Annotated in this window: 45 protein-coding genes and 1 pseudogene (2 of these 46 running past the window's edge); 30 read left to right on the plus strand and 16 right to left on the minus strand. The window is 71.2% G+C overall.

Features of this window, described 5'->3' with window-relative positions:
* Positions 1-616, minus strand: partial view of a TetR/AcrR family transcriptional regulator gene (locus tag K5S26_RS03705; protein WP_221856150.1) — the 5' portion only. The gene continues 80 nt to the left of window position 1, outside the view; the window shows 616 of its 696 coding nt (coding positions 1-616); its start codon is at positions 614-616; the stop codon falls past the left edge of the window.
* Positions 617-702: 86 nt separating this feature from the next.
* Here K5S26_RS03705 and K5S26_RS03710 point away from each other — a divergent pair, with 86 nt between their 5' ends.
* From K5S26_RS03710 to K5S26_RS03750, 9 genes are all read left to right on the plus strand, one after another.
* Entirely contained in the window at positions 703-2,475 is a 1,773-nt protein-coding gene (locus K5S26_RS03710; RefSeq protein ID WP_246603574.1) for an ABC transporter ATP-binding protein, read from the plus strand.
* The gene (locus K5S26_RS03715) at positions 2,472-4,247 is read left to right on the plus strand and encodes an ABC transporter ATP-binding protein (RefSeq protein WP_221856152.1); all 1,776 of its coding nucleotides are present in this window, start codon (positions 2,472-2,474) and stop codon (positions 4,245-4,247) included. The genes K5S26_RS03710 and K5S26_RS03715 overlap by 4 nt, the downstream gene beginning before the upstream one ends.
* The gene (locus K5S26_RS03720) at positions 4,237-4,875 is read left to right on the plus strand and encodes an MptD family putative ECF transporter S component (RefSeq protein WP_221856153.1); all 639 of its coding nucleotides are present in this window, start codon (positions 4,237-4,239) and stop codon (positions 4,873-4,875) included. The genes K5S26_RS03715 and K5S26_RS03720 overlap by 11 nt, the downstream gene beginning before the upstream one ends.
* A complete protein-coding gene (locus tag K5S26_RS03725; RefSeq protein ID WP_221856154.1) occupies positions 4,868-5,611 on the plus strand; it encodes an energy-coupling factor transporter transmembrane component T in 744 nt (247 codons plus the stop codon). The genes K5S26_RS03720 and K5S26_RS03725 overlap by 8 nt, the downstream gene beginning before the upstream one ends.
* A complete protein-coding gene (locus K5S26_RS03730; protein ID WP_221856155.1) occupies positions 5,608-7,113 on the plus strand; it encodes an ATP-binding cassette domain-containing protein in 1,506 nt (501 codons plus the stop codon). The genes K5S26_RS03725 and K5S26_RS03730 overlap by 4 nt, the downstream gene beginning before the upstream one ends.
* Positions 7,110-8,384 carry an MFS transporter gene (locus K5S26_RS03735; RefSeq protein ID WP_221856156.1) on the plus strand — a complete coding sequence of 425 codons (1,275 nt, stop codon included), beginning with the start codon at positions 7,110-7,112 and terminating at the stop codon, positions 8,382-8,384. Before K5S26_RS03730 ends, K5S26_RS03735 begins: the two co-directional genes overlap by 4 nt.
* A 111-nt stretch (positions 8,385-8,495) precedes the next feature.
* The gene (locus K5S26_RS03740; protein ID WP_221856157.1) at positions 8,496-10,244 is read left to right on the plus strand and encodes a choice-of-anchor M domain-containing protein; all 1,749 of its coding nucleotides are present in this window, start codon (positions 8,496-8,498) and stop codon (positions 10,242-10,244) included.
* A 68-nt stretch (positions 10,245-10,312) separates the two neighbouring features.
* Positions 10,313-11,152, plus strand: a complete 840-nt coding sequence (locus K5S26_RS03745) for a choice-of-anchor M domain-containing protein (RefSeq protein WP_221856159.1) — start codon at positions 10,313-10,315, stop codon at positions 11,150-11,152.
* Positions 11,152-12,330: an NAD(P)/FAD-dependent oxidoreductase gene (locus tag K5S26_RS03750; protein WP_221856161.1), complete on the plus strand. Its 1,179-nt coding sequence runs from the start codon at positions 11,152-11,154 to the stop codon at positions 12,328-12,330. Before K5S26_RS03745 ends, K5S26_RS03750 begins: the two co-directional genes overlap by 1 nt.
* 16 nt (positions 12,331-12,346) lie before the next feature.
* Here the strand turns inward: K5S26_RS03750 and K5S26_RS03755 are convergent, their stop codons facing one another.
* Positions 12,347-12,745 (minus strand): Fur family transcriptional regulator, encoded by a 399-nt coding sequence (locus K5S26_RS03755; protein ID WP_221856163.1) that lies wholly within the window; start codon positions 12,743-12,745, stop codon positions 12,347-12,349.
* A gap of 86 nt (positions 12,746-12,831) precedes the next feature.
* Here K5S26_RS03755 and K5S26_RS03760 point away from each other — a divergent pair, with 86 nt between their 5' ends.
* Both K5S26_RS03760 and K5S26_RS03765 read left to right on the plus strand, forming a co-directional pair.
* On the plus strand, positions 12,832-13,176 hold the full coding sequence (locus K5S26_RS03760; protein ID WP_221856165.1) for an ArsR/SmtB family transcription factor: 345 nt from the start codon (positions 12,832-12,834) through the stop codon (positions 13,174-13,176).
* The gene (locus K5S26_RS03765; RefSeq protein ID WP_221856168.1) at positions 13,173-13,469 is read left to right on the plus strand and encodes a hypothetical protein; all 297 of its coding nucleotides are present in this window, start codon (positions 13,173-13,175) and stop codon (positions 13,467-13,469) included. Before K5S26_RS03760 ends, K5S26_RS03765 begins: the two co-directional genes overlap by 4 nt.
* 150 nt (positions 13,470-13,619) lie before the next feature.
* Here K5S26_RS03765 and K5S26_RS03770 read toward each other — a convergent pair whose 3' ends face one another.
* Positions 13,620-14,681, minus strand: coding sequence for a GTP-binding protein (locus tag K5S26_RS03770; RefSeq protein WP_246603575.1), 1,062 nt, complete (start codon positions 14,679-14,681; stop codon positions 13,620-13,622).
* A 50-nt stretch (positions 14,682-14,731) separates the two neighbouring features.
* Here K5S26_RS03770 and ykgO point away from each other — a divergent pair, with 50 nt between their 5' ends.
* The 13 genes from ykgO (at position 14,732) to K5S26_RS19280 (ending at position 33,495) form a co-directional block, all read left to right on the plus strand.
* Positions 14,732-14,854, plus strand: coding sequence for a type B 50S ribosomal protein L36 (ykgO, locus tag K5S26_RS03775; protein WP_221856170.1), 123 nt, complete (start codon positions 14,732-14,734; stop codon positions 14,852-14,854).
* A 132-nt stretch (positions 14,855-14,986) separates the two neighbouring features.
* Positions 14,987-16,105 (plus strand): NAD(P)/FAD-dependent oxidoreductase, encoded by a 1,119-nt coding sequence (locus tag K5S26_RS03780; protein WP_308122746.1) that lies wholly within the window; start codon positions 14,987-14,989, stop codon positions 16,103-16,105.
* Positions 16,078-17,094, plus strand: coding sequence for an arsenic resistance protein (locus K5S26_RS03785; protein WP_221856171.1), 1,017 nt, complete (start codon positions 16,078-16,080; stop codon positions 17,092-17,094). Before K5S26_RS03780 ends, K5S26_RS03785 begins: the two co-directional genes overlap by 28 nt.
* A gap of 100 nt (positions 17,095-17,194) precedes the next feature.
* A complete protein-coding gene (locus tag K5S26_RS03790; protein ID WP_221856173.1) occupies positions 17,195-17,563 on the plus strand; it encodes a hypothetical protein in 369 nt (122 codons plus the stop codon).
* Positions 17,564-17,655: 92 nt separating this feature from the next.
* Positions 17,656-18,315, plus strand: coding sequence for a hypothetical protein (locus K5S26_RS03795; RefSeq protein WP_221856175.1), 660 nt, complete (start codon positions 17,656-17,658; stop codon positions 18,313-18,315).
* A 121-nt stretch (positions 18,316-18,436) separates the two neighbouring features.
* Positions 18,437-26,092 carry a TIGR03773 family transporter-associated surface protein gene (locus K5S26_RS03800; RefSeq protein ID WP_221856177.1) on the plus strand — a complete coding sequence of 2,552 codons (7,656 nt, stop codon included), beginning with the start codon at positions 18,437-18,439 and terminating at the stop codon, positions 26,090-26,092.
* Complete coding sequence (locus tag K5S26_RS03805) at positions 26,089-26,811, plus strand: class I SAM-dependent methyltransferase (protein WP_221856179.1); 723 nt, start codon at positions 26,089-26,091, stop codon at positions 26,809-26,811. Before K5S26_RS03800 ends, K5S26_RS03805 begins: the two co-directional genes overlap by 4 nt.
* A complete protein-coding gene (locus K5S26_RS03810; protein ID WP_221856181.1) occupies positions 26,808-28,376 on the plus strand; it encodes an anchored repeat ABC transporter, substrate-binding protein in 1,569 nt (522 codons plus the stop codon). The genes K5S26_RS03805 and K5S26_RS03810 overlap by 4 nt, the downstream gene beginning before the upstream one ends.
* 50 nt (positions 28,377-28,426) lie before the next feature.
* Positions 28,427-29,479: a choice-of-anchor M domain-containing protein gene (locus K5S26_RS03815; protein WP_221856183.1), complete on the plus strand. Its 1,053-nt coding sequence runs from the start codon at positions 28,427-28,429 to the stop codon at positions 29,477-29,479.
* Positions 29,476-30,237, plus strand: coding sequence for an anchored repeat-type ABC transporter ATP-binding subunit (locus K5S26_RS03820; RefSeq protein WP_221856185.1), 762 nt, complete (start codon positions 29,476-29,478; stop codon positions 30,235-30,237). Before K5S26_RS03815 ends, K5S26_RS03820 begins: the two co-directional genes overlap by 4 nt.
* Positions 30,234-31,223 carry an anchored repeat-type ABC transporter permease subunit gene (locus K5S26_RS03825; protein WP_221856768.1) on the plus strand — a complete coding sequence of 330 codons (990 nt, stop codon included), beginning with the start codon at positions 30,234-30,236 and terminating at the stop codon, positions 31,221-31,223. The genes K5S26_RS03820 and K5S26_RS03825 overlap by 4 nt, the downstream gene beginning before the upstream one ends.
* The gene (locus K5S26_RS03830) at positions 31,220-32,095 is read left to right on the plus strand and encodes a lytic transglycosylase domain-containing protein (RefSeq protein WP_221856187.1); all 876 of its coding nucleotides are present in this window, start codon (positions 31,220-31,222) and stop codon (positions 32,093-32,095) included. The genes K5S26_RS03825 and K5S26_RS03830 overlap by 4 nt, the downstream gene beginning before the upstream one ends.
* Before the next feature lie 512 nt (positions 32,096-32,607).
* Positions 32,608-33,495, plus strand: coding sequence for a pentapeptide repeat-containing protein (locus K5S26_RS19280; RefSeq protein ID WP_372454385.1), 888 nt, complete (start codon positions 32,608-32,610; stop codon positions 33,493-33,495).
* Between the two features lie 1,305 nt (positions 33,496-34,800).
* Here the strand turns inward: K5S26_RS19280 and K5S26_RS19285 are convergent.
* The 5 genes and pseudogenes from K5S26_RS19285 to K5S26_RS03855 form a co-directional block, all read right to left on the minus strand.
* A pseudogene (locus tag K5S26_RS19285) lies at positions 34,801-35,733 on the minus strand (choice-of-anchor M domain-containing protein); the annotation flags it as partial.
* 293 nt (positions 35,734-36,026) lie between these two features.
* Positions 36,027-36,941, minus strand: coding sequence for an NAD-dependent epimerase/dehydratase family protein (locus K5S26_RS03840; protein WP_221856191.1), 915 nt, complete (start codon positions 36,939-36,941; stop codon positions 36,027-36,029).
* Between the two features lies 1 nt (position 36,942).
* Positions 36,943-39,000 carry a glycoside hydrolase family 36 protein gene (locus K5S26_RS03845; protein WP_221856193.1) on the minus strand — a complete coding sequence of 686 codons (2,058 nt, stop codon included), beginning with the start codon at positions 38,998-39,000 and terminating at the stop codon, positions 36,943-36,945.
* Entirely contained in the window at positions 38,997-40,343 is a 1,347-nt protein-coding gene (locus K5S26_RS03850; RefSeq protein ID WP_221856195.1) for a Gfo/Idh/MocA family protein, read from the minus strand. The genes K5S26_RS03845 and K5S26_RS03850 overlap by 4 nt, the downstream gene beginning before the upstream one ends.
* A gap of 21 nt (positions 40,344-40,364) precedes the next feature.
* Complete coding sequence (locus tag K5S26_RS03855) at positions 40,365-41,423, minus strand: LacI family DNA-binding transcriptional regulator (RefSeq protein ID WP_221856197.1); 1,059 nt, start codon at positions 41,421-41,423, stop codon at positions 40,365-40,367.
* 284 nt (positions 41,424-41,707) lie between these two features.
* On the opposite strand from K5S26_RS03855, the gene K5S26_RS03860 reads away from it, so the two are divergent.
* The 5 genes from K5S26_RS03860 to K5S26_RS03880 are packed head-to-tail and all read left to right on the plus strand — an operon-like array spanning position 41,708 to position 51,056.
* Positions 41,708-43,105 carry an ABC transporter substrate-binding protein gene (locus K5S26_RS03860; protein ID WP_221856199.1) on the plus strand — a complete coding sequence of 466 codons (1,398 nt, stop codon included), beginning with the start codon at positions 41,708-41,710 and terminating at the stop codon, positions 43,103-43,105.
* Between the two features lie 50 nt (positions 43,106-43,155).
* Complete coding sequence (locus tag K5S26_RS03865) at positions 43,156-44,106, plus strand: carbohydrate ABC transporter permease (protein WP_221856201.1); 951 nt, start codon at positions 43,156-43,158, stop codon at positions 44,104-44,106.
* Positions 44,106-45,047: a carbohydrate ABC transporter permease gene (locus K5S26_RS03870; protein WP_221856202.1), complete on the plus strand. Its 942-nt coding sequence runs from the start codon at positions 44,106-44,108 to the stop codon at positions 45,045-45,047. Before K5S26_RS03865 ends, K5S26_RS03870 begins: the two co-directional genes overlap by 1 nt.
* Positions 45,048-45,091: 44 nt before the next feature.
* Complete coding sequence (locus K5S26_RS03875; RefSeq protein ID WP_221856204.1) at positions 45,092-48,466, plus strand: DOMON domain-containing protein; 3,375 nt, start codon at positions 45,092-45,094, stop codon at positions 48,464-48,466.
* Positions 48,467-48,473: 7 nt separating this feature from the next.
* Positions 48,474-51,056 carry an alpha-L-rhamnosidase gene (locus K5S26_RS03880; RefSeq protein ID WP_221856206.1) on the plus strand — a complete coding sequence of 861 codons (2,583 nt, stop codon included), beginning with the start codon at positions 48,474-48,476 and terminating at the stop codon, positions 51,054-51,056.
* Positions 51,057-51,070: 14 nt separating this feature from the next.
* Here the strand turns inward: K5S26_RS03880 and K5S26_RS03885 are convergent, their stop codons facing one another.
* The 6 genes from K5S26_RS03885 to K5S26_RS03910 all read right to left on the minus strand — a co-directional run bounded on the left by K5S26_RS03885 (position 51,071) and on the right by K5S26_RS03910 (position 55,814).
* Positions 51,071-51,553, minus strand: coding sequence for a hypothetical protein (locus K5S26_RS03885; RefSeq protein WP_221856208.1), 483 nt, complete (start codon positions 51,551-51,553; stop codon positions 51,071-51,073).
* A gap of 263 nt (positions 51,554-51,816) precedes the next feature.
* On the minus strand, positions 51,817-53,709 hold the full coding sequence (locus K5S26_RS03890) for a heavy metal translocating P-type ATPase (protein ID WP_308122748.1): 1,893 nt from the start codon (positions 53,707-53,709) through the stop codon (positions 51,817-51,819).
* 224 nt (positions 53,710-53,933) lie between these two features.
* The gene (gene cmtR / locus K5S26_RS03895) at positions 53,934-54,311 is read right to left on the minus strand and encodes a Cd(II)/Pb(II)-sensing metalloregulatory transcriptional regulator CmtR (protein WP_221856212.1); all 378 of its coding nucleotides are present in this window, start codon (positions 54,309-54,311) and stop codon (positions 53,934-53,936) included.
* A gap of 83 nt (positions 54,312-54,394) precedes the next feature.
* Positions 54,395-54,562, minus strand: coding sequence for a DUF2510 domain-containing protein (locus tag K5S26_RS19290; protein ID WP_221856214.1), 168 nt, complete (start codon positions 54,560-54,562; stop codon positions 54,395-54,397).
* Complete coding sequence (locus K5S26_RS03905; protein WP_221856770.1) at positions 54,559-54,930, minus strand: ArsR/SmtB family transcription factor; 372 nt, start codon at positions 54,928-54,930, stop codon at positions 54,559-54,561. Before K5S26_RS03905 ends, K5S26_RS19290 begins: the two co-directional genes overlap by 4 nt.
* A gap of 188 nt (positions 54,931-55,118) precedes the next feature.
* Positions 55,119-55,814: an alpha/beta hydrolase gene (locus K5S26_RS03910; protein ID WP_221856216.1), complete on the minus strand. Its 696-nt coding sequence runs from the start codon at positions 55,812-55,814 to the stop codon at positions 55,119-55,121.
* A 197-nt stretch (positions 55,815-56,011) separates the two neighbouring features.
* Between K5S26_RS03910 and K5S26_RS03915 the strand changes: the two genes are divergently transcribed.
* Positions 56,012-56,413, plus strand: coding sequence for a hypothetical protein (locus K5S26_RS03915; RefSeq protein ID WP_221856218.1), 402 nt, complete (start codon positions 56,012-56,014; stop codon positions 56,411-56,413).
* A 33-nt stretch (positions 56,414-56,446) separates the two neighbouring features.
* On the opposite strand, the gene K5S26_RS03920 is transcribed toward K5S26_RS03915, so the two are convergent.
* Both K5S26_RS03920 and K5S26_RS03925 read right to left on the minus strand, forming a co-directional pair.
* Positions 56,447-57,439, minus strand: coding sequence for a hypothetical protein (locus K5S26_RS03920; RefSeq protein WP_221856220.1), 993 nt, complete (start codon positions 57,437-57,439; stop codon positions 56,447-56,449).
* Positions 57,436-57,671, minus strand: partial view of an RNA polymerase sigma factor gene (locus K5S26_RS03925; RefSeq protein ID WP_221856222.1) — the 3' end only. 385 nt of this gene lie beyond the right edge of the window; the window shows 236 of its 621 coding nt (coding positions 386-621); its start codon lies off the right edge, out of view; the stop codon is at positions 57,436-57,438. The genes K5S26_RS03920 and K5S26_RS03925 overlap by 4 nt, the downstream gene beginning before the upstream one ends.

Genomic DNA, 57,671 nt, shown 5'->3' on the forward strand with positions numbered 1-57,671 from the left:
AGCGCATGAGGGCGGCGGTCTCGCCGCCCTCAGCGAAGGGGCGGATGAAGTGCTGACCCATGGCGCGCACCTCGTCTGACGCGGCATGCAACTGCTCGAACTCCGCCATCATGGCGCTGTGATCGCGGGGGCCGTCGCCTTCGTGCTGCAGGCGATCGTCGCCCATGGACACCGTGAGCATGGCGTTGTTCAGCAGCAGTGCGTAGGCAAAGTCGGTCTTGTCGGCGAATCCCGCCCGCCGGAGCACGGCGATGCCCGCCTCGAGGACGGGCAGCACGGCGGGCAGCGTCGGGCCGTGCATCAGCATCCACTTCGCCGCGCCCGGGTACTCCGCGGCGGTCGGCCCGGCAGAGGACAGCAGCGCGCGAAACCACTCCTGCCAGGAGAGGTCTGACGGCGGCAGCTCGATCCGCCTCAGCATCCGCTCGACGACTCTGCGGCAGAGGAGATCCTTCCCGCCGACGTGGTGATAGATCACCGACGGAGCGACACCGAGCCGGCCGGCGAGATCCCTGATCGACCACGTCATCAGGTGGGTCTCGCGGGTCAGCTCCACGGCGGTGTCGGTCACCCTCTCCGGCGTGAGGCCGACGTGGAACGGTGGCGCATCCGTCATGGTGACGATTCTCCTCGAAGCTCCATTAGAACAGTGTTCACATTGTGTGTGATAATCGTTCTCAACAAATGGTCGGAGGAGGGCACATGAGCGTTGTGGACGGCACCCGCGGGTCGGAATCGTTCTTCGCGCCGGTGCGGAGGAGCCTCGCCGGCATCGTCGCCCTGAGCGTGCTCGGAGCGGTGAGCGGGGTCGTGCCCTTCATCGCGATCGTGGAGCTCGCGCGCACGATGCTGCCCGCGCTCTCGGGGGTCGCCGCCGACGCCGGACGTGTCTGGGCGATCGTCGGCGTGGCCACGGTCGCGCTGTTCCTGAGCTTCGGCGCCGCCTTCCTGTCGGGAATGGTGAGCCACTTCGCGGACGCCGAGTTGCAGCTCTCGTTGCGGCGGCGCATCGTGCGTCACCTGCAGCGGCTTCCGCTGGGCTGGTTCGACCGGCGCACCTCGGGCACCGTGCGGAAGCTCGTCGAGAACGACGTGGTCGCGCTGCATCAGCTGATCGCCCATGCGATCCACGACGTCGTGACGGCCGTGACGGTGCCGGCGGTCAGCCTCGCGTATCTGTTCGTCGTGCAGTGGCAGCTGGCGCTCGCCGCGCTCGTCCCGCTGGTCGTGACAGCCATCCTGTATCCGGTCCTCATGCGCGGGGGAGGGGAGAAGTACCGGCAGTACGACGAGTCGACGTCCGCTTTGTCCGGGGCCACGGTCGAGTTCGTGCACGGCATCGCCGTCGTGAAGCGCTTCGGCCAGCTCGGGCGCAGTCACCGCCGGTACCGCGACGAGACGGCGAGGTACGTGCGGTTCGTCGACGAGTGGACGCGGGAGACCGCCGCGATGTTCACGGTCATCGAGATCGTCACGTCTCCCGTGGTCGTGCTGACCTGGCTGCTCACCACCGGCGCGTGGCTCGTGTCGGTCGGAGCAGCCGCCCCGATCGATGTGCTCCCCGGCGTGCTGTTGGGCCTCGGGCTGACCAGCCCGCTGATGAAGCTGGGGTCATCGGCGCAGTTCCTGCGCAACGCGACGAAGGCCCAGCAGTCGCTTGCGGAGTTCCTCGCGCTCCCGCCCGCGCCGCGTGCCGACGTCCCGAGCAGTCCGCGCGGCGCGGACGTCGCGTTCGACGACGTCTCCTTCGCCTACGACGGCGACCATCGCGTGCTGCACGAGATCGCCGCGGCATGCGCGCCCGGCACCGTGACCGCGCTCGTCGGGTCCTCCGGATCCGGCAAGTCGACCCTCGCGAAGCTCGTGCCCCGCTTCTACGACGCACAGGAGGGCACCGTCGGGATCGCGGGTGTGGACGTCCGTCGGATCGAGCCCGCCGATCTGTACGGGGCGGTGGGCTTCGTGTTCCAGGACGTCCAGCTGCTGCGGACGAGCCTGCGCGAGAACATCCGCCTCGCCCGCCCGGAAGCGAGCGATGACGAGATCGAGGCCGCGGCGCGGGCGGCGCAGATCCACGAGCGGATCCTGCGGTTCGACCGGGGCTATGACGCGGTCGTGGGGGAGGACGCCAACCTCTCCGGCGGCGAGGCTCAGCGCGTCACGATCGCCCGCGCGCTGATGGCGGACACGCCGGTGCTCGTCCTCGACGAGGCGACGGCCTTCGCCGACCCCGACTCGGAGGCCGCGATCCAGCGCGCGCTCTCGACGCTCACCGCCGACCGCACGGTTCTGGTCATCGCGCACCGACTCCACACGATCACGGGCGCCGACCAGATCCTCGTGCTCGACGGCGGGCGCATCGTCGAGCGGGGCACGCATCCGGAGCTGGTCGCCGCAGGAGGCCGGTTCGCGCGGATGTGGGCCGACTACCAGGCGAACCATGCCCGCGCTCTGCCGGAAGGGGCTCGTCGATGATCCGCAGGCTGCTGCACTATTCGTCGCCCGTCGCGCGCCGGCTGCTGATCGCCGAGCTCGTCTTCATCGTCGCCACCGCCATCCTGCAGGGCGTCGCGTTCCTCATGCTCGTCCCGCTGCTTCGCGCGCTGTTCCTGGGTGACGCCGACGCCGTGCGGCAGGGGCTCGTGGTGCTCGCGGCGGTCGGGGCCTGCTACGTGCTGACGACGTGGTTCGCCAGCCAGATCGGCATGAAGGCCAGCAGCGCGCTGCTGGACTCGCTCCTGACCCGGCTGGGCGACCGGCTCGTGGAACTGCCCGTGTCGTGGTTCGCCGCCGATCGGTCTGGTCTCGTCACCGGCATCGCGACCCAGGGCGCGATGTTCGTCTCCAACATGCCGTACGCGATCCTGCGGCAGATCCTGATCGGCTTCGTCACCCCGGCGACGGTGCTCGTCGGGATGTACCTCGTCGACTGGCGCCTGGCTCTGGCGATGACCGTGATGATCCCTGTGCTGCTGGTCGGCTATCGCTGGCTGCGCAACGCCATCGGACGCGGCGACGCCCGCCATGCGGAGGCCGTCGCGGACGCGTCCAACCGGGTGATCGAGTTCGCCCGCGTGCAGCCCGCGTTGCGCACGGTCGGCGAGGGCTCGATCGCCGACCGGCTCGTGGAGGACGCGCTGCAGAACCAGCACCGCGCCTACCGCGGCATGCTCGTGACCGGGGGAGCGGGCATCGCCACGTTCGCCGGCCTCGTGCAGCTCTCGCTGACCCTGCTGCTCGTCGTCGGCGCGTTCCTCGCCGTGGGCGGGACGGTCGACGTGGCCACCCTCATCGCCCTGCTCGTGCTGGGGGTGCGCTTCAACGAGCCCATCGTCGCCGCGGGCGATCTCGGCGGCGGCGTCGCCGTCGCGCGCACCACCCTCGACCAGCTCGACCGGCTCGCCGCGGTGACCGCGCTGCCCGAGCCGCAGGCGCCCGCCGTCGCCGCCGACGCGGGGATCGCGTTCGACGGCGTCACGTTCGGATACGGCGGGGAGCCAGTGCTGCGCGACCTGTCGTTCCGCGCCCCGGCCGGGCGCATGACGGCGATCGTCGGCCCCTCCGGCTCGGGAAAGACCACGATCACGAAGCTCATCGCCCGCTTCTACGATCCCGACGAGGGGACCGTGTCGATCGGGGGCGTCGCGCTGCCCGACCTCGGCACCGCCGCGGTCGAGGCCGCCGTCGCCCCGGTTTTCCAGGACGTCTACCTGTTCGACGACACGATCCTGGGCAACATCTGGATCGGCAACCCCGACCTGCACCGCGACGACGTGATCGCCGCCGCGACGCGGGCGCGCGTCGATGAGATCGTCGCCCGGCTGCCCGGTGGCTGGGACGCGCGGGTCGGCGAGGGCGGGTCGAACCTCTCCGGCGGGGAGCGCCAGCGAGTGTCCATCGCCCGTGCGCTGCTGAAGGACGCGCCGATCGTGGTGCTGGACGAGGCGACGGCCGCGCTCGACATCGGCAACGAGATCGCGATCGGCGAGGCGGTCGACGCCATCCGCGCCGATCGGACGCTGATCGTGGTGGCCCACCGGCTTCAGACGATCATGACGGCCGACCGGATCATCATGCTCGACGGCGACGGGGGCATCCGCGAGACGGGCTCCCACGCCGAGCTCCTTGCCGCCGGCGGCGCCTATGCCGGTTACTGGCGCGAGCGCGTCGAGGCCGCCGGCTGGCAGCTCGCGGCACCCGATACCGCACCGGACCCCCTCCCCGAAAGGACCCGAGATGACCGATGACACCCTCGCCGCAAGCGCGGCCCCCACCGGACGGCGACGCTCGTCGATCTCGTTCAGCGCGCGCGATCTGCTGAACGTGGCGATCTTCGCCGTCATCTACTTCGTGATCGTGTTCGTCATCGCGATGCTCGGCGTCGTCAGTCCGCTGGTGATGCTGTTGACGCTGCCGCTGTCGGCCATCGCGGCGGGCGTGCCGTACATGCTGTTCCTCACGCGGGTGCGGCACACCGGCATGGTGACGCTGTTCGGTCTGGTCGTCGGGCTGCTGTATCTGATGATGGGGCAGCCATGGCAGAGCACCCTGGTCACCGTCGGCGTCTCGATCCTCGCCGAGCTCGTCCTGGCCGCCGGGGGCTTCCGCTCGAAGTGGGCGGCGATCTGGGCCTACACGGTGTTCTCGGCGTGGTTCGTCGGCCCGTGGATCCCGATGTTCCTCGACCGCGACGCCTACCTCCGCTCGGCCGCGATGGAGAGCATGGGCGAGGAGTACCTCGCCGGATTCGACCAGCTCGTCTCGACCCCTGCGGTGCTGGCGATGACGGGCGCGGCCGTGGTCTGCGGATTCCTCGGCGCGCTGCTCGGCACCGCGCTGCTGCGCAAGCACTTCCGCAAAGCCGGTCTTGCCTGAGGGCGGCGGCCCGGCGGGCTGGGGCAAGACGACGGGCCAGCGTCGGGCGCTGGACCCGCGGACGAAGATCCTGCTCGTCATCGCCTGCAGCGTCGTGGTGATGAGTCCCGCGGGCCTGCCGTTCGTCCCCACCGTGCTCCTGGTCGCGGTGGCGCTGGCGGTCTGGGAAGGCGCCCGCGCACGGGCGATCGGGATCGCCGCCGCGGCTCTTCTGCTGTGGGCGGTGGGGTGGCTGGTGCCGCTGTGGTGGCCGAACGGCGTCACGGCGATGGCGTCCCTCGTCTGCGTGTACGCGATCCGCTTCACCGCCGCGATCGGCGTGGGGGCGCACCTGATCGCCACGACCTCCCCGACCCAGCTCTCCGCCGCCTTCCGCGCCTGGCGCGTCCCGAGGCCGATCTCGGTGACGCTCGCGGTGATGCTCCGCTTCTTCCCCGTCGTCGGAGCGGAGTCGTCGGCCGTGCTCGACGCGATGAGGCTGCGCGGCCTCGTCGGCGTCCGGGGGATGCTGCGTCACCCCGTGCTCAGCCTCGAGCGGTTCACGGTGCCGATGATCGCGGCGAGCCTGCGCGCGAGCGAAGACCTCTCGGCCTCCGCCGTGCTGCGTGGACTCGGCTCCCGCCGCACGCCCACCGCGATGAACCCGCCGCGCTTCGGCGCGCCCGACCTCGTCCTGCTGATCGTCGTCGCGGTCCTCGCTATCGCCGTCCCGGTCCTGCCGAGGGCGCTCGCATGATCCGGCTCGAGTCCGTCAGCTGGACGTACCCGCACGCCGACGCGCCGAGCCTGCGCCAGCTCGACCTCCGCATCGCGGCGGGTGAGCTTGTCGTCCTGTGCGGCGCGTCCGGCTCAGGCAAGTCGACCGCTCTGCGCCTGATGAACGGCCTCATCCCGCACTTCCACGACGAGGGTGTGCTCAGCGGCACGGTCACGGTCGACGGCCTGGTCACCGCCCACGCCGAGCTCGACGACCTGGGATGTGCGACCGGGACGGTGCTGCAGCATCCGCGCCGTCAGTTCTTCACCGACAACGCGGCGGAAGAGCTCGCCTTCGCGATGGAGAACTTCGGCGAGCCGCCGGAAGAGATCCGCGAGCGCGTGGCTCGCGGCCTCGTGCGTCTCGCGCCGCACGTCCCGATGGGGCAGCGCCTGCAGCGGCTCTCCGGAGGGCAGCAGCAACAGGTCGCGATCGCCGCCGCCACGGCGCACGGCCCTCGGGTCCTCCTGCTGGACGAGCCGAGCTCGAATCTCTCGGCCGACGCCGTCGCCCGGCTCGCCGAGGCTCTCGGCGTGCTGAAGGCGCAGGGGGTGACGATCGTCGTCGCCGAGCATCGACTGCGCTGGCTGCAGCACCTGGCCGACCGGATCGTCGTGATGCGCGACGGCGCGATCGACGTCGAGTGGACCGCCGACGAGTTCCGTGCGATCTCCGACGAGGACCTCGCGGGGGAGGGGCTGCGCGGCGACGTCCGCACCGCGCGGCTGCCCGTCCTTCCGGCGGCCGGACCGAGCGTCGCGGGCGCCGTCGCAGCGCGCGAGGTGCCGGGAGGCACGCTCGAGCTCGACGGCGTCCGCTGCCGCCTCGGCGGCCGGACGGTGCTCGACCTCGATCGCGTGTGCTTCCGCGCCGGCGAGGTCACCGCCCTTCGCGGTGTCAACGGCGCAGGCAAGTCCACCCTCGCCCGCGTCGTCACCGGTCTCCAACGGGCGGGCGGCACCGTGCGGCTGGACGGACGTCCGCTCAGTCGACGGGCGCGCCAGCGCGCCAGCGCCATCGTGATGCAGGACGTGCAGCGGCAACTGTTCACCGACAGCGTCCGGGCCGAGATCGAGCTCGCCGCCACGGACGCGCCGCGTCCTCCGGACGTCGCAGCGACCCTCGGTGCTCTCGACCTCGCCCCTCTCTCGGAGCGCCACCCGCTGTCGCTGTCCGGCGGCCAGCAGCAGCGGCTCGTCGTGGCGGCGGTGCGCGTCGCAGCCCGACGCATCGTGATCTTCGACGAGCCGAGCTCCGGTGTCGATCGCCGTCACCTGCAGTCCATCTCCGACCAGATCCGTCAGGTCGCGGCTGCCGGCGCGGTGGTGCTTCTGATCAGTCACGACGAGGACCTGCTGTCGCTCGCCGCGGATCGGCAGCTGACCCTGGCGTCCGCGATGTCCGACGTCGCACCCTCGCGCTCAGAAACCGCTCGCGACGCGCTCGCCGTCGGGCATGACACACGGGAGGAACATCCATGACCGCACCGACCTCGAGCACCCCCGCCTCGAGCACTCCGCCTGCGCGCGACGCGCCCCGCCCGCAGATCTCCCTGCTGCTCGGGGCCGTGTTGCTCGCCTATCTCGGCCAGATGACGCTGAACCCGATCATCGCTCCGCTCTCCCGGGAAGTCGGCCTGGCCGAGTGGCAGATCGGAGCGACCATCAGCACGGCGGCGGTCATGGTGGTGCTCACCAGCCAGTTCTGGGGACGCCGCTCCCAGTCGTGGGGTCGCAAGCCGGTGCTCGTCGCCGCATTCGTTCTGGCCACCGTCACGATGGTGCTCTTCGCGCTGCTGGCATGGCTCGGGATGGCCGGGGCCGTCACGGGAACGGCCCTCTTCCTGATCTTCGTGCTGCTGCGGGGAATCGGGTTCGGCAGCGCGCTCGCCGCCGTGCCGCCCACCGCGCAGGCGTACATCGCGGATGTGACGACGGATGAGCGGGCGCGGGTCAAGGGCATGGCCGGCGTCGGCGCGGTGCAGGGCATCGCCATGGTCGGCGGCTCGATGATCGGCGGGCTGCTCTCGGCGTTCGGGCTGATCGCGCCGTTGATCGCCGTTCCTGTCCTCCTCGGCGCCGGCCTCGTCCTCATCGCCCTGCGGCTGCGCAGGGAGTCCCGTCACGAGCGGATCGATACCCCGAAGCGCGTCAGTCCGGTCGACACCCGCGTCTGGCCCTATCTCCTGGCGGGCTTCGGGATGTTCACCGCGCTCGGGTTCATCCAGGTGATCACGGGCTTCATCGTCCAGGACCGTCTCGGCCTCGACTCCGCCACCACGGGGCTCGTCACGGGCGGCGCCCTGCTTGCGGCCGGTGTGGGCATGATCGTCGCGCAGACCGTGATCGTGCCGCGCAGCGGCTGGACGCCGCCGACCCTGCTGCGCGTCGGCGGGCTGGTCGCCCTCGGGGGGTTCGTCGTCCTCATCGTCGACGCGGGCGCCGTGCCGCTGTTCGTGGCGATCCTCTCCATCGGCCTGGGCCTCGGCATCGCCATGCCCGGCTACACCGCGGGCCCGAGTCTGCTCGTCGACCGCGACGAGCAGGGTGGGCTCGCCGGTCTCGTGGGGGCGACGACGGGTCTCACCTTCGTCATCGCCCCCACGCTCGCGACGGCTCTGTACGGCAGCTGGGCGCCGCTGCCGGTCATCGTGGGCGCGGCGGTCATGGCGCTCGTCGTGCTGTTCGTCTTCGCCCATCCGCGATTCCGCCGTTCGCGCACGCGTGCCGAGGCGGAGCCGCGACGCGCCTGAATCCGCCGCCGGCGCCTCGGCGTGGCCGGAGCGGGGGTCTGCAGCGCTATTGATAAGGATTATCATTAAGATGTGGGCCGCCACGTCGGCGGCTCATGCGAAAGGAAGTTCATGCATCAGGTTTCTCGCACTCGTTCACGGCAGATCGCGAGCGTCGCCGTGCTCGGCGTCGCGCTTGCCGCCGTTCCGACCTCGGCCGCGTTCGCCTACGACCCGTCCGACGGGCGTGAGGTGCTCGGCGCCGGCGTCCACGTGGACGCGATCTATCCGGAGATCGAGGACGGGCGGCTCGAGGTCCACACGCTCACGCCGGACGGGGTGGTCGACGCGGACACCGTGCTGCTGCACATCCCCTCGACGGAGTCTTCGCAGGTCACGCTGCCGGAGGGCTACGAGTTTCTCGGCCCGGAGGGCACCGACGCGTGGGTGACCACCGAGGCGCAGGACCCATCGGTCGTCTGGCCGGGCTGGTCGTTCGAGGGGATCGAGCAGGGCGTCCTCAAGGGCACCGTGAAGATCGCCTACGAGGGATTCAGCTATGCCGGCGGCGGAGACGAGCCCCGGTTCGCCGTCACCCAGCCCGGCGGGTTCGAGGGAGACAAAGTCACCCCGGTGATCGTCCCGGGCACGACCTTCACGTCGACGTCCGGCGAGGTCGGCGGGCACACGCACGCCACCTGGACCTTCACGGAGGAGGGTGTCTATGACATCGACTTCACCGTCGAGGCCACGCTCGCCGACGAGACGCCGATCTCGGACGACGTGACGGTGCGCTTCGTCGTGGGCGAGCTGGGTGCCACCGACGGGGAGCCGCAGCCGCAGCAGGATCCGGAGGTGACCGACTCGGTCGAGTCCCTGACCGTCGTGCCGAGCAAGGTCGACGCCGAGTACTTCGTCGGACAGACGGTGAACCTCACCGCGCTGTCCCCGGACGCCGCGGAGGCGGACGTTTACCACTGGTACGTCACGAAGCCGGGCGAGTCCGAAGCCGTGGTCGACGAGGAGCAGACCACGAACACGTTCTCGACCAAGCCCGTGCGCGGCATCGACGGCGCCGAGGTCTACGTCGAACGGACCTCGGCTGACGGCGATGTGCTCGAGACCTCCGAGCCCCTCGAGATCGGCGTGCGCGCGATCGAGCCCACGACCGCGCTGTCGGTCACGGCGGACGCGGACTCCTACCAGGCGGGCGACACCGCCCACTTCACCTCCGCTCAGGCCCCGCAGACGGACGACGAGCACTACCACTGGTACCTCAAGCTCGCCGGAGAGGACGAGTACGCGTGGATCCCGGAGTCGCGTCTGGCCGACCAGGACCTCGAGATCACCTCGGACATGGACGGCGCGACGATCACCGCCCGGCTGTTCAACGCCGACCACTCGGTGCTGGCCGAGTCTCCGGTGCTGCACCTGTCCGTCGGCGACGACGACGCGACCGACATCGAGCCCCTCGCCGTGACTGCCGACCGGGACGGGTACGCCGTGGGTGACGAGGCCAGCTTCACCGCCGACGGCGTGGATGACGCCGACACGGTCGAATGGTCGGTTCGCAAGAGCGGCGAGAACGTCTTCACGGCTCTGGAGGAGACCGCCGGCGCGACGCTCGTCGCCGAGGTCGGCGAGGACTGGGACGGCGCGGAGATCCGGGCCGTCGTCCGCGACGGCTCGAACGTGTCGGCCGAGGGCTCGCTGCCTGCGGTGGCGTTGAGCGGCGAGGCCGCTGACGACGACGCTCCGGCCGCCGGCGACGAGGCCGGCGTGCCGGTGCTGACGATCGTGATCGCGGCGGTGATCGCCCTCGCGATCATCGTGATCGTCGTCCTGCTGCTCCGCGCGCGCCGCAAGCGCAGCGCCGAGTAGGTCGTCACTCCACGGGCTGGGGGCGCAGCGACGAGCGGCGTCCCCAGCCCGCCCGACAGAGAAGCTCCATGATCCGTACCGCTTCCCGCGCTTTTCGTCCGCTCGCGCTCGCGCTCGGCACCACCCTGGGCGCCGCGCTCGCAGCGCACGGTCTCTCCGCCGCGCCACCTCCCGCGGCCTCCCATATCGCCGCGGCACCCGCCGCCGACATCACGGAGCTCGACCAGGGGCACGCTGACATCGGGCCGGTCCTTGTCGACGGGCGGTGGCGGATCGAGATCAAGGACGACTCGGGTGGCGAGGCGGTCTGGCGCGATCCCGACAGCACCGTGCTCCGCGTGCGTGACGCCGCCGAGCACGAGCTCCCCGACTCGAGCGACTATGCGTTCCTCGGCGAGCCCGGCGACGAGGTCTTCCTCATCCCGCAGACACAGCTCGACGGGGTCATCTGGCTGGGGTGGAACACGCAGCACCCGGCCTTGCTCGACGATCCGCCGCAGCAGATCTCGTTCAGACTCCACGACGTGGTCGGGCCCGGGCGGCTCCACGTGTACTTCGACTACGGGGGCTTCCGGCCCGCCCGCGAGGTGTGGGACGGCTCCGACCCCGGCGAGCCGCTGCGGGTGGAGCCGAACACGCACGCGCACGCCAACTGGGCGTTCAGCGCGGCGGGGGAGTATCGGGTGGGCTTCACCGCCGAGATCGTCGACGCCGCGGGGGTGTCCCATACCGCTTCGGCCACGCTCCATTTCCTCGTGGGGGACGACGCCGAGAGCACCGCTGGGTCGCCGCTGTCCGTGCCGGTGACCCTGGGGGCCCTCCTCGGGGTGCTTCTGCTCGTCCTGCTCCTGCTCCTGCTCGTGCTCGTCGTCGACGTCCGCGGCGCTCGCCGACGGCGGGCCCTGTGATGCGCGCGCGAACGCGGATCGCGGTCGTCGGCGCGGGCGTCATCGGAATGGCGGTCGCGCGAGAGCTCGCCGTCCGCGGCGCCGAGGTGACGATCGTCGAACGAGACCGCGTCGGTGCCGGCGCGAGCGGAACGACGTTCGCGTGGGTGAACTCCAACGGCAAGGCGCCCGAGTCCTACCACCAGCTGAACGTGGCCGGCCTCCGGGCGCATCGAAGGCTGCAGGCGCGGGAGCGGACGCGGGCGCCCTGGTTCGTCCCGTCGGGCACCATCGAGTGGTCCGACAGCGCCGAGGGCGACATCCGCGTCCGTGAGCGCGTGGAGCGGCTCGAAGAGCTCGCATATCCCGTCGAGGAGATCACTGTGGACCGATTGCGGAAGGCGGCGCCCGGGATCGAGCCGGGTGCGGTGATGTCCGCGTGGCGGTTCCCCGCGGAGGGCTACGTGCACCCCGCGCTGTTGCTGGCGCGTCTCTGGGACGAGGCCCGCGAGCATGGCGCGCGCCTGATCGCGCCCGCCTCGGTCGTGGACGTCGTCGAGCACGGCGACGTGGTGACGCTGTCGCTGGACGACGGCGGCGAATGGATCGGCGATCAGGTCGTGATCGCGGCGGGCCGGTGGTCGTCCTCCATCGCGCTGATGCTCGGGCGCTCCGTGGCCATGATCGACGCGGACCTCCCTGGCCGCGTCGGGTGCAGCTTCCTCGGTTACACCGCGCCCATGCCCGTTCAGCTCGGCGTCAACCTCATCTCGCCCGCGCTGAACCTTCGCCCGGATGGCGGGGGACGGATGCTGCTGCAGTCCCCGCGGCTGGACCGCTCCGCCGACCCGTCGCGCACGTACGACCGCGATGGCCCCGTCGGCAGGGAACTGCTCCGGGAGCTGCGGCGCTTGTTTCCGGAGGTGGGGCCGATCCGTTTGGAGAGGATGGCCGTGGGGCAGCGGTCGCGGCCGGCCGACGGCCTCCCCGCGGTCGGCCGCCTCAGCGAGCGCGCCTATCTGGCCGTGGCGCACAGCGGCATCACGCTGTCCCTCGTTCTCGGAGAGCTGGTGGCAGCCGAGATGCTCGACGACGACCGGTCGGCGCTGCTCGACGACTACGCGCCTGACCGCCTTCTCGGCCGCACCGTCGCCGACTTCTCGGAGATCCGCACGATCCACTTCCCGGCGGACCAGTAGGACCGCGGCGCGGCCGTCAGCCCTCGGGGCAGTCGGCGCAGCGGCCGAAGACCTCGAGGATGTGCCGGGTGACGGTGAACCCGTGCTGCGCGGCGGTGTCGCGGATCCAGGCCTCATCGGGAGGGCCGATCTCGATGGCTTTGCCGCAGTTCTCGCAGACGAGGTGATGGTGGTGCGCGCCGGGCTGGCAGGCGCGGAACAGCTGCCCGGTGGGCACGGGGATCGTGTCGGCGTGTCCCGACTGGGTCAGGGCGTTCAGCTGTCGGTAGACGGTGGCGAGGCCGATCGGTGTGCCCTCGGCGTTGATGCGGTGGTGAAGGTCTCCTGCGGAGATGAAGCCGCCGGCGTCCTGGAGGGCTTGGTGCACCGCCTCCTTCTGGACGGTGCTGCGACGCTCGTGGATCACGGCGTTCATGGTCGCCTCCTGTCGGTGGGGCTGAGAAGCCCTCTCAATAGTATATTCACATTGCAATCTGTTTATGTGTGTGATGTGATGAAGTCGTGAACGTGGAACCCGGGCTCGCCGATGCGGCGCAGCTGTTCAAAGTCCTCGGCGGCGAGTCGAGGCTCGCGCTGCTGTGGCTGATCGGGCAGGAGCCGCGAACGGTCGGCGCCCTCGCGGAGGCGACGGGACTGTCTCAGCCCCTCGTGTCGCAGCATCTTCGGACGCTGCGCGACGCGGGGCTCGCGGTATCCCGCCGCAGCGGCAAGGAGGTCACTTACCGGCTGGCGGATCTGCACGTCAGTCATGTGATCGCCGACGCCCTCGCCCACGTTCGAGAGCCTGCCGGGGCCGAAGGGGCCTCGGAAGAGCAGTCCAGACATCAAGAAGAGGAGCCAGCATGACCACCACCGACCTCCACGCGGAGCACACCACCGCCGAGCACCAGCACGGCACCGAGTGCGGGCACGACACCGTGCAGCACGGCGATCACGTCGACTACGTGCACGGCACCCACCGGCACGCGCTGCACGGCGACCACTACGACGAGCACGAGTCCGTGGCCGAGCACACGCCTGCGGATCACGCGCACGGGAGTGACTGCGGACACGAGGCCGTCGAGCACGACGGGCACGTCGACTACGTCCACGACGGTCACAAGCACGCGCCCCACGACGGTCACTACGACGAGCACTGAGCCCACGCCTGACGGAGGGGATGCGCGAGGACTCTCGCGCATCCCCTCCGTCGTATCCGCTTCCGGTCGCGCGCTCACAGCTCGTGGATGGCGCGCGCCGCGTCACCGTGCGGGGGTCGCCCCGCTGTGGCCGGTGCGCCGTCACAGCGGTTACTCCGCGCGATCCGCCGTGTTGCGCCAGGCGGGGAACGGGTCCGGAAAGTGCCGCCACGCGTCCGGTCCCGCGGCGAGTTCCGCGTCGTCGAGCACGACCTCGTCCAGCGCGGCGGCGAGCGCGTCGGCGTCGAGGTCGAGGCCGATGAATGCCAGATCCTGGCCGACGGCGAGCAGTTCGTCGTCCTCGCCGAGCTCGTCGTCGCGCCCGAGCGGATCGAAGGAGATCATCTGGCCGACGTGATCCCACTGCGCCGCCACCTGAACCCGCGTGGCGAGTCGGCAGAACCCGGCTGAGCGCACCACGGTGCCGAACTCGCCCGCTTCGATCCGGTCGTCCAGCAAGTGCTGGAGACGCTCTGGATGCAGGGGGCGTACGTTCTCGTAGCGCACGGCGCTGACACGAGGGTCGGTCATGTGCGGGTCGTGGTCGCCATTGAGCAGCGCGACCCACCCCGGGCGCTCCTGGCCCACCGCATAGGGGATGCCGGGCTGCCACGGGCTGGTCGCGTCGGCGTGCAGGCGCAGCCGCGCCCGGGGGCTCAGGTGGCTCACCAGCCCCATCACCGTCGACAGGTCGTCCGTGGGCAGGGTCTCCCAGTTCACGAGCACGATGAGCGAGGCGTACTCGAGCTGCGTCACCGCGAGCAGGGCGTGCGCCGTGTAGCGCCCCATCGAAGGGTGCTGGCCGGGGAGCGCGGCGCGGTGCGCGTAGCTGTCGCGGCGCAGGTCGTCGAGCAGATGTGCGGCGTCGGCGAGGCAGACGATCCCCGCCAGCCTCGTGGGCGCGTGAGGGTCGGCGAGGGCGCCGATCAGCTCGGTCATCACGGTCTCGGTGGGGAACTCCACCACCGCGCCGGTGGAGGAGCCCGACCACGGCGCGAGGGCGAGCGCCTCGTCGATCGGATCGGGCGCGAGGGCGAGGCGGCGGGCGGGCACGAACATCCGGCGGGTCATCGCCGTGAGACGCTTCGCGTAGCGCAGCCGTTCCGGAGCACACGCGCCCACCACCGCCAGCACATCGACCTGCTCCACGTGGACCTCCCGCATCTTCGACATCGCCCGATGCCGGTAAAGTAATGATAACCATTATCAATAGGAGGTGGAACATGAAGGTGCGGGCATCCGTCAAGTCGTTGAAGAACCAGCCCGGTGCGCAGGTCGTGCGTCGCCGCGGCAGGGTCTACGTGATCAACAAGCTCAACCCACGATTCAAGGGTCGCCAGGGTTGACATCTCGACGGGGCACGGCGCCCGGCGCCGCGCCCCGTCGTCGCGTATCGGCGATGGTGTCCGGCCCGCATGCCGTAGCCTATTGAGAATGATTATCAATTGGCGCCGCCGGTGCCTGGAAAGCGACTCATCGTGACATCCTCCCCGCCCGTCCTCGACGCGCTCGTGATCGGTGCCGGTCCCGCCGGCATCGGGACCGCCCTCGCCCTCGCCGCCGTGGAAGATCTGACCTTCGGTGTCCTGGAGCGCGGCCAGATCGGCCAGACCTTCCTCGACTGGCCGGCGCAGCAGACCTTCCTCACGCCGTCCTTCACCGGCAACGGCTTCGGCGCGACTGACCTGAACGCGGTCCATCCCGAGACGTCGCCCGCGTTCAGCCTCGGCACCGATTACCTGACCGGCGGTCAGTACGCGAAGTACCTCCGTAGCGTCGTGAAGCACTTCCGCGTGCCCGTGATGGACGACGCGGAGGTGGAGGCCGTGCAGCAGTGCGGCGACGAGTTCGAGGTCTTCTCCGCGCGTGGTCCCGTGCGCGCCCGATCGCTGGTGTGGGCCGGCGGCGAGTTCTCGCATCCACTGACACCGCGCATCCCGGGTGCCGGCTTGACGACGCACTCCCGCGACGCGGAGGCATGGCGGGAGCACCGGGGCGAGGTCGTCGTGATCGGCGGCTACGAGTCGGGCATCGACATCGCCTGTCATCACGTCGCCGGCGGCGCGACGGTCACGGTCGTCGACGGGGAGCATCCCTGGGACGCGCAGACCGGGTCGGACCCCTCGTTCCGCCTCGCCCCGCGATCCCGGATGCGGCTGAACGCCGCGCTGTCCACCGGGCGCCTGCGTCTGGTCGACGCGCGCGCGGTCGGCGTCAAGCGCGATGGGGACGCCTATGTCGTCCGGCTCGGCGACGGCGAGGCGCTGCGGAGCGAAGAGGCGCCCATCGCGGCGACCGGGTTCGGCTCGGGGCTCGGGCCGGTGGAGCACCTGTTCGACGCGCGGGGTGACGGCTGGCCGGAGCTGGACGAGGACGATCAGTCCACCCTCACGCCGGGGCTGTTCCTGTCCGGCCCGGCGGTGCGGCACGGCGGCCTGAAGTTCTGCTTCGTGTACAAGTTCCGACAGCGCTTCGCCCACATCGCCCGCGTCATCGGCGAGCGAGCGGGGAAGGACACCAGCGCCCTCGAGATGTGGCGGACGGCCGGGATGCTCACGGACGACCTGTCGTGCTGCGGGGTCGAGTGCGCGTGCTGAGCGCCTCGTCGCGGGCAGGGTTCATCACGGCCCTGTTCCTCGTCGCCATCCTGGTCGGAAGCCTGCTCGGCGTCTTCGCCCCGGCCGCGGCGGGCGTGGCGGGCGGGCTCACCGACCCGCTGATCCTGGTGCTCGTCGGGTGCCTGTTCTTCACGCTGCGTTTCGAGCGCGTCTCCGAGCTGCGGCGGGCGCCGCGCACGGTGCTGCTGGCGCTCGGGATGAACTTCCTGCTCGTGCCCGTCCTCGCCGTCGCCCTGACCGCGCTGCTGCCCGAGGAGGCGCTGCGCCTGGGCGTGCTGATCTACTGCCTGGCGCCGTGCACCGACTGGTTCCTGGGTTTCACGCGCCTCGCGGGCGGCGACACCGTCATCGGGGGAGCGCTGATCCCGGTGCAGATGGCGCTGCAGCTGACGCTGTACCCGGTGTGGCTCGCTGTCTTCTCCGGTTATCGCGTCGACGCCATGCTCGACACCGTAAGCCCGACGCTGCTGACCTGGTTCGTCGTGCCCGCCGCGGTCGGGCTGGGGGCGCGCCTGCTGCTGCGCCTGACCGCGCCGACCGCGTGGCGGAACCTTGCCGTTGCGGGGGGCGACAGGCTGGTGCCCTTCGTGATCGCCGCGGTCATCGTGGGGATCTTCGCCGGGAACGTCGAGACGATCCTCGCGGACCTCGCGGCCTTCGGCTGGGTGCTGCTCGTGGTGTTCCTGTTCTTCGTCGCGACGTTCCTCCTCGGGAACGCCATTGCGCGGCTGTGCCGCCTGCGACATGCCGAGCACGCGGTGCTCACGATGACGACCTCGGCGCGCAACGCGCCGCTCATGCTGGCGGTCACCGCGGTCGCGCTGCCGGATCAGCCGCTCGTGCACGCCGCGATCGTCCTCGGCATGCTCATCGAGTTCCCGCACCTCACCGTGCTCACCCACCTGCTGCGCCGCTCGGCGTCGAGGGTGCCGAGCCCGGGCGTTCGTCGGCTCGCCGAGCAGGAATGAGTCGTCATGTTGCACCCGCGCAGTTGACATGGCGAGAAGAAGCGGGCACGATAACCTTAACGTGGATGATAATCAGTATCAATAAAGGCTGAGGTGACGGATGCGAGAGGTGAACGTCCATCGCTCCGCGCACCGCGGCCCCGTCCACGGCAGGCAGCCCTCCACCGGTACGGCCGAGCACCTGCACGGTCGCGGTCATCTCGGCTCCCACGGCCAGCCGCGGTGCGGATGCGGCGAGGACGTCCTCGACGGCGTCTCGCGCTTTGCCTCGGCGGACAGCTTCAGCGCGACGGCCTGGACGCCGTTCCGGCACCAGCACGCCGGCTACGTCCGCGCCCATTTCATCTACTCCGACCGAATGCTCCGCGCCGTCCGCCAGCCAGACGGTCCGTCGCTCCCGCCGCGTGAGCCGGGACCGTCGTCGCGGCTGCCGGGCGGTGTGCTCGCGGCCCACGCGACGCGCGTCTGACGGCGCGTGCGCGTGCCCGCCCTCGGAACCGGTAACGGCTCCGAGGAGCAGCAACAGCATCAGCACGGTCGAGATACACAGGAGAACCCCCAATGACCGCAGCAGTCCAGGCGCCCGGGAGCGCCTTCCGCAGCACCAAGAAGAAGACCGTCGTCGGCTCCGCAATCGCGGGCATCGGCGTCCTCGCCCTCACGCTGGGCGCCCCGCTGGCCGCGCAGGCGGCGCTCTCGGGCGTCATCTCTGCGGGCGACCTCGACGTGATCGAGGTCGAGGCCGCCGAGACGAGCGCGAACGTGTGGGACGTCGAGCTCGTCGGCCACGACCACGAGACGGGCGAGGAGTTCGACCCGGCCGACGTCACCTACCAGGTGACGGCGGTCGACGGGGTCGGCTACATCGGCGAGGGCGAGGCGCTGTCGGCCGGCTTCTCGGCCGACAACGCCGACTTCCTCGCCGCGGTCGACGGCGGGGCGGTGACGTTCACGCTGGAGAGCGCCACGCGCTCGGGCACCCTGTCGGGCACCGGCCAGGTGCTGATCGACGACGGGGTGGCAATCGGGCTGGCCTTCGACGCCGATACGTACGCGCCCGGCAGCCAGAGCTTCGCGCTGGCCGACCACACCCACCCCGACTGGCAGTTCAGCGGCACGGGCACGTACGAGCTCGTGTTCGAGGTCGACGCGGCCCCGGCCTCCGGCGTCACTATCAACGGTCTGCCCGACACCGTCACGGTGATCGTCGACGTGATCTGATCGCCCCCGCGCCCGTGCGGCGGCACAGCCCGGCACAGAGCCGGCCGCCGCACGGGCGTCCCCTCGCTTGCGTTTCCCCTCTTTCTCCTCCCCGACCCCGCAGCCCTAGAGAGCCCGTCTCGTGCGTCTTACCCGCCCCGTCCTGCCCGCCTCGACCGCCGCGCTGGCGATCGCGTCCCTCCTGTTCGCCGTGCTCACGGCGCCGACGCCCGCCGTCGCGGCGACGTCGTCAGAGCCTGAGCCGGCCCCCGCCAGCCGCGAGAAGACCGTCGTCGCGCTCGACGCCGGCGAGGCCGTCGTCGCCGGCGTCACGGGTGAGGGCGCGCTGGCGCTGGCCATCCGCGACGCGGGCGACACCCTCCTCGACCCCGCCGAGACCGTGCTCGCCGTGCCCGGTACCGAACCGGTCGAGGCGAGCGTGGGCGCCGACATCGCCCTCCCCGAGGGGTACACGGCCACGGGGCCGCTCGCGCTCACCCTCACCGACGCCCTCGGCCCCGACGGCACCTCCCTGCAGGTGCGCGACGGCGACGCCACGCTCATCGACACCGCCGGCACGTCGTCCACCGATCTCGCGGTCGAGGCCGGCGAGGCACGGGCGCTGCAGTGGCGGTTCGGAGCCCCGGGACGCCACGCCCTCACCTTCGAGGCGACGCTCACCGTGACCGATGACGCCGGCACCGAGACCACGCTGCGCAGCGACCCCGTGGAATACGACGTCGCCGTCGGCGAGATCGCCGCGACGCCGGCGCAGGCGACGCTCGACGTGCCCGCGCAGGCCGACAGCGGAACCGCCGTGCCCCTCACCGCACACGTCGAGCCGGCGACGGCCGAGGGCACCGTCGAGTTCTCCATCGACGACACCCTCGTCGGCACGGCCACTGTCGCCGACGGCACCGCCGCGGTGGACGCGACGGAGCTGTCCGACGGGACGCACACCGTGACGGCACGGTTCGTGCCCACCTGGTCCACCGACTACGCCGAGGCGACCGCCGAGCCCGCGCAGGTCGCCGTCGGGGCGGCACCGCCCGCCGAACCCGAGGCGGGCGACGCGGAGACCCCCGCCGACCCCTCGGAATCACAGGACGACGGCACGGCCGCGGAAGGCACGGACGAGGAAGGCACGGTCGCGGACGACGGGGCGCCGGAGGACACGGCCGCTCCCGAGGAAGATGCCGCGCCCGACGCAGATGCCGCGCCCGAGGAGACCGCCGCGCCGGAGGAGACCGCGACGCCCGACGCGGAGGCGCCTCCCGCGGCCCGCGTGGCGCCGCGCATGGAGGCGGACGCCGCGCCGCGCGAGACGACCGACGCGGTTGCTGAGGTGTCGGTGGTGTCGTCGGGTGAGGTGCGGTTCGCGGATCGTCTGGCGGAGGGGCGGTTGGAGCTGGGGTTGCGGGATGTGACGGATCCGGAAGCGACGGAGTGGTTGGATCCGTCGGCGACGGTGCTGCATCTGCCGCAGCAGGACTCGGCGTGGGGCGGGCAGGGCAAGCGTGGTGTCGCTCTGCGGAGCTGGCAGGCGATCTCGGACGGGTCCCAGCCGTTGTGGACGACCACGACGAGCGATGCGCTGGCGTATCCGGGCAATGAGCTGATCGTCGATGTCGACGCGGGGTTGATCCCGTCGGACGCGGTGGCCGCGCAGCCGCGGTTCAGCTTCGGCGGGCTGGAGACGGACGCAGACGGGTATGCCGTGCTGTTCCAGGGGGACTTGTCGCCGAAGCGGTTCTGGGACAGCCGTGACGGGCTCGCCGATCCGGTCGTGGCCGCGACGTCGGAGGACGGCGAGGGGGTCAGCTCGACCGCGTCGGGGATGAGCCAGCTGACGTTCACGGCGGAGGGCGTGTATCACCTCACGGTCACGACCTCGGCGGCCGCGGCGGACGGGGCGGCGTTGACCGACACGGCGGTGTACACGATCGTCGTCGGCGACGACGTCGACCCCGCCACCGTCACCCCCGCCCCCCAACCCGACGACGGGTCGGGCGGCGGCGGCGACGACCTCGTCCGCGACGACGGGGTGACGATCTTCGACGCCGGCGACGTCCGCATCGCCCCCGTCGCCGCCGACGACGGCCTCAGCCTGCGCGTCGCCGACCACACCGGGCTCGAGACGGAGCTGCTCGACGCGCATCAGACGGTGTTCTACCTGCCGAACCAGGACGACGCCTGGCCGGGCGAGGCGTTCGACTCGGCGAACCAGCAGGCGATCTGGAACCAGGTGGTCCCACGCGGGGTGCGGCCATGGCGGACCTCCGGGTACCTCGGGCAGTCGTCGGCCTACTACGAGAACGACCTGCAGCTCAGCCTGGACGGCAGCCTCGCCGTGGCCGGCACAGAGTTCAGCAGGCTGTCCCTCCAGTCCGCCGAGGGTCCCGGAGACTTCACCAGCTACAAGGTCCTCGCCAACAACACCCCGCCGAACGATGCGCTCATCTGGGATTCCCGCACGTCCACAAGAGGGACGACCGTGGGTCTGACCTCTGTAGGTGGCTATCAGAAGGCCTCGGGGTGGGCGTTCACTGAGGCGGGCGTGTACTGCGTGACGCTGCGGGCGGCCCTCGGCGACGAGCTGGCCGCGGCCACGTTCACGGTCGTCGCGGGAACGGACGTCGACCCGCGACAGGTCGACGTCTGCGCGCAGCAGGAGGCGGCGCTGCCCGACGACCACGACGACGGCGACGGCGACGGTGAGCTGGACCCGACCGTCACGTACCTGGACATCGGCCACACCGATCTTGCGGTCGACGTCGTGGACGGCGAGGCCGCGATCGGGGTCGATTACCAGGAGTTCTACGACCTCGACGACACGATCTGGGTGGGACAGCGGTCGACCAACGAGTTCGTCGTGCCGACCGTGACCGCCAACCGCGACTACACGTTCATCGGCGAGCCGGGAACGCCGTACTGGGGCTTCGTAGAGTCTCCCACTTCAGGGGTATCCCTCTGGCCCGGTCTGTCGCTCCAGGGCATCCAGAAGGGGGACATCCTCGACATCAGCCGCGGATCGGTCGAGCTGCTCGGGGTGTCCGGGCCGGGCGAAGTGGTGATCTTCGGCGACCAGGCGGCGGCCACGGGCTCCGGCAACAACACGGGGGGCCATCAGGCGAGCTACATCTACTGGAGCAGCACGCAGGGCTACCCGCAGTCACGCTCGTTCGAGCGGGGCAACCACTCGCACATGAACTGGGCGTTCACGCAGCCCGGCGTGTACTGCCTGAACTGGCAGGCCACGCTGCGCCTGCCGGACGGCCGCGACAGCACGGCCGCCGAGCAGCTGACCGTCGTCGTCGGCGACGAGGTGGACCTCTCGCAGGTGCAGCCGTGCGGCCGCGACGAGGAAACTCCCGCGCCCGTCGGCACGGTCCAGATGCCCGCGACGCTGGAGGACGCCCCGGCGGTGCTCGACAGCGGTCAGGCGCTCATCAGCCCCTATCTGGACGACAGCGGCGAGCTGCAGGTGTTCGCGCGCGTGCAGGACTCTCCCGTCTCGCCGCTCGTGGACCGCGACGTCGAGTCGGTGATCTTCTCGGGCGCCCGGTCGCTGAGCGGGGGCGGGAGCTTCGGAGATCTCGCCGGCGCAGGATGGTGGATCGGCCATGACTCGTACGGGCCGGCGCCCGACATCTCGTGGGACACCACCTGGTTCGAGCCGGGCGAGATCGACGGATCCCCCACGCTCTCCCTCGGGGAGGTCACCGGCCCCGGTGACGTGACGGTGAGCCGTGAGGAATGGTTCGGCACGAACTACATTCCCGACGAAGACGCGGTCGCGTTCCGCACGACCGCGGGCGGCCCGACGGAGACGTCGCTCTGGGACGGCTGGCGCGAGCGGCACATCATCCACTCGTTCACCGACCCCGGCGTGTACTGCGTGCCCCTGACCTGGGAGGTGACGCTGGCAGACGGCGGCACCTCCACCGTGTCGAAGACGCTGACTTTCGTCGCCGGCAGCGCCAACCCCTCGTCGGCCGACTACGTCGACCGCTCCGAGGTCACGCCCTGCGCCGACGGCGGCGAGGCGACCGAGCCCGAGCCCGGCGGAGAGGAGCCCGGCGAGGAGGAGCCCGGGGGCGAGGACCCGAACGAGGACGTGCCGGACTCGGACGCGACCGTGCTCGACGTCGGGCACGTCGACGTGGCCAGCACGGTGAAGGGGGGCAAGCTCCGCACCACCATCAAGGACGACACCAGCGGCGACGGCGTCGTGTACCGCGAGCCGGAGGACGTGGTGTTCCACGTCACGGATCTGGCGGAGTCGACCGTGCCGGCGTCGGACGACGGCGAGTTCGGCTTCCTCGGCCGGGCGGGCGATCCGTTCTGGCTGCTGCCCGCCACCCAGAACTCGCTGCTGCTGTGGCCGGGGTGGTCGACCGAGCTGATCGAGCGCGGCGTGGTGCCGGACGGCGTCGACTGGACCCTCACCGACATGGAGGGCCCGGGCGAGTTCGCGCTGTACGAGTCGGGCGACTTCGGCACGCCCGTCGTGCGCTGGAACACCCGTGACGGCATCACCTCGCGCGACTCGTTCACCATCGACGAGGCCTCGCACGTGCACGGCAACTGGGCGTTCTCGGCCGAGGGCACGTACTGCCTCGCCTTCGATCGGTCGGCCAGTGTCAACGGCGGCAAGCGCCAGACCATCTCGAACGTTCTCGCCATCGCCGTCGGCGACGTGAACCCGCAGAAGGTCGACCCCGCGAAGTGCTTCGCCGACCCGGGCGATGAGCCGGACGACCCGGACACCACGCCGACCGACCCCGGCGACCTGGACGACGGCAACACCGGCGGCGTGCAGGTGCTCGGCGGCGAGAACGGCTTCTACGCCGGCCAGCTGGTCACCGTGCAGGTGGGCAAGGACCGCGCCGGCCAGTGGGTGTCGGTGTGGCTCGACGACGTCAACTGGCTGGGCTGGGCGCGCGTGGGCTCGTCCGGTGCGATCCAGGTGCGCCTGCCTGCCACGGCGGCCGTCGGCTCCCACACCCTCGTGGTCGAGGACTCCGACGGCAAGCTGATCGGGTGGGACGCGCTGACCATCATCGCCGCTCCCAGCGGGGGAGGCAGTGGGAGCGGGGGCGGAGGAGGAGGTGCCGGCTCCGGGGGCGGCGACGATGCTCCGGTCGACCCGGAAGCCGTCTGGGACGTCGCGAACGGCACCCGCAACGAGGCCGGCGCGACCGTGCTGAACAACGGGCATGTCGACATCGCCTCGCTACTGGAGGGCAGCGCGCTGCAGACGAAGGTGAAGGACACCACCGCGTCGTCGAAGCCGGCGTGGCGGGACCCCGCAGAGACGATCCTGCAGCTGCTGCCCAGCGCCCGGACGACGGTGCCGAAGGGTGACCAGTGGTCGTTCCTCGGCTCCGCGGGAACGTCCTTCTATCAGGTCTCGCAGCGCCAGCAGACGGGCCTGCTGTGGCCCGGATGGTCGACCGAGACCATCGCCAGGACGGCGACCAAGGCCGGCGTCGACTGGACGCTGACCGAGATCTCCGGCCCCGGCGAGTTCTCCCTCTACCAGACCGACGCCTTCGGGCGCCCGCAGGTGCTGTTCAACACCCGCGACGGCGTCACCGGAGCCGACTCGTTCGAGATCCCCAAGCTCACGCACGCCCACGGGTCCTGGGCGTTCAGCGCACAGGGCAACTACTGCCTGGGCTTCGAGCGCAAGACCACCCTGGCCTCCGGAAAGACCGTGTCCGACGAGTTCGTGCTCGCCGTCGCCGTAGGCAAGGCCGACGTGATGCGCGTCGACCCCGACCAGTGCTTCCAGGCGCCGGCCGGCCAGCCCGATCGCAAGGACACCACGCCGATCGCCGCCGAGGACCTGCCCGACGACGGCGGCGGCAGCGTGCGCATCCTGAACGGACAGGACGGGTTCCTGGCGGGGCAGCTGATCAGCGTGCAGCTGGACGCCGACCACGCCGACGCGTGGGTCTCACCCTGGCTGTACTCCGACCCGACGTGGCTCGGATGGGCCCACGCCGACGAGGACGCCATCTTCCAGGTGCGCATCCCCGCCGACGCGACGCCCGGCACCCACCGGCTGGTCGTCGAGGACGACCAGGGCGAGCTGATCGGCTGGGCGAGCCTGCGCATCCTCGCCGCCACCGGCGGCGGAAGCGGCGCGGGCGACGGAGACGACGTCGCAGCGGAGGAGCCGATCCCGGACGCGGTCTGGGAGGTTCCCAACGGCACCGTCAACAACAAGGGCGCCACGGTGCTCAACGACGGGCACGTCGACATCGCCTCCCTGCTGGAGGGCAGGCGGCTGGACACGAAGGTGAAGGACACCACCGAGTCGGGGGACCCGACCTGGCGCGATCCGGAGAAGACGGTGCTGCAGTTGCTGCCCAGCTCACGCACCACGGTGCCGCAGGGTTCCGCGTATCGGTTCCTTGGCCAGTCGGGCACGCCGTTCTACCAGGTGACGCAGCTGCAGCAGCCGGGTCTGCTGTGGCCGGGCTGGTCGACGGAGGAGATCCCGTTGTCGGCGACGACCGGCGGCGTGGCGTGGACGTTGAACGACGTGTCGGGGCCGGGGGAGTTCGCCCTGTACGAGTCCGACTCGTTCGGTCAGCCGCAGGTGCTGTTCAACACCCGTGACGGCATCACCGGCGCCGACCGGTTCACGATCCCGAAGAACACGCACGCGCACGGGTCGTGGGCGTTCTCCGCGCAGGGCAACTACTGCCTGTCGATGCAGCGGGTCGCTCAGCTGCCGTCGGGGCAGACGGTGTCCGACCAGTTCGTGCTGGCCGTGGCCGTCGGCACGGCGGACGTCATGGAGATCGATCCCGCCCACTGCGGAGAGCTCGTCGACACCGAGCCCGTCGAGGTGACGCCGCCGCAGGCGAGCGACGACGCCGAGGCGGCCCCCGCCTCGCAGCAGGTCGCGGCGACGCAGTGCGTGGCGGGCGCGACGATCCTGTCGGCCGGGCACATCGACTACTCGTCCCGCATCGTGGGCGGCAAGCTCGAGTCGCTGATCGGCGACGACACGTCGGGAACCAAGGTCTACCGGGAGCCCGACGGCACGATCCTCTGGCTCAAGCCGTCCAGCCGTGTGACGCTCCCGGCCGGGTTCGGGCAGATCGGTGCGGCCGGATCGGCGGTGTGGCAGGTGCCGCAGACGCAGAACCTCGACCTGATCTGGCTGGGCTGGTCGACCGAGGCGCTCAACGCGGGCAACACCCGCGGCCCGGTGTCGTGGACGATCAACAGCGTCGATGGGCCGGGATCGATGAAGGTGTACCTGACGGGCGCGTTCGGCGGGGTGCAGCAGGTGGTGTTCGACGGCACGGGGAGCTACAGCGTTCCGCTGGGCGTGCACGCTCACGCCAACTGGGCGTTCAGCGCCGAGGGTGTGTACCGGGTCAACACGACCCAGACGGTGACGCTCGCGAACGGGCAGACCTCGTCGGACACCGAGACGCTCACGATCGTCGTCGGCGATGTCGATCCCGCCTCGGCGGCGCAGGAGACAGGCGACGGCTGCGGCGCCATCTCGAACGCGATGCTGCTCTCCGACGACACAGACGCCACGCTGCAGGCCGCCGATCAGGCCGCAGCCGAGGCAGCCGAGGCAGCCCGCGACCGCCTGCCCGGACAGGACGCCGCGGACACACGCGACGGGTTCACCGATCCGTTCACCGCGCTCGCGCAGGGCGATCCGGTGCCGCTGCTGCTGTCCGTCCTGGGCCTGCTGCTGCTGATCGGGGCGGCCGGTACCGGTGTGCTGTGGTGGCGGCGGAGGGGCGGCGTCACGGCGTGAGCGACACCTACGAAGGCATGGGAGAGCTCCATGACCTGTTCATGATCGACGTCTGGGACGCGCTGCGGCCCGCGCTCGTCGAAACCTTCGCCCACCTCGGCACAGACACGACGATCCTGGACATCGGCGCGGGCACAGGCCTCGGCACCAGGGCGCTCGCGCAGTCCACGGCAGCGCACGTCGTCGCGGTCGAGCCGTCTCCGATCATGCGGGCGGTGCTGCTTGCTCGCGTCGTGGACGACCCGGCTCTGGTGGAGCGTGTGAGCGTCTTCGCCGGGGCCGTCCCCGACATCCTCGACGACGTCACCGGCCCCGTCTCCGGGTTCGTCTGCGCGCATATGCTCGGGCACCTCACGCCCGGACAGCGCGAGGCGACCTTCGCTCGGCTCCGGGGCATGCTCTCGCCCGGCGGTGTCGGGCTCATCACCCTGCCACGGCCGGGGGCGCCGACTGGTGAGGAAACGGTGGAGGAGGCCACCCGAATCGGCGGGCACCGCTACCTCGCGCGCCACCGGAGCCGGCCCGGCGGGGCCGGATCGACGAGTGAGTACCTCGTGCTGGACGGCGATCGAGTGCTGCGCCGACACGCCTTCGTCGCGAGCTGGCAGGCGCCCACCCTCGATCAGCTGCGTTCCGAGCTCGACCGCGCGGGGCTGCGGCTCGCCGGCGGCAGCGACGACGTCGTCGGTCTCGTGCGGCATGTAGGAGCCGTCGCATGACGCGCCGTGCGCTGACGGCGGTCGGCGCGCTCGCCGCCATCACACTCGCCCTGTCGGGCTGCGCGGTCAAGCCGCTGCTCGCCGCGGACGACGACCGGCTTCAGGTCGTGACCACCACCGGCCTGCTGCGCGACCTGGTGCAGCAGGTCGGCGGCGACCGTGTCGACGCCGTGTCGCTCGTCCCCGACGGCGGCGACCCGCATACCTACGAGCCCACCCTGAGGGACGCGCGCAACGTCGTCTACGCCGATGTCGCCTTCTCGAACTACGCGCTCCTGGAGGAGCACAACGTCATCAAGACGCTGGACGCCAACCTCCAACCCGAAGCGGTGAGCGTCTCGCTGGCCGAGGAGGCGGTGAAGTACGCCGCAGAGATCATCCCGCTGGTGGAGAACGTCAACCTCGACACCGTCTGGCTCGGGCTGCGCGCCCACGGCGACGGTAGCGAGCGCTACGGCGCCACCCGCACCTCCGAGGTGCTGCTGTCCGCGACCGACGTCACCGGCCCGGGCGACGTGTTCGCCTACCTGACGGGCACCTTCGGCGACACGGACGTCTACTTCGACTCGTCCGACGGCTTCGACGCGAGTAACGGCTACCGCGACGACACGATGTCGCTCCCCGCGGACGCGCACACGCACCTGTCGTGGGCGTTCACCGAGCCCGGCGTCTACACGATCACCCTGCAGGCGCAGGTGCAGGTCGACGACACGTCGCGCCCCCAGCAGCTGGGGGAGTCGACGTTCACCTTCGCCGTCGGCGTGAACCCTGCCGAGGCCGGCGTCGCGGACGCCGTGGTGCTGAACCAGGGCCACGCCGACCTGACGGCGAACCTGGAGGACGGGGCGTTGGAGGTGCGCTACGACCCGGAGGGCGGCGGCGAGCACACCCAGCTGGATTACACCCCCGCGGAGGTCGTGATCGACGTGCCGGCCAAGGCGCTCGACGAGATCCCCGCCGGCTCCCCGTTCACCTTCCTCGGCAAGGCGGGAACGCAGATCTACCAGCTGCCGCAGGCGGTCCTGGGAAAGCACGTGCACGGCGAGATCGATCCCCATCTGTGGCAGAACGTCCGCAACGGCATGGCGTACGTCAACCTCATCCGCGACACGCTCATCGGCGCCGACCCGTCCGGTGCCCGGGAGTACGCTGCCAACGCGTCCGCCTACCTCGCCGAGCTGGAGGATACCGACGACTACGTGCGCGAGACCCTCTCGGAGATCCCTGAGGCGAACAGGTACCTCGTGACCACGCACGACGCGTTCGGCTACCTCGCCCACGCCTACGACGTCCACATCGCCGGATTCGTCACTCCGAGCCCCGCCGCCGAGCCGTCCCTGGCCGACCGCCGCAAGCTCACCGAGACGATCCGCACCCTCGGCGTGCCGGCGGTGTTCCTCGAGCCGAACCTCGCGGCGCGCTCCTCGACGCTGACCGAGGTCGCCGCCGAGCAGGGCGTCGCCGTGTGCCCGATCTACGGCGACACCTTCGACGACACCGTCACCAGCTACGTCCAGATGATGCGGTTCAACGCCGACACGCTCCGCGATTGCCTCACCGAGTGACCCCGCGTCGCCCGAGCCCCAGAAGAGAACGACAAGAGATGACCCGACCGATGACGAACCCCACCCGATCCCGACGCCGAGCCCCCGTGCTGTGGCGCACCGCGGCGGCCGCCGCTCTCGCGCTGGCGCTGCTGACCCCGGCGACGGCCGCTCTCGCTGAGGGCGACGACGACCCGAACCTGGACCAGACGCTCGACGACCTGCCCGTCGTCCAGGGCGAACGCGTGCTGGACGCCGGCCACGTGGACATGGGCCCGAAGTTCGTGGACGGGCAGTGGCGCTTCCTGATTCACGACGACGCGGCGCGCGCGGATGCGAACGCCAGCAGCGTCTGGCGATACCCGGAGCAGACCGTGCTGCATGTGCGCGACCAGGCCGAGCTCACTGTGCCCGACGACCAGGCATACGAGTTCATCGGTGCCGCGCCCGGCGAGCCCGTCTGGGTCATCCCGCAGACGCAGAACCCCGAAGTGGTCTGGCTGGGCTGGAACACGCAGGATCCGGAGGTGATGTCCACCATCGACCGGGGCATCACGCTGTCCCTCACCGGCGTGCAGGGCCCCGGCATCGCCACCGTGTACCTGCAGTCCGGGTCGTTCGGCGAGCCGCAGCTGCTCTGGGACTCCCGCGTCACAGACGCCCAGCCGGCGTGGGTCGACGTGAACACTCACACCCACGCGAACTGGGTCTTCACCGAGCCCGGCGTCTACCTGCTGCGGCTGCAGGCCGACGCGGACCTCGTCGACGGGACGTCCGCCAGCGACACCCAGTACATCCGTGTCGCGGTCGGCACGGACACCGACCCGGCCGACGCCCTCGCGGCGAGCTGGGAGGGAGCGGCCGAGCCGGAGCCCGACGCCGAGACCGGCGCAGACGCTGAGGAAGAGGCCACCGAGACGCCCGCCGCAGCGCCGGAGGACGATGCCGACCCGCTGGTCCCGATTCTGATCGGCGTGATCGCGCTGGTCGCGGCGAGCCTCATCGTCGGCTTCACCGTCGCGATCGTCCGCGGCAATCGCGCCAAGAAGCGGATCCTGGCAGCCCGCGCGAGCACGCCGCAGACCGAAAGCGACGACGACGCGCGCGGAGAGGAGCGGCGATGAGCGACCCCGCCCCCGCCCTCGAGGTGCAGAACGTATCCGTCGAGCTCGGCGGACGCCCGGTGCTGCAGGGCGCCGACCTCACGGCCCGCAGCGGCGAGCTGGTGGGGCTGATCGGCCCTAACGGCGCCGGCAAGACCACGCTGTTGCGCACCATCCTCGGCCTGCTGAGCCCGACCGACGGCCGGGTGAGCGTGGACGGACACCCGGCGAAGCCCGGACGGACGGCGATCGGATACGTCCCGCAACGCCACGACTTCGCCTGGGAGTTCCCGATCAGCGTCGCCAACGTCGTCGCCACCGGCCTCACCGGCAAGCTCGGTCTGCTGCGCCGCCCCCGCGTCGCCGACTGGGAAGCGGTCGCCGACGCGCTGGACCGCGTGCGGATGACCGACCTCGCCGACCGACCCGTCGGGCAGCTCTCCGGCGGACAACGCCAGCGCGTGCTCGTCGCTCGAGCGCTCGTGCTCCGCCCCAGCCTGCTGCTGCTCGACGAGCCGTTCACCGGACTGGACATGCCCACGCAGGACCTGCTCAGCGAGCTGTTCACCGGCCTCGCCCACGAGGGACACGCCGTCGTGATGACGACGCACGACCTCGTCGGCGCGCTGGACACCTGCGACCGGATCGCGCTGCTGAACCGCACCGTGATCGCCACGGGCACGCCCGCCGAACTCGCCGCCGACCCGGGCGTCTGGATGGCGGCGTTCGGCGTGGGGCCCGAGTCCGCCCTGCTGCGCGTCCTGAAGGCGGCTGCCTGATGAACCCGATCGACTTCCTCACCGACCTGTTCAACCCCGACCTGGCGTTCCTGCCCAAGGCGCTCGCCGTCGCCGTGATGTCGTCCATCGTCTGCGGCGTCGTCGGCACCTTCGTCGTACTGCGCGGAATGGCGTTCATCGGAGACGCCGTCGCCCACGCCGTCTTCCCCGGCCTCGCCGTCGCGTTCGTGGTGGGCGGCAACCTCGTGCTCGGAGGCACCGTCGCCGGCATCCTCACCGCCGTGCTGGTCGCCGTCTTCTCGCAGAACCGCCGTATCAAGGAGGACTCCATCATCGGCGTCTTCTTCGTCGCCGCGTTCGCGCTCGGCATCGTGATCATCTCCCAGGCGCCCGGCTACGCCGGCTCCCTGCAGCAGTTCCTGTTCGGCTCGATCACCGGCATCCCCGACTCCGACCTCTACGTCGTCGGCGTCACCGGACTGGTGGTGCTCGCGGTGGTCTTCCTGCTGCACAAGGAGTTCGTCACGATCAGCCTCGACCGCGAGTCCGCCCGCGCGATGGGTGTCAAGGTCTTCTGGCTCGACCTCGCTCTCTACATCCTGGTCACCCTCGCGGTCGTCATCAGCGTGCAGACCATCGGCAACATCCTCGTCCTCGCCCTGCTGATCACGCCCGCCGCGACGGCCCGGCTGCTGACCGACCGGCTCGGGGTCATGATGCTGCTCGCGCCGGTCATCGGCGGCGCCGCCGCGCTGGTCGGACTCTACGTGTCCTGGTCTTGGGATCTTCCCACCGGCGGCACGATCGTGCTCATCCTCACCGTCGTGTTCCTGCTGGCCTGGTTCCTCTCGCCCCGGCAGGGCGTGATCGCGAAGACCCGCCACCGCCGCACCCGCGCGAACAGGGTCGAGACGCCCTCGACACCGCGCGTCCGTGCGACCTTCGACAGCGCCCCCGGCGACACGTTCGACCACGCGTCCACCGCGCCGCACACCCAACCAGCGAGGAGCGCGATCCGCCCATGACCGAACCGACGCCGCCACACGGATCCGCAGGCGACTTCGACGCGCTGCTTCGTCGCTCTCCCGACGAGCCGGCCGTTCCCGAGCCGCGGCGGAGAACCCGACGCTGGGTGCTGCCGACCCTGACCGCTGCGCTCGCGACGTTGGGCATCGGTGCCCTCGCGGCCGCCGCGCTCAGCCCGTCGCAGAACTCGACGACGCCCGACCCCACGGCCAGTGCGGCCGCGACCGACACGACGCCGAGCCCGCAACCGGTGCCGACGGTCGGCGCCGCCGTCGACGAGGCCACGGACGCGGACGCGTCAAGAGACATCTCCGCGCTCGCCGACACCGCGTGGGTCTCACGCATCGCGACGGAGGCGGACATCCCGGAACGGGCACTCGCCGCCTATGCCGGCGCAGCCCTCGACACCGCACGCACGGATCCCGGCTGCGGGCTCGGCTGGAACACGCTGGCAGCGATCGGGCACGTCGAGTCGGAGCACGGCACGATCGACGGCTCCCGCATCGGCGGCGACGGCATCGCCGCGCCCGCGATCGTCGGGATCCCGCTCGACGGCCAGGACACCGACGAGATCCCCGACACCGACGGCGGCGAGCTCGACGGCGACGCCACCTGGGACCGTGCGGTGGGACCGATGCAGTTCATCCCCGAGACGTGGGCCCGGTACGCGCAGGACGGCAACGACGACGGCACCGCCGACGTCCATCAGATCGACGATGCGGCGCTGACCGCCGCGGTCTACCTGTGCGCCGTCGGCGGCGACCTCACGCAGCCGGAGAACTGGATCGCCGCGATCGACGCTTACAACCCCTCCGTCGATTACAACAACCGCGTCGCCGCGGCAGCGAGCCACTACGCCACCCTGCGTTAGGCGTTTTGCTCGTCCGGATGAGTGATGCTCACGGAATGAGATTCTGACCGCCGGTCAGCCGCGCCATACACGGGGGAGCGTGGGGCGGTTCGGCAGAATGCGCCGCCGGGCTTTGTCGGCGGCATCCTGAGCGCTCCGGCGAGGGCGGGTGCACCTCCTCGAGAGAGGACGCGCCGACCGGGGGACGGAGCGGTCGGCTCCGTCCCCCGGTCTGGCGATCAGTGCGTGACGCGGCCGCGTCGGCGTGCGACGAGCAGGGCACCGCCGGCGACGAGCAGCAGCACCGCGAGCGCTCCCGCGCCCCACACCGCCGCACCGTCCGAACCGGTCGCCGCCAGACCGCCCGCGCCCACGGTCACCTCGGTCCAGCCGATGAGGTCACCGTCCGCGTCCAGCACCGCGATGCGGTGCACACCCGGCTCCAGACCCGCCGGCAGCGTCGTCGACGCCAGACCCTCGCCATCGGCCTGCACCCAGCCCAAGCCCGTCGGCTCCGAGTACGCGTACACGTAGTGCCACCCGCCCGGCGTCAGGCCGCCGAGGGACACCGTGCGTCCGCTCACGGTGGCGGACACCCGGTCGCGCAGCGCGGCCGGAAGGTCGGCACCGTCGGCCACCGGGGGCGCGGGCGTGAACGACGGCTGGACCACCGCGGGCTCGTCGGCGCTCGGCTCCTCAGCGCCCGGCTGATCGGTGCCCGGCTCGTCCGTGCCCGGCTGATCCGTGCCCGGCTGATCCGTGCCCGGCTCATCGGTGCTCGGCTCGTCCGTGCCCGGCTGATCCGTGCCCGGCTGATCCGTGCCCGGCTCATCGGTGCTCGGCTCGTCCGTGCTCGGCTGATCCGTGCCCGGCTCGTCCGTACCCGGCTCCTCGGTGCCCGGCTCCTCGGTGCCCGGCTCGTCCGTACCCGGCTCCTCGGTGCCCGGCTCCTCGGTGCCCGGCTGATCCGTGCCTGGTTCCTCGGTGCCCGGTTCCTCGGTGCCCGGCTGATCCGTGCCCGGCTTATCCGTGCCTGGTTCCTCCGTGCCCGGCTGATCCGTGCCTGGTTCCTCGGTACCCGGTTCGTCGGTGCCTGGTTCCTCGGTGCCCGGCTCGTCCGTGCCTGGTTCCTCGGTGCCCGGCTCGTCGGTGCCCGGTTCCTCGGTGCCCGGCTCCTCCGTCCCGGGCTCTTCGGTGCTCGCAACCGTCAGCGTGAGAGGATCGGCAGCCTTGTAGACAGTCGACCCGTTCGGCAGTACCGGTGTTGCTCGGTACTCCGCGCCGTCGTCCGTCACACGCGCGTCGAATCTCAGGACGTTGCCGGACTCACCCTCGATCTCGCTGAACGCATCCTCGTCCGCCGCCTTTCGCTCCCACAGGAAGTGCTCAAGCACCGTCTTCGGCGTCACTGTGGCAACTAGCTCCACCTCGTCTTCTGCGACATAGGAGCTCGCCCCCTTCACGGTGGTCGCCTGGCGCGGGAGCGCACCATGATCGTTGACGTGGACGATCCGCGTCTCGGATACGAGCGGGTCCGCCTCGTCGTCCGCATACGTCAGGGCGGCGCGAATCTCGACCCCGTCGAGCGCCTGCTCGGCGACCGCCGTGTAGCGGTTGTCCTCGACGCCCGTCATGGGGGTCCAGTCGGTGCCGGGCCACTTCCACTGCCACTCCAGGGAGTCGCCCGAGAGCGGAGCCGGGTCGACCGTGAGATCGAGGGAGAGGGGATCGCCCTGGTGATAGTGATCGGCCAGCGTGCTGAACTCGAGAATCTGTGTGCCGAGGTCGCTCGTCACATTCATCGCGAAAGGAGCGGACGTCTGGGCGACTTCGCCGTGGTTGTAGACCGTCAGGCGCAAAGAGCCGCCGTGGTGGTCTGCAACGCTCAACACGGGGCCGGCGAGGTCCGCGGTGAGCTGATGCTCCTCGCCCCACACCTCCGCGCGGTCGTCTTTGTGGAACGTCCATGTGTAGCTCAGGTCGTCCACCTCGCGCACCGGGTAGAGCGTCGCCGCAGACTCGACGTTGCCTCCCTCTCGATACAGATTGCGGAGTCCCGAGACATTCAGCTCACGATGACCCAAGAGAATGGGCTCGTGCGCCGAGCTCGCGATGGCGACGCCGTTCTTCACGATCGTGGCGACGAGGGGAGCGCCGTACGTCTCGTCTGTCCCAGGGTTCCTGAGGACCTTCAGCGAGATGGTGCTGTGGGACTCGTCCTCGTAGGAGGCTTCGAAGTCGCGAGACGAGATGGTCGCGCCGTAGAGACCGGCGTACCAGGGGAAACCCCACACGATCGACTCGCCTTCGCCGAGCTGCCGCCCACCGACCGAGTAACGGACGACATCTCCCGGCAGGAGGGGCGTCGGTCCTTCTGAGACCATGCTCACGACGGGTACCTCTCCCTCATGCTCGATCTCGACGGGTACCCAGGGGGTCTGAGCAAGGGTCGTACGGGTGGCGGGGTCGTAGATCGAGACACTGATCTCCGAATCGTCAGCGGTCGCATCGACGGTGCGAGAGTATGTGTCGCTCGTCGTGGACTGAGGCACGATCACCTTGGACTCGAAGCCCTTCGTCCGCAACTGCCAACGGAACTGCTGGCCCTCCTCCAGCGTGGCCCCGACAGCATGCGCGGTCATCAGGTCGCCCGGGCTGTAGCCGTCCGACATGCCGCCGATCCCGAACTCGACTCCCGAGCCGTCCACTGCTTTCACCACGACGGGCTCCGAGACTGATCGGTCGGTGAACGTCGTCGACTCCGGGACGAACGCCGCGGTGTAGGGGTGGTCGCCCGCGCTGACGGACTCGGCGGTGAACGTGGCGCGCCCGTCTACTGTCCGCTCGTGCCCCAGAACGCGCTCACCGTCTCGGAACTCGACGAAGCCATTCGCGTCAGCGGGAACGACGGCCGCGTCGAGGGTGACCTCCGCCCCGGGAGTCACGCTCGAGGCGGAAGCGCTGAGAGTCGTGCTGGTGGTGATGGGCGCGGGCAGCTCTCCCACGACGAAGGTGTATGTCGCCGTGGCGCTGATCGGCGCGCCACCCACACTGGCGGAGGCGGTGACGTGGAAGTCGTAGATTCCCGCCGCGGTGAAGGCCCAGTTCGCGTGCATGTGCACGTTGGTGGAACGGGCGAAGCTCTTGTGGTCCTCGTCGCTGGACCAGAGCCGCGCCCCGACTCCGCCGAAGTCTCCCTGCAGCCACAGCTCTGCATCGCCGGGGCCATCGAGCTGGTCGAGGGTGAAGACGATCTCGTCGTCGTCCAGGACTCCGCTCGGCACGCCCTGAGTCGAGAATCCCGGCCAGATGAGCTGAGAGTTCTGGCCTTGCGGCGTGAACCACATCGTGGAGCCGGCAGGGCCGACGAAATCGAGGCCGGACGGCACCGTCCTCTTGGCGGCCTCGCTCAGATGGAAGACGACCTCGTCAGCAGCGAATGGCTTGGCCAGCGCCCCGTCCACGTCCGCCTTGGTCGCGAGCGTGAGCGTGTCCTCCTCCCAGAACACGGAAACGGCATCGGTGTGCACATTCTCGAGCACGCGCTCCTGTCGAGGCTCGGGCGCGGGACCTTCGGCCGCATGGGCGACGGTCTGAGGTATGAGGACACCGGCGGCGGCGATGGCGATCGCCGCTACCGAGCCCGCCCATCTCCTCATAGGTGGACTTTGGCGCGTGGTACGCCCGGGAGCGGGCACGTTCGAGATCACGGAATGAACCTTCCAAGGGGGAGAGGAGAACTTACTAGCTAATGATAATCAGTATCATTAGCTGCGAGTGCGATCACCAAACCGCCCGTCGAACGCTCGCGTCTCATCGAAGTGCCGGAGGAGTGAGGAGGTGCCTCACGTTGCCGGGCGAAGCGGATGGTGAGCGGCGGCCATCCAGAGACGACCGCTCCGTGCGCGCGCGAGCCTGGATAGGTGACCCGGACTTGCGTGCCGGGCGGACCTCACGCCCCGGCGCGCTCCACGGGCTGGGCGAGAGAAGCGAGCGACTCGGCGTCGAGCTCGGTGCGCCACGACCGGCGCGGCCGCCAGCCCGTGTCGCGCATCGCCGCCGAGACGTCGAACGCGGGAGCGGTGCCCGACAGGCCCACGGCGGCGGAGGCGGCGCCGGGATGCCAGCGGGGGATGAGGTCGCGCAACGGCTCGGTGGCGAGGGCGTCGGCGGCCCCGACGAAGTACCGGGCCCCGCTGGGCGCCGAGTCGGCCGACAGCCAGCTCTCCACGAAGGCTGCGGCGTCGCGGGCGTCGACGTAGTTGAACAGCGACACCGCGGCGAGCTCGGGGCGGCGCAGGCGCTCCACCACCGTGTGACCCTGCTGCGTCGGCGCACCGTCCCACTCCGCGGGCGAGATGACGTAGCAGGGCCGGAACGAGGCGAAGCGCACGTCCGGCGTCGATCGCGCCAGCATGGCCACCGCATCCTCGACGTACGTCTTCGAGAGGGCGTAGGCGTTGCTCGGCGCCGACGGCGCGCTCTCGTCGAGGGGGAGCGTCTCGGGACGCCACCCCGGCCCGCCGTAGCCCACCACGGTGGGGCTCGACGCGGCGAGGATGCGCGTCGCGCCCGCGGCGACCGACGCCTGCAGCACGTCGAACGCCAGGGCCGTGTTGGTCATGAGGATCTCGCGCTCCGGCGCGCTGAACGGCACCGCGATGGCGGCGAGGTGCACCACCGCATCGGGCCGTCGCCGATCGAGCAGCGCGTGGACGGCCGCCGTGTCGAGCAGGTCGACGGTGAGGTCGTCGGGATCGTCGCCCGGCGTGCGGTCGACGGCGCTCACACGATGGCCTGCCGCGCGGAGCACGTCGGTGACGCTCGCTCCGAGCCGGCCGCGCGCGCCGGTGACGAGGACGTGCATCTCAGTCGCTCCCTGTCGTTCGGTGGATGCGGAACACGGCGGCGTCCGGCCCTGCCGGCACCTCGATCGAGAGCCCGTCCGGCCCCGAGAGCGCCGACCAGGCGCCGGCCCCGTCGAAGACCCGCTCCGCGTCCCGCACCCCGGGAAGAGCGAGCGCGGTCGCCGGGCCGCGCGACCAGACGAACAGCAGCTCGTCGCCGTCCGGAAGACGGCGCCCGAGCGTCAGGAGGTCGTCGTCCCATCGCGGCAGCCCGGTCGGCCAGAACGGGACGCTCTCGGCGAGGGTCGCGCGGTGCTCCTTGGCGAACCGCACGGCCTCCGCGACCCGCTCCCGGGCGTGCCCGGTCAGGGAGTCGAGGAACCCCGCGAGGTAGAGACGGCCGGAGAGGCCGGAGACCAGGGTGAGCGCCAGCTCGCCGTCGTCCATGCCCGCGGAGGGATATGCCCAGTTGCCCGCCTGCTCCGGCAGGACGCTGGCGGGAGCGGAGGCGGCGATGGCGGCGTAGCGCGTCGCGTCCTGCTGGTCGCTCGTCGACTGCAGGTGGGTGACGGCGAGCAGGTGGTAGTCGCTGCGCATCGCGCCCGAGGCGCAGTTCTCGACGAGCAGGTCGGGATGGCGACGCTGCACGTCGACCAGCCACTCCCGCAGCGCGCGGGTGTGGGCGAGGAGGCCCTGACCGGCGGCGAGGCCGCCGGCGTCGGTGCCGGAGCCCGGCTCGATGTTGTAGTCGATCTTGAGGAACCGGATGCCGTGCTCGGCGACCAGGCGGTCGACGGTGTCGTCCAGGTGACGCCGCGCCGCCGGGTGGCGGAGGTCGAGGTGTCGCCGCCGCTGCTCGACGACCGCGGCGCCGTGCCGGGAGAAGAACGCCGCCTCGGGCAGGGCGTCGACGACGGGGGAGTCGAGGCCGACCGACTCCGGCTCCAGCCAGAGGCCCGGCTGCAGTCCCGCGGCGCGGATGTCGGCGATGACCCCCGCGAGCCCTTCGCGGAAGCGGGTGGGGGCGTCCTGCCACGCGCCGACCTCCGACCAGTAGTCGACGCTGTCGGTGAACCAGCCGGCGTCGATGCAGAACACCTCGGCGCCCGCCTCGGCCGCCGCCGCGATCAGGGGGCGGAGCGCCTCCGTCGTGGGCTGCCCCATGAGGGTGTTCATGTAGTCGTTGTAGACGACGGGGAGCGCGGCGTCGGCCGCGCGCGGTGCGCGGAGGCGACGGCGATGGCGCGTGAGGGCGGCGAACACCCCGTCGCGGTCGGCGGCGGCCACACAGGCCGCCGTGACGGTCGTGAACGTCTGCCCCGGAGCGAGCACGAGCTCGCCGTGGTGCTCGCGCTCGGTCGGCCCGCCGGCGCTCAGCACCACGCCGCCGTCGCCGCGCGACAGCGACCACTGCCAGCCCGCCGACGACTCGATCTGCCACCCGACGGACGTCCCCGCGCCCACGAGCGCGCCGAGCGGGTAGACGCTGCCGGTCGACCAGCCGCCCGAGCTGCTCTGACCCGGGCCCGTGCGGTCCGGCTGCGCGACGGTCGCGAACCCGAGCTCGGGCAGGAGCGGCGCAAGGGGCTGCTCGCTCCAGCGCCCCTCGCCGAGCCACTCGCTGCGGCCGGACACGAGCGCGAGCTCCGCCGGTTCCGCCGCCGTCCGCACCGTCAGCGTCGGGAGCGCGAAGACCACGAGGGGGCGCTGCCCGTCGTTGAGGATGTCGTGGACGATCCGGAACCCGTCGTCGCCGAGCGCGATGCGCGTCGTCACGACGGCGCCGGTCGTCGCGTCGCGCTGGGCGATCGACGCGTTCGCGCCGTCTTGCTCGACCGACACCGTGCGCAGGCGCTCGCCGAGGGCCGAGCCGACGTAGCCGAGGGACATCCGCGCGTGCCGCTCTGTCGCGGTGAACAGCTCCACGAGGGGCTGCCGGCGCAAGGCGCTCGGCGCGCCGGCGACGCGAAGGCTCACCAGGCTCGCAGGCGCGTCCAGGCCCGCCTCGAGCGTCAGCGACACGCCTCCGGAGGCCAGCACGATGTCCCGCGAACGGTTGGGGGCGGCCGGAGCGCTCATCGTGCGGCTCCCTGATGCTCGGCGAGGGCGATGCCGGCGTCGGCGAGGACGACGGGCAGTCCCGTCGCCAGCGACTCGTTGCCGGCGATGCCCACGGCGATGGCGCGGAGGCCGTCGACCAGCCCGGCCCTCCGCCCCAGGGGGTCGGCCTCGGGCCGTCGTGACAGCAGATCGGACATCATCCGCTCGTCGCCTCCGCCGTGATCGCCTCGCCCGTCGGGGATGTCGACCACTCGCGCCTCGTCCCAGTGCCGCTGCACGACCAGTCGCTCGCCCTCGGTGCGCGCGGCGTTGCCGCTGCGAAGATCCGAGTAGCTGGGGTCGACCACGGCCGGGGACGACACGGACGCGCGCTCGACGACGGTGAGCTCGGCGCGCCCCCGCGTTCCGTTCACCGAGACCGCGTAGCCCTCCCAGGGGGAGTGGGCGTTGAGCGAGTAGGTCATGCCGGGGCCGCGGGCGTAGTCGACCACGAGCGACAGGTTGTCCTCGATGTCCATGTCGGCCGAGAACACGTCGAGGTCGCGCACGTAGCCGTCGTGCGTCTCGTTGTCGAGGTAGAGGGCCGCGAGGCCCGGAACCGTGCGCATGTCGAGCACGAAGGGATCGTCGCTGGCCGGGCCGACGCTGCCCCGCGCCGGGCGGGGTGGCAGGCCGCGCCCGGCGGCGTTGGCCGCGCCGTAGAACCGCAGGCCGCCGCTGGCATAGACGCGTGTCGGCGCGTCGTCGAGCCACCAGTTCACGAGGTCGAAGTGGTGCGCGGCCTTGTGCACGAGCAGGCCCCCGGAGCGCCGCTTGAGGCGGTGCCAGCGGCGGAAGTAGTCGGCTCCGTGCACCGTGTCGAGCATCCACTCGAAGTGCACCGAGGTGACGTCGCCGATCTCGCCCGACCGCAGCAGCTCGGCAAGGGCCGAGTTGCGGGGCGAGTAGCGGTAGTTGAAGGTGGCGGTGACCGAGCGCCCGGTGTCCGCCACCGCCGCGGCGATCCGCTCCGCGCCGTCGGCGTCGATCGTGAGGGGCTTCTCCACGATGACGTCTGCTCCCGCTCGCAGCGCGCGGTCCACGAGCTCGGCGTGCGTGTCGTCGGGGGAGGAGACGATGACGCGGTCGATGTCGTGCTCCCGGATCACGCCCTCGAGCGCGTCGGGGGCGAAGCCGGCGGGGTCGCCCCCGAGGCTCCTCGCGAGGGCACGGAAGTGGTCGACCCGACCGGGATTGACGTCGCCGATCGCTCGCAGCTCGGCGTCGGCACGATGCGGGCCGACGATGGCGCGCAGGTAGCTCTCGGAGCGGGCGCCCGCTCCGACGACGGCGTAGCGGAGGGGCGCTGTCGCGGCATCCATCGGTGTGACCTCGGTTCGGGATCAGGCCGAGCGGGGGCGCTCGGCGGGGGCGGACTGGCCCTGGTCGGCGGCGTCGCCCGCGGTGGACGCGCGCACGACGAGCTGCGGCGGGATGACGCGATGGCGCGTCGCCGACGACTCGGCGGTGCCGTCGATCTCCTGCAGCAGCATGTCGAACGCCGCCTCGCCGATCGCCTCGCCGGGCGTGCTGATCGTCGACAGCGGGATCGCCGACACGGCGGCGATCTCGTCGCCGTCGAAGCCGATGACGGCGACGTCGCGCGGCACGTCCACGCCGAACGAGGTCAGTCCCCGCACGACGCCGAGCCCGACGAGGTCGTTGACGGCGAAGACGCCGTCGGGCAGCTGATCGCCGCGGGTGGCCATCTCGACCCCCGCCGCGAAGCCGGCGTTCATCGTGCGCTCGTCCGCGCGCAGCACGGTGAGGGAGGCGTCGGGCACCGCGCGGACCGCGCGGCTCGCCCCGTCGAATCGCTCGCTGACCTGCTGCACGCTGAAGGGGCCGCCGACGAAGGCCAGGCGGCGGCGCCCGAGGTCGAGCAGGTGCTGCGCGGCGAGGTAGCCGCCCTCCGCGTCGGCGGCGGACACGGAGGCCTGCTGAGGATTGCCGGAGATCCGGCCCGTGATGACGCTGGCGGTGCCGCGGTCGCGCATCGCGGCCAGCTGCGGCTCGAGCTCGTCCACGGTGGCGACGATGATGCCCGCCACGCGCTTGCGTTCGAACAGCTGCAGGTACTCGAGCTGGCGCTCGGCCGAGCCCGCCGAGTTGCCGATCATCACTGTGCGGCCGGTCTCCGCGGCGCGGCGCTCGATCGCGTCGGCGATGACGCCGGAGAAGGGGTTGGTGAACTCGAAGGCGACGTAGCCGATGGTGTTGCTGTCGCCCGAGCTGATGTTGCGTGCCGCCTCGCTGGGGACGAAGCCCAGCTCGGAGATGGCACGGGCGATCCGGTCGCGCGCACCGGCGGAGACGATCTCGGGACGGTTGAGGTAGTTCGACACCGTCGAACGCGAGACGCCGGCCGCGAGGGCGACGTCGGTGATGGCGACGCGCTTCATGTGCGTGCGGTTTCCTTCCGTCGGAGGGAGGCGATCCGCTGCAGCTCGAGTCGCGATTTGGAATGATCCAGTTCTGACAACGGCGGCAGGGTGACTCCTGAGATGCCCATCATTATGCAGCTCATCTCTCGAAAAGTGCAAACAGCCGGATTCGATCATTGCCACTTGTTGAACCGATCCAATTCGGATAATGTTCGACAGCAGCCGCACCGATGCGGCGGTCCCGCGCCATGACCCACGCGCCTCGCGGCGGTTTGCCGGACCGATTACGAAGGAGTAACCACATGTCACGTCCGCTGCGCCGCAGAGCCGCCGTCAGGGCGATCGTCACGCTGTCCGTCTCCGCCCTCGCGCTCACCGCGTGCACGGGCGGGCCGTCCGAGCCGTCCGGAGACGGAGACACGGTCACGCTGACCGTCGGAGACATGCCCGCCGCGACCGACGAGGCCGCGCTCGCGATCTTCACCGAGAAGGTCGAGGCCTTCGAGGACGCCAACCCCGACATCAAGATCGAGGGCAGCGAGACCAAGTACGACCCGCAGACGTTCGCCGCGCAGCTCGCGGGCGGCACGCTGCCGGTCGTGATGGGCGTGCCCGTCACCGACATCCAGTCGCTCATCGCCCGCGACCAGCTCAAGGACCTCTCGAGCCACTACGAGTCGGAGCCCGTGCTGGGCGAGCTCAACGAGTCGGTCACCGCCAACGTGCAGGGCACCGACGGCGCGTACTACGGCATCCCGATCTCGGCATTCACCCTCGCGGTGCTGGTGAACCGCGCGGTGTTCGAGCAGGCCGGGCTCGACCCCGACGAGACGCTCGAGACCTGGGACGACGTGGCCGAGGCGGCCGTCGCCGTGTCCGAGAAGACGGACGCGGCGGGCCTCGCGCAGCTGACCACCACGAACCAGGGCGGCTGGACGCTCACCGCCCTCAGCGCGGCGTTCGGCGGACGGATCGAGGAGACCGACGGCGAGACGACCACCGCCACGCTCGACAACGAGGGGACGGCCGAGGCGCTGGGCTTCCTGTCCGACCTGCGCTGGAAGGACGACGCGCTGGGCAGCAACTTCCTGCTCGACTTCGACTCGGCCGGGCCCGCGTTCGCATCGGGCCAGTACGGCATGCTCATCGGCGCCTCCGAGTGGTACAACCCGCTCGTGCGCAACTTCGGGATGGCGCCCGAGGACTTCGGGCTGATGCCGCTGCCGCAGGAGGCCGGCGGGCTCGGCTCGCTCGGCGGGGGCTCGGTCTCGATCGTCCGCGCGGACGCGACCGACGCCGAGGCCGCCGCCGCCGTCGCGTGGACCACCTTCTTCCACCTCGACCGCTTCTCCGACCTGGAGTTCGCCGCGGAGGAAGCGGCCAGCCAGGCCGCCGACGGCGGCTCGGTCCCGCGCGTGGGGCTGCCGCTCGTCGCGCCCGACGCCTACGCCTCGTACCTCGAGGCGATCGACGAGAGCATCAACGTGCCGCTCGAGAACCTCGAGACGTACTACTCGGCCACCGAGAGCGACGACTTCACCGTCGTCACGGAGCCGCCGGTGGAGGCGCAGCAGGTCTACGGCCTGCTCGACTCGGTGCTGCAGGCGGTCTTCACCGACGAGAACGCCGACATCGACGCCCTGCTGGAGCAGGCGCAGCAGAGCGCGTCGACCATCGTCGACGACGCACAGGCTCAGTGACCCCCGGGGCGGGGCGGCGTGCCGCCCCGCCCTCTCCGGAAGGAGAACGCATGTCATCCGTCACCTCCCCGCCGGTCGTGCCGGCGGGCGCGGGCCGCGTGGAGCCCACCCCGTCGCGCGCGCCGCGACAGCGGGGGCGCCTGTTCCGCGCCCCCGGCACGGGGCTTCTGATCGCGCTGCCCGCCATCGCGCTCTTCGCCGTGTTCTCCTGGTGGCCGATCCTGCGCGGTCTCGTCATCGCGTTCCAGAAGACCAACCTGATCGACACGAGCTGGGTCGGCGGCGAGAACTTCCAGCGGGTGCTCGCCGACCCGCTGCTGGGTCAGGCGCTCGCCAACACCGCCCTGTACGCGGTGCTCGCGCTCGTGATCGGCTTCCCCGTGCCGATCTTCTTCGCGGTGCTGATCGCCGAGATGCGCCGCGCACGACAGTTCTCCAGCGTGCTGGTCTTCCTGCCCGTCATCATTCCGCCCGTCGTCTCGATCCTCCTGTGGCAGGTGTTCTACGACCCGGGCACGCGCGGACTGTTCAACTCCATCCTGTCGACGGTCGGCATCGGTCCCCTGCCCTGGCTGCAGTCGCCGTCGACCGCGATGCTCTCCATCGTGCTGGTGGCCACCTGGGGCGCCTTCGGATCGACCGCCATCATCTACGTCGCGACCCTGCTGTCGATCGACACGCAGCTCTACGAGGCGGCCGAGATCGACGGCGCCGGCATCCTGCGCCGTGTCTGGCACATCACGCTGCCGCAGATGCGCGGCACGATCCTGCTGCTGCTCCTGCTGCAGCTGATCGGCACCTTCCAGGTGTTCACCGAGCCCTTCCTGCTCACGGGCGGAGGGCCCAACAACAGCACGGTGACCCTGCTGATGCTGATCTACCGCTACGCGTTCATCTACGGCAACTTCGGGCAGGCGGCAGCCCTCAGCCTGATGCTGGCGGCCGCCCTCGGCGTGTTCGCCGCCGTGTACCTGTGGCTGTCCCGGAAGTGGAGCAAGTGATGGCCGACGCCGGCGCACCCCGTACCGCCACCCTCGTCACCGGCCCGTCGTCGCGGCGCCGGACCGCCGGATCCCGGTCGCTCGAGCGATCGAACGTCTCGGACGCCGACCTGTCGCGCCGCGGCACCCGCATCGGCTTCCGCCTCCTCATCGGGGCGGCGATCGCGCTCCTCGTGACGATCTCGGCCGGACCCCTGCTGTGGCTCGCGAAGTCGGCCGTGTCGACGACGCAGGACATCCTCTCCGACCCGTTCGGCTGGTGGCCCTCCGGCATCCAGCTGGGCAACCTCGCGGACGCGTGGAACCAGATCCAGATCGGGCGCTTCACGCTCAACTCGCTCATCGTGACGTCGGGCGAGGTCGTCGTCGCGGTGTTCGCCGCCGTCACGCTCGGCTACGTGCTCGCCGTGCTTCGGCCCCGCTACGGCGCCGTGCTGAACGGCGCGATCATGGCGACCCTGTTCATCCCGGGCGTGATCTCGCTCATCCCGCTCTACCTGACGGTGATCGACCTGGGGCTGCTCGACAGCTACTGGGCGGTGTGGCTGCCCAACGGCGTGAGCGCGTTCAACGTGCTCATCATGAAGCAGTACTTCCAGACCATCCCGCGCGAGGTGTTCGAGGCCGCGCGCGTCGACGGGGCGGGCCCGATCCGCGTGCTCTGGTCGATCGTGCTGCCGATGGCGCGGCCGATCGTCGGGGTCGTCGCGTTGCTGGCGTTCGTGGCGTCGTGGAAGGACTTCCTCTGGCCGCTGCTCGCGCTGCCGTCGCCGGCGAAGCAGCCGCTCTCCGTCGGGCTCAGCACGGTGGCGCCGCAGGCCGACCTCGCGGTGCTGATGGCGGGCATGCTCATCGCCGTGCTCATCCCGCTGGCCGTCTTCCTCGTCTTCCAGAAGCAGTTCCTCACCGGTGCGGGCTCCGCCGGCGCCGTCAAAGGCTGACCCGGGCACCGTCGCCCGACCATCCGCGATCGAAGGAGAACCGCGTGATCCATCCCATCCTGCGCGCGACACGCGTGCGTCCGTCAGGCGTGCGCCGGGTTCGCCCGCGCGCCGCCGGAGTCGCCGCCGTCCTGGTCGCTGCTCTGGCGTTCACCGGCCTCGGCGCTGTACCGGCGACGGCGGCCGAGACCATCACCCTCGAGGGCGAGAGCCCCACGTCGACGAACATGACACCCGGGGCGGCCGCGCAGACCGGCGCGAGCGGCGGGTCGTCGCTGCAGCTCTACACGGCCGCGGACGCCCCGGAGGGGGGATACGTCGCCGACTACGAGGTCACGGCGCCCGACACCGCGCTCTACCGCGTCGAGGCGACCACGATCCCCGTGGGCGTCGGCTGGGCCTCGCCCTTCCGCTTCCGCGTGGGCGACGGCGACTGGCGCGACACCTCCTCGGCCCGCCAGCTCGCGACGGTCACGAGCGAGCTGCGCAGCTACGACCTCGGCACGGTGACCCTCGCGGCGGGCGCGAACACGCTGAGCTTCCAGGTCGCCGACCGGCGCACCGAGCCGAACACCAACTACGCGTTCTTCCTCGACGCGATCAGCCTGGTGCCCGTCGACGTCTCGCTCGACGCCGTGGCGGCCCCCGACCGTTTCGGGGTCTTCGAGGCGGACGAGCCGGTCGAGCTCGAGGCATCGCTCAACGCCGACGCCCCCGCCGACGTCCCCGTCGACTGGACGGCCGTCGACTACGACGGGACCACGGTCGCGAGCGGCCAGGCGGTCGTGCCCGCGGGCTCCCGCACGGCGAGCCTCGACCTCGGCGACGCGCTCTCGACCGGCGCCTACCGCGTCTCCGCCCAGCTGTCGGGGGACGACCCCGTCGCCGGCGCGTTCGCCGTGCTGCCGGCCTCCGCGGACCGCCCCGACGTGGCCGACAGCCCCTTCGCCGTCGACGTCTACGGATCGAAGCTCATCGCCGAGGCAGATGCCGACGCCTTCGCGCGCGTCCTCTCGCTCACGGGCGTCGACTGGATCCGAGACCGCCAGCGGTGGAACGACGCCATCGACCCCGTGCCGGGCGGCGCGATCGACTTCTCCGGCGAGCAGCAGCCGCAGGCATGGCTGGAGGCCGCCGACGCCGCAGGACTGCGGACGCTGTCGTCCTTCCACGACGGCCCGTCCTGGACGCGCACGGACACCCGCGAGCTGCCGCAGGACCTGCGCGACATGTACGCGTTCGCGCTCGCCGCGGGATCGCACTACGACGGGCTGGTCGACGCCTGGCAGCTCTGGAACGAGCAGAACCGCAAGTTCGCGCTCGAGTCGGAGGGCGCCGACCGCTACGCCTCGGTGATCAAGGCCGCCGCGCTCGGCTTCCTCGACTCGGGAACGGACGCGCAGCTGGTGGGCGGCGGGCTCGCGGGCACCGACCCGCACTACGCCCAGTGGCAGTTCCGCAACGGCGTCCTCGACTACCTCGACGCCTACGCGTACCACACGCACACCACCGTGAACTCGTCGGCGTCGATCAACGCGCACCCCGACTTCTCGTCCCAGCTCGAGGCCGCGGCGCCCTACGGCGGCGACGCGAAGGGTCGCTGGGTCACCGAGGGCGGCATCGCGCTGAACACCGCCGACCCCACGCAGCTGCCGACCGCCGGGCAGGAGCGGCTGCAGGCGCGCTACATCGTCAGCTCCGCCGTCGAGTCGCTCGCCGGCGGCAGCACGAAGCACTTCTTCTTCATCGCCGCACCGTACCGGGAAGGAGCCTCCTACTGGAGCATGTTCCGCAGCCCCGAGGAGCCGATGGCGGCGCTCGCCGCGCAGTCGGTGATGACGCTGCAGCTCGGCGAGGGCCGCCCGCTCGGCCGGCTGACCGGACTGCCCGACGGCGTCGAGGCCGTGGTCTTCGACACCGGGGACGGGCCGACGGCCGTGCTCTGGGCGGGCGTCGACACGCCTGTCTCGGTGCCTGTGACCGGCGCGGCGACGGCGACGGACCTCATGGGCCGCGCCGTGACCCCCGGCGAAGACGGCGGCAACGCCACGCTGACCGTCGGCCCCGACCCGGTGTACCTGTCGGCCGACGCGTTCGGGGCCGTCGAAGCGGCGCCGCCCGCGGAGCAGCCCGCCGCGCCCTTCGCCGCCGGCGACTTCTCCGCCGCCGAGCGCGTGATCGTGCAGCAGGTGTTCGACGAGGCGACCTCCGAGGACGCCCAGACGCACGGCTACGGGCTGGACCCCGCCGTCGCCACCGCCCTCACGGTCGAGCTCTACAACTTCAACGACCACGAGGTGACGGCTGAGATCGGCGCGGCCGCCGACGGCGGCTGGGAGATCGCCGGCGACGGCACGTCGGTCACCGTCCCCGCGGGCGGCCGGGCCGAGGTTCCGCTCACCGTCACCGCGGGAGACGACCTCCGGCAGTCGATCGCCGATCTCACCGTCACCGCCACGGTCGGAGGAGAGGAGTCGTCGCCGTCCGTCACGGAGCTGCGCCCCCGCGTCGCCTCGCTCGCCGCCGTGCACGCCATCGACGGCGCAGACCACGTCGTCCGGGCGACGTACACGAACACCACCGACGCGGCGCAGCACATCTCGCAGGCGACGTGGACGTTCGGAGACGAGACCGAGACCGTCGCCGCCGACGTCGCGGTCGCGGCGGGGGAGAGCGTCGCGCTCGACTCTCCGCCGGCGCCCGCGGGGACGGGCGCGGTGGACTACGAGGCGGCCGTGACCGTGGACGGCGCCGGCACCGCCTCCATCCGGGGCGTCCTCTCGCTCTCCGCCGTGCAGGAGGTGCCGCGACTGGCGAAGCGCGCCATCGAGGTCGACGGCGTGCTCGACGACCTCGCCGGGATCCCGGAGCAGCAGCTGAGCGCGCCGGGCGTGGACGAGGACAGCCTCGCCGCCACCTCCTGGTTCACCTGGGACGACGAGCATCTGTTCCTCTCCGCCCGCGTGAGCGACGACGTCCACACCCAGCCGTTCGCGGGCAACGCCACCTGGCAGGCGGACGGGCTGCAGTTCGCGGTCGCGCCGATGTGGCCGGGGGAGACGAACCTCCGTCCCGAGATCCAGCCGCGCATCGAGTTCGGCTTCGCGCTCACGCCGGAGGGACCGCAGCTGTACCGGTACGCCTCCGGCGATGTGGGCGGGTTCCTCACGGACGCGGACATCGCCGCCGTCCGCGACGACGCCACCGGCGTCACGACCTACGAGGCCGCGGTGCCCTGGTCGCTGCTCGAGCCGATCGGGGTGACGCCGGAGTCCGCGGCGGCCCTGTCGATCGTCGCGAACGACAGCGACGGCGACGGCACCCGCGGCTGGGTGCAGTTCGGCGGCGGCATCACCACCGCCAAGGACACCGAGCTGTTCGAGCCGGTCGTCTTCGCCGACGACGAGACGGGGGAGTGACCCGCAGATGATCGAGCCGTATCGGCTGCGCGTCGAGGCGCGCGTCCGCCCGCGCGAGGTGGACGTCCCTCACCCCGTCCTGTCGTGGGCGGTGCGCGGCGACCGGGACGGCCAGCGGCCGGTCGCCGCGCGGGTGACGCTGCGGCGGCCGGGAGCGCAGGGGGTGGTCTGGGACTCGGGCGTGCTGCCGGGCGAGGCCGTGTCGGCGACCTACGACGGGCCGGCCCTCGCGCCGGACGAGGCCTTCTCCTGGCGGGTCGAGGTCGAGGACGACGCCGGAGGCCGCGGGCAGGCGGAGTCGGAGTTCGAGACGGGCGTCGGCGACTGGGCCGGGGCGACGTGGATCGGGCGCGACCCCGAGCCGAACGACGCCGTCGATGCGACCGACCGCGACAGCGACGCGTCCGTGCGCCCCACGCTGCGCACGATGAACCTCGAGCCGCCGCTGCAGCTGCGACGGGCGTTCGAGCTCACGGGCGAGCCGCGCCGGGCGCGTCTCACGCTCAGCGCTCGCGGACTGGTCGTGCCGTACGTGAACGGCGAGCGCGTCGGGGGAGACGAGTTGCTGCCGGGGTGGACGGACTATCCGTCGCGCATCCAGTACCGCACGTTCGACGTGACCGGGCTGCTGCGTGCCGGGGGCAACGTGCTGGCCGCCGCGGTGGCCGAGGGGTGGTGGTCGGGCTTCGTGGGCTTCGACCAGCGCCACCACGCCCACCACTACGGCACCGCGCCGCAGCTGTTCGCCCGGCTCCTCGTCGACGACGAGGACGGCACGCGCACGGTCGTCGCCACCGACGGCTCCTGGCGCGAGCACGAGGGGCGTCGCCGGTGGGCCGACCTGCTGATGGGCGAGTACCTCGACGACCGCTTCGCGACGCCCGGCTGGACCGGGCGCGGCTTCGACGACGCGCGCTGGCGCCCCGCCGCGGTGCTCGACGCGGAGCCGGGCCCGCTCATCGGCCAGCGGGACGAGCCCGTGCGGGTCGTCGACGAGCTCGCACCCGTCGCCGTGGACCGCACCTCCGAGCGCACCATCGTCGACTTCGGTCAGAACCTCGTCGGGCGCCTGCGCGTGCCCGCCAGCCCCGACACGCCCCTGCGCATCCGACACGGCGAGGTGCTGCAGGACGGCGAGCTCTACGTCGAGAACCTCCGTTCGGCCGAGGCGACCGATCTCATCCGCTCGTCCACGCCCACCGAGCCGTTGTTCACGTTCCACGGCTTCCGCTACGCCGAGCTGACCGGGGCGGACGTGGACGCCTCGGCGGTGCGCGCGGCCGTGCTCTCGTCGGACGTGGAGTGGACCGGCAGCGTCACGACGTCGTCCCCGTTCCTCAACCGCCTGATCGAGAACATCCGCTGGGGGCAGCGCGGCAACTTCGTGTCGGTGCCGACGGACTGCCCGCAGCGGGACGAGCGGCTCGGCTGGACGGCCGACGTGCAGGTGTTCGCCCCGACGGCCACGCTGAACGCCGACCTGCAGGCGTTGCTCACCCGATGGCTGGACGACCTGGTGGCCGCGCAGCTGCCGAACGGCTCGGTGCCCGACGTCATCCCGCGCTCGCCGGGGACGACGCTGTTCGACTACGGCGCACCCGGCTGGGGCGACGCGATCGTGCTGGTGCCGTGGACCCTGTACCGCGTGTACGGAGACGCCGCCGTCCTGCGCCGCTACCTCGGGCCGATGCTGCGCTGGCTCGACTACGTCGCCGCCCGCAACCCGGACGGCGTGTGGCGCACGGGACGGGGCAACGACTACGGAGACTGGCTGTCTGTCGACGAGCACACCCCCAAGGAGGTCGTCGCGACGGCGTATCACGCGCATGCCACGGCGGTCGCCGCACACATCGCCGGGGTGCTCGGGAACACGTCGGAGGCCGACCGGCTGGAGGCGCGCGCCGCGATGATCAGGGAGGCGTTCGCGGGGGAGTTCCTGACCGCGGACGGTCGCGTGCACGGGGACTCGCAGACCGGGTACCTGATGACGCTCGCATGGGATCTCGCCCCCGACGAGGCGCGGCCCGCGCTCTTCGCCCGCCTCGTCGAGAAGATCGAGCAGCGGGGCGCGCGGCTGACGACGGGCTTCCACGGCGTCGCGCTGCTCTGCCCGACGCTCGCGCGGTTCGGTCGCGCCGACCTCGCGTACGACCTGCTCTTCCAGCGCGAGTTCCCGTCGTGGGGGTTCTCGATCGAGAACGGCGCGACGACGATCTGGGAGAGGTGGGACGGCTGGACCCCCGAGGGCGGGTTCCAGACGCCCGAGATGAACTCGTTCAACCACTACTCGCTCGGCTCCGTGGGCGAGTGGGTGTACACGGACGTCGCGGGCATCGCGCAGACCGACGCCTCGATCGGCTTCGAGGACGTGGTGATCGCGCCGCGCATCGACCGCCGGCTGGAGTGGGTGGAGGGCCGGCTGCAGACGGTCCGCGGCGAGATCAGGACGCGCTGGGCGCGTGAGCGCGACGAGATCGAGCTGACGGTCTCGCTTCCGCCCGGAGCCGGCGGTGTCGCCCGACTGGGCGGCGTCGAGCGCCGGCTCGCGTCGGGCACGTCCGTGCTGCGGGTGCTCGCGACGTCCGTGTGACGGGCTATACATGATCACGAACACAGCCGTCGGACTGGCGGCGAGACCACCGTCGGCGCCGTAGCCCCTGCGTCCTGCTCTCGATCTCGCTCGTGCTCGCGGTGTCTCTCCCGCACCAACGAGACGTCGTGCAGACGTGTTCTCGGGGCGATGACAGGCTGGTCATTACGCCTAACACCGGAGCAGCTCAGCAAGTCCGTGACGAGGTCGGCGGTGCCGGTCGCCTGTGCGTCAGCGACCGTGCGGGCCATGACGGCGGGAGACCTGTGCGCCACGCCGTCGAGCACTTCGGTCGACTCCCAACGCCCTAAGATCAGCCGATAACGCTCCGGATACGCGACGGCGCGGGCGACCTGCTCGGCGATCGAGCGTTCCAGCGCGTCGACGGCCGAGACGTCGCCGTTGAGGTCGCGTGCGAGTGCCGCGTGCAGGTGAGTGAGTTCGAGCGCCGTGAGCTCGGGCAGCAGGAGTTCCTTGCTGTTCGCGCGGTACGGCATCACTCGCGCTCGCGCGGGATCGTCACGGTCGTCTCCGAGCCCGCCGACCGGCAGGGCAACCTCCTACGTCGCGGGTCGCGTGGTGGTCGTCCCGTCGGTTACGGCCACGCCGACTACAAGGGCCGGAATCTCGTCGAGCGAGGATTCAGCGAGACGAAGCAGTGATTCGGGCTTGCCACCCGATACCACAGCGTTGTGACCGATCGCGGCGGTCTGTGTGCCGCGCTATCGCGCTGTGGCTGATGGCCACCAGGTGAGGGGCGTCAAGTATGTACGAGTTCGGAGGGGGTGGTTGCCTCTGATCGGAGCGCTCGTAGTGCTGCGGGGCGTCGTGCCGCGCGCGCACCGTTGAGGATGACGGCGACCTCGGCGATCTCGTGCACGAGTACGACGCCTGCGAGGCCGATGACGCCGAACAGTGCGAGGGGGAAGAGGACGATGATGATCGCCAGTGCCAGCACGATGTTCGTTGTCATGATGCGGCGGCCGCGTCGCGCGTGGGTGAGTGCGAGCGGGATCAGGCGGAGGTCGTGGCCGGTGAAGGCGGCGTCGGCGGATTCGATGGCCGCCGCGGATCCGGTGGCGCCCATGGCCAGGCCCACGGTGGCGGACGCGAGCGCGGGGGCGTCGTTGATGCCGTCGCCGACCATGACTGTCGGGGTCGAGGCCGTCAACGCGGTGATCGCGGCGGCCTTGTCGGGCGGTGTCTGCTCTGCGCGCACGTCGTCGATGCCGGCTTCTCGCGCGAGTGCGGCGGCGGTGCGCGGGTTGTCACCGGTGAGCATGACGGTACGGATGCCGGCGGCGTGCAGCATCTGGATCGCTTCGGCCGCGTCGGGGCGCAGCTCGTCCCGGATGCCGATCAGGCCGACAGTCCGTCCGTCGGCCTCGACGGCGACGACCGTCTCACCGTCCGCGGCCATGTCCTCGGCCGCGTCGCTCAGCGTGCCGGGGTCGATCCATCGCACGTTCCCGACCCGGATGCTCCGACCGCTCACTCGCCCCACCACACCGCGCCCCGCCTCCTCGACGACAGCGTCCGCGGTGAGAGTTGCGGGGGCCGCTGCAGTGACGGCTGCGGCGAGCGGGTGGCTGCTGGTGGCCTCGACGGCACCCGCCCACGAAAGGACGTCTTCCGTCGACACTCCGTCGACCGTGCGGATGTCGACGACCGCGGGTTCGTTGCGGGTGAGGGTGCCGGTCTTGTCGAAGGCGACGGTGCGGATCGTGCCGAGCTGTTCGAACGCCGCACCTGACTTGATGACGACACCGAACTTCGATGCCGCACCGATGGCGCTGATCACCGTTACCGGCACCGCGATCGCCATCGCACACGGGGACGCGGCGACGAGCACGACCAGCGCGCGTTCGACCCACGTCCACGGGTCCCCGACCATGATGCCGAACAGTGCAACCAGGGCGGCGACGATCAGGACGACGGGCACGAGGGGTCGGGCGATGCGGTCCGCGAGGCGCGCTCGTTCCCCCTTGCGGGCGTGGGCCTGTTCGACGAGCGCCACGATCTGCGTCAAAGAGTTGTCAGTGCCGTCGGATGTTGCTTCGAGCTGCAGGGTGCCGGCGCCGTTCACCGCTCCCGCAGGGACGGAGGTGCCTGGGCCCACATCGACGGGGATCGATTCGCCCGTGACGGCGGAGGTGTCGATGCTCGACCGGCCATCGACCACGACCCCATCGGTCGGAACGCGTTCGCCCGCGCCGACGATGACGATGTCGAGCTCCCGCACCTCGCTGGCAGGGATCGTCACCGTGCCGGACAACCGGGAGACACGCGCCGTCTCGGGGATCAGGGAGAGAAGCGCCCGCAGCCCCTCCTTCGCCCGATCCATCGCACGATCCTCGAGCGCCTCAGCCAGCGAGAAGAGGAACGCCAGCGCGGCAGCCTCACCCACGTGGCCGAGGAGCACCGCGCCGGCCGCCGCGACGGTCATCAGCAACCCGACACCGAGCCGACCACGCGCGAGCCGGCGCACAGCACCCGGGACGAACGTGTACGCGCCGGTGAGCAACGCCACAGATTGCAGCACCACCGCGGCAACGTCGAGCCCGGACCACTCCGCAGCGAAACCGACGAGAAGGAGCACACCGGATCCCGCCGACGGCAGCAACGCAGGGTCGCCCCACCACGGAGGTCGCACCTCAGCTGCCTCGGAATGCGCGTCACCAGTGCTTTGCGAGACCGGATCCGGTCCGCAACAGGCGTCACCGTCGTCGACGACGGGTGCAGGAGTCGTGGCCGTCCTCGGGGCGTGAGGCTCATCGACCGCGCAGCAGGCATCGCCGGTGGTCAGGGAGCGGGAGAGCGTGATGCGTCTCACGGCCATCGTTCTGGGGGCGTCTGCCGGGCCGCAGCACTCCTCGCTCATCGGAGAGCTTCCACCGTCTCGGTGTCCGACGGCGAGCAGCATCCGGGAACCGTGCACCCGTCCGTCGCGCACGGCGCGTCGTCGTCGAACGCGATCACCGCATCGACGAGCACCGTGATCGCGCGCGTCAGGTGCGCGTCGGCGATCTCATAGCGTGTGCTCCTCCCTTCCGGGACGGCCGCGACGATGCCGCACCCCCGCAGGCACGCGAGGTGATTCGACACGTTGGTCCGCGTCAGATCGAGTGCGTCCGCAAGACGGGCCGGGTAGCCGGGGCCGGAGAGGAGCTCCAGCAGAATACGAGAACGAGTCGGGTCGGACATCGCCCGCCCCAGCCTCGTCATGACGTCGACACGCGATCCAATGGTCAGCATCCCCTGAATATACAGCGGATGCTGACCAATAGTGAAGTGGCGGCTCGTCCTTGACTCTGCTTACGCTGCCCCGCTGCGAGATGTCAGCAATCGCAGGTGCACCCTCGACGAGCCTTGGCAGGCTTCGGAGCACGCACCAGTTCGGTCCATCGCTCGCCATCGAACCAGCGCTTACCCCCATTCGACTTCGGGTCGTCATACCAGCCCGCCGGGCGAGCAGTTGCGATCCGGACGAAGGACGATCCGTTCATGCGATCTCCGTTCTCTCGTTTCCGATGACGACACAGCTAGGCGCGGCGCTCGTCGGGGTGCAGCAGTCGGGCATGGCGCAGCCGGAACCGGTGCAATGGGCTCCGTCGTCGAACGCGATCACCGCGTCGACGAGTACGGTGATCGCGCGGGCGAGGTGCGCATCGGCCAGCTCGTACCTCGTTCGCCGCCCCTCCGTAGTCGCGACCACGATCCCGCACCCGCGCAGACATGCCAGATGGTTCGACACGTTCGGACGCGACAGGGCAAGGATCTCAGCAAGGCGGGCGGGGTAGGCGGGCCCAGAAAGCAACTCCAGCAAGATACGCGCCCGAGTTGCATCGGTCATCGCTCGACCCAACCTGATCATCACGTCAGCTCGAGCGCGAGCCTGGTCAACCGTGCCGAACTGACCCACCGATGAGATAGCAACCGAGGTAGCTGATCGAGGCGCACCTTCGACACCTGCGAGATCTACGGACGAAGTCATGCACGGGAGCCTAATTGATATCCGTTATCAATAATATTCTCGTCACTCAGCCGCCCCCGCTCCATCCCTCACACGGACCAGTCGGGGACGGACACGCCCTGTGCACGTTCCGGGAGGAGCGGCGCTGCGCGCTCCTCAAGCCACCGTGCCGCGTGCGCGGTCCACCCGGCGGCGGGGTCGTCCTCCGCGAGCCCGACGCCGTGCACCTCGCCGGGGAACAGATGCAGCTCGTGGGCGACGCCGGCGTCGGCCAGCGCCCGCGCCAGCAGCAGGGAGTGGCTTGCCGGCACCACGGGATCGCCGGTCGTGTGCCAGACGAAGACCGGCGGCGAGTCGGGGCGCACGAGGCTCTCGAGCGACACCGCGGTGGCGTCCTCGTCGCCCACGTCCTCTCCCAGCAGCACGGCCCTCGACCGCGGATGCGGGTCGCTGACCATGCTCACCACGGGATAGGCCAGGATCGCGAAGTCCGCGCGTTCGTCGGGCGCCGAGTCGGGGGCCAGCGCCGCGTGGCCCGCGAGGTGGCCTCCCGCAGAGAAGCCGATCACGCCGACGGGGCCCTCGCCAGTCGCCTTCTCGGCGGCGATCGCCGCGCGGACGGCGTCGAGGGGCGCGGGATGGGCGACGCCCACGGGGTAGCGGACGACCCGCGCATGCCACCCGAGGCCCTCGAGCCAGGCGGCGACGGGCTCGGCCTCGTGGGGTGCGTGCAGCTGGTAGCCGCCGCCGGGGAGCACCAGGATCGTCCCGTTGCGTCCGCTCACCGCGCTCGTCCCGTCCTGTCGGCGCCCTCGACCGCGAGGGCTCAGACGTCGAGCCTAGCCGGGCCGCGTGCATCCCGATCCTCGACGCTCGGCGATATCTTTGGCGGGTGTCGGATGCCGCCGCGGCCCGTGGGGTCGGGGACGGAGTTCGCACGCGCTCGCGTCGACGTGCGGGCGACGGGAAGTCAGGAGCGGTGATGGACGTGTCGGTGAGCGGCCGCATGGGCGGCCCGGAGACCGGAGCACGGTATCTCGCGTCGATCGTGCGACTTCGGGCGATGCTGAAGGCCGCCCTGGGCGAGGTGGCCGTCGCCGGCGTCGAGGTCACCGACATCGAGCTGTGGGTCGGCGGCACCGTCACCGATCACGCGCCGGGCGGCTTCTCGTCCGACGTGCGGTACTTCGCGAGGCAGCAGCGTCTGCTGCTCGCCGTGCTCGTGCCTGCGGCGTGCGCGCGCTCGGTCGACGACGATCTCGTCGACCGAGAGACAGCGAGGTGGATCGTCCGTGGGTTCGAGGACGCGAGGATGCCGAGGAGCGCGCAGAGACTGGATCTCGCGGACGTCTCCGTGGCCCTGCGCTCCCTCGTCGCCGACTGATCCGCCGCGCGTCGACGCGGGCGCGGCGACGTCCTACGGGTCGACATCCCAGAGGGTGTACGAGATCACCCCGGCCGGCAGCGGGTCGACCGGCTCGGTCAGCTCGTTCTCCACCCCGGCGAGGCGGCCGGTCTCCGCGTCGATCAGGACGGTGTCCTCCTGATCCTCCGACGTCGAGGCGACGCCGATGCCCACGACCTCGCGGCCCAGCCTGTCGGTGGCGGTGCCGCGCACCTCGAGGCCGCCGGCGTCGCGCAGCATCTCGAGCATGGTCGCCTCCTGCGCGTTCGAGAGCGTCCAGTGCTGCAGGAGCCCGTCGAACGCGACCAGCAGCTCGCCCGACGAGGCGCCGTCGGTCCAGCCGAACACCTCGAGCGCGGCCGAGATCTCGTCGCGGGACGAGCCGGACAGGCCCGTGATGCCCTCCGGCACGGCGAAGTCGGCGGGTTCGGTCACCACCTCGTCGATCAGCTCGCCCGGCTCGTACGGGCTCGCATCGACGCCGTCCGGTCTGTCGCCGTCGTCCCAGAACGACGGCGCGGCGACGATCGTCGTCCGGGCCCCGCCGTCCTCGGTCCACTCGTACGTGATCTCCTGCGGGACGACCTCGACGTGCTCCTGCTCGATCTCGGCGCTCCACGCCCAGACGATCGTCTGCACCTGGCGTTCCTGCTCCGGACCGTCCTGCGCCGCCAGCGTCACGAGGGCGTCGTCGAGGACGTCGTCGAGGCTGCCGGCATCCGAATACTGCAGCGGAGGCGGCGTCAGGGCGACGGCGCGGGGGGAGGGGGACAGCACGCCGACGGCCGCGAGCACGCCGATCGTGACGGCGGCGACGGCGGTCGACGCTCCCGCCCACAGGGCACGGGTGCGTGTCCGAGAGGCAGCGCGGCGCGGCGCGGCGGCGCCGCGGATGATGCTCTCGCGCAGCCGGACGTCCGCGGCGCTGCGAGCCGTCGCGGCCGATCGGCGCTCCGGAGCCGCCGCCCGGAACAGGCGGTCGAGGTCGTCTTCGCGAGTGCTCACGAGCGTCCTCCGTTCGCCTCGAGCTGCTTGCGCAGCTTCGCCCGAGCCCGGCTCAGCGTGGTCCAGACCGACGCCTGGCTGCACCTCAGCGCCTCGGCCACCTCGCCCGCGCTCAGCTCGTCCCAGTACGTGAGGACGACCACCTGACGCTCTCGCGCGGTCAGCTTCGCGAGCGCCTGCCGGAGGGCGAGCGCCTCGAGGGGGTGAAGAGGCTGCTTCGGCGACTGGAGAC

Origin of the sequence: Microbacterium marinilacus (assembly GCF_019753765.1) — a bacterium.
GTDB lineage: Bacteria > Actinomycetota > Actinomycetes > Actinomycetales > Microbacteriaceae > Microbacterium > Microbacterium marinilacus.

Coding starts and splice junctions, on each gene's coding strand:
- K5S26_RS03710 (WP_246603574.1), top strand. CDS start 703: ATGAGCGTTGTGGACGGCACCCGCGGGTCGGAATCGTTCTTCGCGCCG.
- K5S26_RS03715 (WP_221856152.1), top strand. CDS start 2,472: ATGATCCGCAGGCTGCTGCACTATTCGTCGCCCGTCGCGCGCCGGCTG.
- K5S26_RS03720 (WP_221856153.1), top strand. CDS start 4,237: ATGACCGATGACACCCTCGCCGCAAGCGCGGCCCCCACCGGACGGCGA.
- K5S26_RS03730 (WP_221856155.1), top strand. CDS start 5,608: ATGATCCGGCTCGAGTCCGTCAGCTGGACGTACCCGCACGCCGACGCG.
- K5S26_RS03735 (WP_221856156.1), top strand. CDS start 7,110: ATGACCGCACCGACCTCGAGCACCCCCGCCTCGAGCACTCCGCCTGCG.
- K5S26_RS03740 (WP_221856157.1), top strand. CDS start 8,496: ATGCATCAGGTTTCTCGCACTCGTTCACGGCAGATCGCGAGCGTCGCC.
- K5S26_RS03745 (WP_221856159.1), top strand. CDS start 10,313: ATGATCCGTACCGCTTCCCGCGCTTTTCGTCCGCTCGCGCTCGCGCTC.
- K5S26_RS03750 (WP_221856161.1), top strand. CDS start 11,152: ATGCGCGCGCGAACGCGGATCGCGGTCGTCGGCGCGGGCGTCATCGGA.
- K5S26_RS03755 (WP_221856163.1), bottom strand. CDS start 12,745: ATGAACGCCGTGATCCACGAGCGTCGCAGCACCGTCCAGAAGGAGGCG.
- K5S26_RS03765 (WP_221856168.1), top strand. CDS start 13,173: ATGACCACCACCGACCTCCACGCGGAGCACACCACCGCCGAGCACCAG.
- K5S26_RS03770 (WP_246603575.1), bottom strand. CDS start 14,681: ATGTCGAAGATGCGGGAGGTCCACGTGGAGCAGGTCGATGTGCTGGCG.
- ykgO (WP_221856170.1), top strand. CDS start 14,732: ATGAAGGTGCGGGCATCCGTCAAGTCGTTGAAGAACCAGCCCGGTGCG.
- K5S26_RS03790 (WP_221856173.1), top strand. CDS start 17,195: ATGCGAGAGGTGAACGTCCATCGCTCCGCGCACCGCGGCCCCGTCCAC.
- K5S26_RS03795 (WP_221856175.1), top strand. CDS start 17,656: ATGACCGCAGCAGTCCAGGCGCCCGGGAGCGCCTTCCGCAGCACCAAG.
- K5S26_RS03810 (WP_221856181.1), top strand. CDS start 26,808: ATGACGCGCCGTGCGCTGACGGCGGTCGGCGCGCTCGCCGCCATCACA.
- K5S26_RS03815 (WP_221856183.1), top strand. CDS start 28,427: ATGACGAACCCCACCCGATCCCGACGCCGAGCCCCCGTGCTGTGGCGC.
- K5S26_RS03820 (WP_221856185.1), top strand. CDS start 29,476: ATGAGCGACCCCGCCCCCGCCCTCGAGGTGCAGAACGTATCCGTCGAG.
- K5S26_RS03830 (WP_221856187.1), top strand. CDS start 31,220: ATGACCGAACCGACGCCGCCACACGGATCCGCAGGCGACTTCGACGCG.
- K5S26_RS03840 (WP_221856191.1), bottom strand. CDS start 36,941: ATGCACGTCCTCGTCACCGGCGCGCGCGGCCGGCTCGGAGCGAGCGTC.
- K5S26_RS03845 (WP_221856193.1), bottom strand. CDS start 39,000: ATGAGCGCTCCGGCCGCCCCCAACCGTTCGCGGGACATCGTGCTGGCC.
- K5S26_RS03850 (WP_221856195.1), bottom strand. CDS start 40,343: ATGGATGCCGCGACAGCGCCCCTCCGCTACGCCGTCGTCGGAGCGGGC.
- K5S26_RS03855 (WP_221856197.1), bottom strand. CDS start 41,423: ATGAAGCGCGTCGCCATCACCGACGTCGCCCTCGCGGCCGGCGTCTCG.
- K5S26_RS03860 (WP_221856199.1), top strand. CDS start 41,708: ATGTCACGTCCGCTGCGCCGCAGAGCCGCCGTCAGGGCGATCGTCACG.
- K5S26_RS03865 (WP_221856201.1), top strand. CDS start 43,156: ATGTCATCCGTCACCTCCCCGCCGGTCGTGCCGGCGGGCGCGGGCCGC.
- K5S26_RS03870 (WP_221856202.1), top strand. CDS start 44,106: ATGGCCGACGCCGGCGCACCCCGTACCGCCACCCTCGTCACCGGCCCG.
- K5S26_RS03880 (WP_221856206.1), top strand. CDS start 48,474: ATGATCGAGCCGTATCGGCTGCGCGTCGAGGCGCGCGTCCGCCCGCGC.
- K5S26_RS03885 (WP_221856208.1), bottom strand. CDS start 51,553: ATGCCGTACCGCGCGAACAGCAAGGAACTCCTGCTGCCCGAGCTCACG.
- cmtR (WP_221856212.1), bottom strand. CDS start 54,311: ATGCTGACCATTGGATCGCGTGTCGACGTCATGACGAGGCTGGGGCGG.
- K5S26_RS19290 (WP_221856214.1), bottom strand. CDS start 54,562: ATGAACGGATCGTCCTTCGTCCGGATCGCAACTGCTCGCCCGGCGGGC.
- K5S26_RS03905 (WP_221856770.1), bottom strand. CDS start 54,930: ATGATCAGGTTGGGTCGAGCGATGACCGATGCAACTCGGGCGCGTATC.
- K5S26_RS03915 (WP_221856218.1), top strand. CDS start 56,012: ATGGACGTGTCGGTGAGCGGCCGCATGGGCGGCCCGGAGACCGGAGCA.